Origin of the sequence: Pseudomonas sp. A25(2017), assembly GCF_002001065.1 — a bacterium.
Taxonomy (GTDB): Bacteria; Pseudomonadota; Gammaproteobacteria; order Pseudomonadales; family Pseudomonadaceae; genus Aquipseudomonas; species Aquipseudomonas kilonensis.
The window spans coordinates 1-57,024 of sequence record NZ_MUOA01000045.1; the positions used below are offsets into that span (position 1 = coordinate 1).

Here is a 57,024-nt window from a genome sequence, read left to right on the forward strand (position 1 = left end):
ATATTCCCCGAACCCCACCCCCGGCGAGACGCAGACCTTGGCTTCGGCCAACAGCTTCTTGGCAAACTCCAGTGAGCCCAGGTGGGCATAGGCCTCGGGAATCTTGGCCCAGACGTACATCGACGCCTTGGGGTTTTCCACCATCCAGCCCAGTTCATGCAGGCCCTTGACCAATACGTTGCGGCGCTGGCGGTACTGCTCGGCGATGTCGCGCACGCATTGCTGGTCACCTTCAAGGGCGGCGATGGCGGCCACTTGCAGCGGGGTGAAGGTGCCGTAGTCGTGGTAGCTCTTGATCCGTGCCAGGGCGTTGACCAGTTCCGGGTTACCTACCATGAAACCGATACGCCAGCCGGCCATGTTGTAGCTCTTGGACAGGGTGAAGAACTCCACCGCGATGTCTTTCGCGCCGGGCACCTGCATGATCGACGGGGCTTTCCAGCCGTCGTAGACGATGTCGGCGTAGGCCAGGTCGTGGATCACCAGGACGTCGTACTGCTTGGCCAGGGCGATGACCCGTTCGAAGAAATCCAGCTCCACGCACTGGGCGGTGGGGTTGGAGGGAAAGCCCAGGATCATCATCTTCGGCTTGGGAATCGAGCCGCGGATGGCCCGCTCCAGTTCAGCGAAGAAATCCACCCCAGGCACCAGCGGCACCGAACGCACTTGGGCGCCGGCGATCACCGCACCGTAGATGTGGATCGGATAGCTGGGGTTGGGCACCAGCACCGTGTCGCCCTGGTCCAGGGTTGCCAGCATCAGGTGGGCCAGGCCTTCCTTGGAACCGATGGTGACAATGGCTTCGGTTTCCGGGTCGATGTCCACCTCGTAGCGGTCCTTGTACCAGCGCGAAATGGCGCGGCGCAGGCGCGGGATGCCTTTGGAGGTGGAATAGCCGTGGGTGTCTTCCCGCTGGGCGACGGTGACCAGCTTTTCCACGATGTGCGGGGGCGTGGCGCCGTCGGGGTTACCCATGCTCAAGTCGATGATGTCTTCGCCGCGCCGACGCGCAGCCATCTTCAGCTCGGCAGTGATATTGAATACGTAAGGGGGGAGTCGATCGATGCGCGCAAAGCGGCGCGGCGAACCTTGTTCGGCCATTGTTGCCTCGAGGTACGTGAGCGCCCGGAACCGTCCGAGCGACGTTGGCCACTGCGGTGGCCTGCGGCGAAAGATAATCGGGCGGATGTCGGATTGTCCAGTAGCCGCGCGCAACTATTTTCGACGACACTGTCGACCTTGCCACGCAGCCATCAACGCCGGCTGCGGGCAGTTGAATTCGCTGTAGCCCAATCGAACGGAATGAATGATGGAATTTTCCAGCGGTTTCCTGCTGAGTCTCTCCCTGTGCCTGGACATTGGCGTGGCCAATATCGCGATGATCACCCTGGCGATGCAGCGCGGTTACTTCCAGGGTTTCGCCCTGGGCCTGGGCACCTGCGTAGGCGATCTGGTCTATGCCGTCCTGGCCCTGGCCGGCATGACCGTGCTGCTGCAATACGAGGCGGTGCGCTGGGTGCTGTGGGTCGGTGGCTCGGTGCTGTTGCTGTATTTCGCGGCGAAGATGATCCACTCGGCGATCTATCACAGCGCCGTGCTCGCCGAGGCCGGGGAGGTGCAGGGCAACTCCTCGCGCCAGGAGTTCTTTCGCGGGATTTTCCTGGCCATGTCATCGCCCAGTGCCATCCTCTGGTTTGCAGCGGTGGGCGGCACACTGATCGCGCGTTCGGGTGGTGGCACCTTGCTCAGCTCGGCGCTGTTCCTCAGTGGTTTTCTCTGCGCCGGGTTGTTGTGGTGCGCGGCCCTGTGCCTGGCGGCAACCCAGGGCGGTAAATTGTTGGGGGATAAACTGCTGCGTTACTCCTATTGGGCATCCGCCGCGATCTTCTGCTATTTCGCGGTGTACGTGATCGTTTCTGGCTACAACGAGTTTGTAGGAAAAGCCGTCACCAGCGCCTTCCCCGGAATCTGACCAGCGAAACGGCCCTGGCAATCACCGTTTGGCTTCTATACTGCCAAGCCCGACTTCACGTTTGCTGGAGTGTTGCCGAATGGAAAAGCACAAACGCGATTACACAGCCGAACCACGCTTTGAACAGGGACGTTTTCAGCTTATCGCCGGCTTTGGTGCTCGGTTTACTCAGGACACTGCCCAGGACATCCCTTTGCTCTGGGAAAAGTTCCTGCCCTGGCTCGGCAAGGTGCCAGGGGAGAAAGATGAAGTGACCTACGGCGTGTGTTGCAACCCGGACGGGAAGGGTGGGTTCGAATACATCGCTGGCGTGGAAATCAGCCGGCTCGACGATCTGCCGGAGCAATACCGCTGGATCGAAATCCAGCCTGGGTATTACGCCGTCTTCGAACACAAGGGGCCGTTGAAACAACTACCGGACACGTTCCAATACATCTGGAACGAGTGGCTGCCACATTCCGGTCATACAGCCGCCGAGCTGCCGGAGTTCGAGCGCTACAGCGAGGATTTCAACCCCAGGACCGGCGAAGGCACCCTGGAGATCTGGATCCCGCTCAAAAGTCCAGGCGCCGTGTAGGAGCTGCCGAAGGCTGCGATCCTTTGATCTTGGCTCTAAGACTTGATTGGCTGTGGAAAGATCGCAGCCTCGCTTCGCTCGACAGCTCCTACGGGGGCAGGTGTCAGAACGCCAACCCCATCCGCCGCTCGTAACCGATGCGGCCCTTGTAGGCTTCGCCACTGTCGACCCAGCCCAGCCGGGTGTACAGGCCGATGGCCGAGTCGTTATCGGCGTCAACCGACAGTTCCAGCCCGCGGATTTCCGGCCAGGCGGCTCGCGCCACGGCGGGTAGCGCCTGCAGGCAGGCCTTGCCATAACCTTTGCCCTGGGCCCGGTGATCGACTTGCAGGGCATGCAGGGTGGCGCTGTGTTCATTGGCCCAGGCGGGCAGCACCGGAGGGCGCTTGAGCAGCAGGAAGGCCACCGGCACCTCTTCAGCCAATAGCGCAAACCCTTTGACCCCGGGGCCGGGCTTGGACAGCAGCGTGTGCAGGGCACCGTGGATATCGCCAGCGAACTTGATCTGTTCGGGGTGGATTTCGATCGCGGTGACCTGTTCGCGTTGCAGCGGGGTCAGGTCTTCGTAGGGTACGAGCTGAGCGGTCACAAGAACGTCCGTTGTTTGTCGGCAGAATAGGACCTGGATTCTAGCGAATTTTTTTCTTTGAATTATTTTTGTTGGGTTGTCGATTCGCTGTTTCTCCAAACGACAAAGGGTGTCTTCAACAAAAAACTGCGGAGAATCACCATGAATACCCAAGCCACTGAAACTGAAATCCAGGCCCTGATCGACACCTATCGCCAAGCGGTCATGGCCAAGGACGTTGAAAAGGTCATGGCACTCTATGACGAAGACATCGTCTCGTTCGATGCCATCCAGGCCTTGCAATTCAAGGGCAAGGTCGCTTACCGGGCCCATTGGCAAGCCTGCATGGAAATGTGCCCCGGTCCGCACAAGTTCGACTTCCATCAGGTCAAGATTACCCCGGCCGACAACATCGCTTTTGCCCACTGGCTGGCCTATTGCGGCGGCACCAACGAAAAAGGCGAGGAACAGGCTTGCTGGATGCGCGTGACGGCCTGCTACCAGCGTGTAGCCGGGCAATGGCGGATCGTCCACGAACATTGGTCCGCACCGTTCGACCCAATGGCCGGTACGGCGCTGTTCGACCTGCAGCCCTGATCGTCGGTTTTTTCGCCGAGCACCATTCTGCCGTCCATAGTTGATCAGTCCGATCACGGAGCCTCCCATGAAGTACCTATGCCTGGTGTATAGCAACGAACACACGCTACACAACTCGCCCGACAGCCCGGAGGACGCCGAGTGCATGGCCTATGCCGAATCGATCCAAGGCAGTGGGCGCATGTTGGCCGCCGAGGCCCTGGAGTCGGTACAGACCGCCACCACGGTACGCATGCGCGGCGGCAAGCTGTCGATCACCGACGGTCCGTTCGCCGAAACCAAGGAGCAACTGGCGGGCTTCTACCTGATCGATGCCAAGGACCTCAACGAAGCCCTCCAGGTCGCCGGCAATATCCCGGCGGCCCGGGTCGGCTGCGTCGAAGTGCGACCGGTACGCCAACTGAACCCCTGAACAACAAATACAAACAGGACTTCACTCATGAACCTTGCAACTGCCCCTTACGCGTTATCCATCAGCCGAGTGATCGATCCCCCGTGCCAGAAGGTTTTCCGCGCCTGGACCGAGCCGGCCTTGCCGGTCCAGGGGTGGGGCCCCCAAGGCATGTCCGACTGATGTCGGCCGAAACGGTCAAGGCGCGGGTCGAGCAGGTATATCGGCAAGACTCGCGGCGGATCCTGGCGACACTGATTCGTCTGTTGGGGGACTTCGACCTCGCCGAAGAAGCCATGCACGAGGCCTTTTTCATTGCGGTCGAGCGCTGGCAGCGCGACGGTGTGCCGGACAACCCGCGGGCCTGGCTGGTGTCTGCCGGGCGTTTCAAAGCCATCGACAGTTTGCGCCGGCGTGCGCGTTTCGCCGCGTCCCGGCCGATGTTGATCGCCCAGCTCGAAGCGCTGGAGCAGGGCCAGTGGAGTGACGAAGACGTGGAAGACGATCGCCTGCGGCTGATTTTCACCTGTTGCCACCCGGCCCTGGCGGCGGACGCCCAGGTGCCCCTGACGCTGCGGGAAGTCTGCGACCTGACCACCGAGCAAATCGCCCGGGCTTTCCTCGCCGCCCCGGCGGCCATTGCCCAGCGTATCGTGCGGGCCAAGGCGAAAATCCGCGATGCCAGGATCCCCTACCAAGTGCCGTCTCGCGCGGAACTGCCGGAACGGCTGGACAGCGTGCTGCGGGTGATCTACCTGGTGTTCAACGAGGGTTATTCGGCCACGATGGGCGCCGAGCTGACCCGCGAAGACCTGACGCGCGAAGCCATCCGCCTCGGGCGCCTGCTGATGGAGTTGCTGCCCGAGGCTGAGGTCATGGGGTTGCTGGCGTTGATGCTGCTGCACGAATCCCGGCGCCCGGCGCGAACGTCATCGACCGGTGAACTGATCCTGCTGGATGAACAGGCGCGATCCTTGTGGGATGCCGAGCTGATCGCCGAGGGCTGCACGTTGGTGGAAGCCGCGCTGAAAACCCGGCGGTTCGGGCCGTACTGCCTGCAAGCGGCGATTGCGGCGGTGCATGCCGAAGCACCGACGGCGCAGGAGACCGACTGGCCGCAGATCGTCGGGCTTTATGATGTGCTGTTGCGGGCCGTGCCGTCACCGGTGATCGAACTCAACCGCGCCGCCGCCCTGGCCAAGCGCGACGGACCGGAAGTCGGCTTGCGCCTGGTCGAGGCGATCCTGGGGCGTGGGGAATTACTCGATTATCACCTGGCCTACTCGGCACAGGCGGAGTTCTGTCGTCAACTGGGGCGATTGGACGAGGCGAGGGCGGCGTATCGACGCGCGCTTGAGTTGACACAGCAATTGCCGGAACGGCGGTTTATCGAAGGGCGGCTGGCGGGGTTGCAGTGATGACCACAAGCGACGAAATTCCTGTGGGAGCGGGCTTGCTCGCGAAAGCGTCGGCACAGTCAACATTGCTGTTGCTTGACCCACCGCTATCGCGAGCAAGCTCGCTCCCACAGGTTTTGTGGCTTGGCTGGCTGCGTTAATCCGCTTCAGCCCGCCGGCGTTGATCAGAACTCGTGATCAGCGCTGTCCGGGTTCAGGTCGCTGATGCCCAGTTTGCCCGCAGCCTGTTCGATCGAACCGGTCTGCTTGACCAGTGCGGCGATGGCGTCGCGCACGATCTGGTTACCCGCGGTGTTGCCGGCGGCGATCAGTTGGTCGTAGTGCTCACCCTTGTTGGCGTGATCGACCATGACCTGGATCTTGGCCTCGGTGTCGGCCAGGTCGGCCTTGAGCGCGGTGTCCGCGGCCGGATCGGCCTTGGCGACCAGGGACGACAGGCTCGCACCGGTCATCTTGGTGCCGTCTACACGGGTGTATTCGCCCAGGTACACGTTACGCACGCCCTTGGCATCGTAGAAGTGCGAGTTATGAGTGTTGTCGCTGAAGCAATCCTGCTCGTCTTCTGGCGAGTTGGCTTCCAGGGACACCTTCATGCGCTCGCCCGCCAGTTCACCCAGGGACAGGCTGCCCATGCCGAACAGCATCTTGCGCAGGCCGCTTTCGCCTGGCTCGGCTTCCAGGGTGGCGCGGTAGTTGTCGGCCACGTTCGGCTTCCAGTTGCCGACCATCTCTTCCAGGTCGTTGACCAGCAATTGAGTCACGGACTTGAGGTAGGCACGACGACGGTCGTTGTGGCCGCCGGTGGCGCCGGCACCTTGCAGATAGTCGGACGCCGGGCGGTTGCCGGCACCCGGGCCGGTGCCGTTGAGGTCCTGGCCCCACAGCAGGAATTCGATGGCGTGGTAGCCGGTGGCGACGTTGGCCTCGGAACCGCCCAGCTCGTTCAGGCCGGCGAGTTTTTCCGCCGTGATGTCTTTGACGTCGACCTTGTCTTCGCCGACCTGGACTTCGGTGTTGGCGATGATGTTGGCGGTGGCGCCCGGGTTACCCAAGGCGTGCTCGTAGGATTTGTCGACGTAGTCGATCAGGCCTTCGTCCAGCGGCCAGGCGTTCACTTGGCCTTCCCAGTCGTCGATGATGGTGTTGCCGAAGCGGAACACTTCGCTTTGCAGGTAAGGCACGCGTGCGGCGACCCAGGCAGCCTTGGCGGCTTTCAGGGTCTCGGCGTTCGGCTTGGCCAGGAACGCGTCGACGGCGGTTTGCAGGGTTTTCGCCGTGGATTCGGCATCGCTGTAGACGGCATAGACGATGTCGGCGTAGTGCGCGACAACGGCCTTGGCGGCAGCTTCGTCGACTTTGCCGGCAGCAGCAGGGGCGACCGGTGCCGCGGTGCTGGCGGCAGGCGTTGGCGCTTGCGGCGCGGCGGCCTTGTCTTTGCCTTCGCCGCAACCGGCGAGGGAAATAGCGATGGCCAGCAGACTGGCGGTAGCCAGGGGCATACGAATCATGGCGAACATCCTGCTTCGGTGATGGATGGGACAGGCGCGAGGGTGCGCAAAAACTGCGACATAATGCGAAAGATTTGCATTATGTGTAAAGGGTTGCAGGTGTAAATATTTCTTATTTAATGATGGGAGATTGCCGCCTTCGGTAGCGTCTGTAGGAGCTGCCGAGCGAAGCGAGGCTGCGATCTTTCCCCAAACACTTGAGTCTCAAGCGAAAGATCAAAAGATCGCAGGCTTCGCCAGCTCCTACAAAGGCTTGGCGCTCGGGGGGAGTTAGATAATGGAAACCTTGCTGCGCTCGGCCTGCTTCAGGTAAAGGCCCAATTCCCGTGCCGGCAGCGGTTTGCTGTAGTAATACCCCTGACCTTCGTGGCAGCCCTCGGCGATGATGTAGGCTTCCTGCTCGACCGTCTCGACGCCCTCGGCAATGACCTGCATGCCCAGGCTCTTGCCCAACTGGATGATGGCCCGGACGATGGTGGCGTCGTCCTCGTCGTCGAGCAGGTCCTGGACGAAGCTCTTGTCGATCTTGATCTTGTCCAGCGGCAGGCTCTTGAGGTAGCTCAGGGACGAATAGCCGGTCCCGAAGTCATCGATGGCAATCAGCGCCCCGGAGCGGCGCAGGCTCAACAAATGCTGGGCTGCGGTGGTGATGTCTTCCATCAGGCCGGTCTCGGTGACTTCCAGCTCCAGGCTGCGCGGCGGCAGCCGGTACATTTGCAGGAGATTGTTCACCACCCGCGGCAGTTCGGCGTGGTGCAGTTGCACCGTGGAGAGGTTGACTGCCATGCGCAGGTCGAGGAAGCCCTGGTCGTGCCATTCGCGCAGTTGCTTGCAAGCCTGGTCCAGCACCCACTCACCGATGGCGATAATGGTGCCGTTCTGCTCGGCCAGGGGAATGAACAGGTCCGGCGGCACCAGGCCGTGCTCGGGGTGGTGCCAGCGGATCAGGGCTTCAGTGCCCACTACTCGTAGGTCGCGGTAGCTGATCTGCGGTTGGTACACCAGGGTGAACTGCTCACGGGCCAGGGCCTCGCGCAAGTCTTTCTCCAGTTCGCGCCGGCGACGCATCTCGCTGTCGACGCTGGCAATGTAGAACTGGTAGCGATTGCGCGAGCGGCTCTTGGCCAGGGTCATGGTCTGCTCGGCTTTCTGCAACAGCTTTTCGGTACTGTCGCCATCCTCGGGGAAAAGGGTGATGCCGATGGTGGCCCGCAGGCGGATTTGCTGATCGTCGATGGCGAACGGCGCTTCCAGGTCATCAAGAATGCTCTGGGCCAGTTCGGCGGCCTCGTAAGGCTGTTCGATGTCGGCCTGGACCAGGGCGAACTGATCGCCCCCCAGCCGCGCCAGTGCGCCGAGCCGGCCGCTGTGGGCCCGCAGCCGGTCGGCCAGGGCCAGCAGCAGCTGGTCGCCGGTCTGATAGCTGAACTGTTCGTTGATGCCCTTGAAATCATCCAGCCCCACACACAGCACCGCCACCCGGCGTTGCAGGCGCCCGGCGTCCACCAGGATCTTGTCCAGTTGCTGTTGCAGCTGCTGGCGGTTGGGCAGGCCGGTGAGGAAGTCGTACTGGGCCATGCGCAGCAGGCTGTTTTCCGCTTCGTGGCGCAGGTGCGTGTTGCGCTCGATGGATTCGAGCAGTTGATTGGCCGTATTGATCCACAGGCCCAGCTCGTTTTGTTCGTGGCCGCGCAACTGCGGGATCTTGTGTGCGCTGGGGCGATCGGGGTTGATTTCGGTCAGGTGCTGGATGATCCGCGACAACGGCCTGGTCAGCAGCCAGTGATAGACCAGGTACAGCACCAGGCCCATGGCCAGGGCCCGCAGCATCCCGGAGATGAAGATGATCACCGAGCTGACGATGAAGCCCTCGCCGTAGGTGGCGGTGTCGAGGGTAATGCTCAGGTCACCGTAATATTCGCTGTAGGGCCCGCGTCCCACCAGTTGCGTGGTGAACGTGCGTTCCTTGCCCAGGATCAGGTCGGTCAGCCAGCGGCTTTCGGAGTGCTGCAAGGGCCGGGTTTTTTCGGCGAGCATGGTTTCGCGGGGATGGCCGATGGAAGCCATGCGTACGGCTTCGTCCTGGAACAGGCCCTCGATCACTTGCATGCCCATCTCCCGGTCCAGGCTGTAGACGGCCTGGGTCGAAGGATCGCGGAACATGTCGAGGATCCGTTGGGCGTCACTGGCGACGGCCTGGTTGGTTTTGTAGGCATCGAACACGATCTGGGCGCAGCTCAAGACCATGCCAACGATCAATGCCGAGAGGAGCACGACCCGGAGCAACTTCACAGACAAGCTGTTCTTGAGTTCCAGCTTCAAAGAGTGGTTCCTTGTTCCGTGCGGGTAGCGTCAAGTTGCCATGAGTATTGGCAATCCTGTGATGTCAGTCAAAGGGACAATCAAACACAAGGGTTTTCGCTTGAAACCTGACCGATGTACGTTTTTTCCAGAGTGATTGCTCTACGACCATTGTGTCGGTTGGAAGGCGCCGCAACTTGAGGCCTCCAGGGATTTTTTCTTGGGTTCCGGACGCGAGGTATTTTGTTTGCACTCAATTTTGCCGCGCAAAAAAAACCCGGCACGGCGCCGGGTTTCCTTTGTCTGGCATCGAGCTTAGGCAGTGAAGGCTTTGCCTTCGAACTGCTCGGCGACGAATTTCCAGTTGACCAGGTTCCAGAACGCTTCGACGTATTTCGGACGAACGTTGCGGTAGTCGATGTAGTAGGCGTGTTCCCAGACGTCGCAGGTCAGCAGCGGGGTGTCGCCGCTGGTCAGCGGGTTGCCGGCGCCGATGGTGCTGGCCAGGGCCAGGGAACCGTCAGCCTTTTTCACCAGCCAGCCCCAGCCGGAACCGAAGGTGCCGATGGACGTCTTGCTGAATTCTTCCTTGAACTTGTCGAACGAACCGAAGGCCGCATTGATGGCTTCAGCCAGCGCGCCGGTTGGTTGACCGCCGGCGTTTGGCGCCAGGCAGTTCCAGTAGAAGGTGTGGTTCCAGATCTGAGCGGCGTTGTTGAAGATACCGCCCGAGGAAGTCTTGACGATTTCTTCCAGGGTCTTGCCTTCGAACTCGGTGCCAGGCACCAGGTTGTTCAGGTTCACGACATAGGTGTTGTGGTGCTTGTCGTGGTGGTATTCCAGAGTCTCTTTGGAGATGTGCGGCTGCAGTGCATCGTGTGCATAGGGCAGAGGCGGCAATTCGAAAGCCATGGTGATTCTCCTAATCAGGTCAGTTGCGGTGAGCGCAAGGCCGATCACGGGCGGCCAGACTAGCGCCGGGGAGTTTGTACTCTTTGCGGCGCAGGAGTCGGATCATAGCACTGGGGGTGCGGCATAACCACGCAACAACTGTGTGGAATAGAGGTTCCAGAGCGGTTTGGAATAATCAGCCGTTGACGATCAATTGCACCGCCACGGTCAACATCATCACTGCCACCAACAGGTCCAGGATCCGCCAGGTGCTTGGACGGGCCAACCAGGGGGCCAGCCATGCCGCGCCGATGGCCAGGGTGAGGAACCACAGCAGCGAGGCACTGGCCGCGCCCACGACATAGGCACCGGGTACGCTCTGCTGGGCACCGAGGGAACCGATCAGCAGCACGGTGTCGAGGTAGACGTGGGGGTTGAGCAGTGTCACCGCCAGGGCGCTGAGCAGCACCGCCCGCAGCGAGCGCACGGCCTGGTGCTCACCTTGTTGCAGGCTTTGCTTCGAACAAGCCCGACGCAACGCCTGGCTGCCGTACCAGAGCAGGAAAACCGCGCCACCCCAGCGGGCAATTGCCAGCAACATCGGGCTCTGGGCCAGCAGCGTTGCCAGTCCGAACACGCCAGCGGCCACCAGCAGTGCATCGCAGGTGATACACAACGCGGCTACCGGCAAGTGATGCTCGCGGCGCAGGCTCTGGGCCAGCACAAACGCGTTCTGCGCGCCGATGGCCATGATCAGCCCGAGGGCTACCAGCAGTCCGTTCACATAACTTTGCCACATGATTTTTTCTCCCCATCGATACCTGAATGCTGGCCATTCTCCGGTGGCAAGCTGTATAAGAAAAACCAATCCTGCTGATTGCTCATTAGGAAAACTGATGTTCGATTACAAATTGCTCTCTGCCCTGGCTGCCGTGGTCGAGCAGGCCGGTTTCGAGCGCGCGGCCCAGGTGTTGGGTTTGTCGCAATCGGCCATTTCCCAACGGATCAAACTGCTGGAAGCGCGCGTTGGCCAGCCGGTGCTGGTGCGTGCCACGCCGCCGGCACCCACGGAAATCGGCCGCCGGCTGCTCAATCACGTGCAGCAGGTGCGTCTGCTTGAGCGCGACCTGCAAAGCCTGGTGCCGGCCCTGGATGAAGAGGGCCTGCCGGAGCGTTTGCGTATCGCCCTGAATGCCGACAGCCTGGCGACCTGGTGGGCGGCGGCCGTGGGCGATTTCTGCGCCGAGCAGCATCTGTTGCTCGACTTGGTGGTGGAGGACCAGACCGTTGGCCTCAAGCGCATGCGCGCCGGTGAAGTGGCGGCATGTGTCTGCGCCAGCGAACGCCCGGTGGCTGGCGCCCGCAGCGTGTTGCTGGGGGCGATGCGTTACCGGGCGCTGGCCAGCCCGGGGTTCATCGCCCGGCATTTCCCCGACGGCGTGCGGGCCGATCAACTGGCCCGTACGCCGGCATTGGTGTTTGGCCCGGATGATTTCCTGCAGCACCGCTACCTCGCGTCCGTGGGCGTGGAGGGCGGTTTCGAGCACCATCTGTGCCCCTCGTCCGAAGGTTTCATTCGTCTTGCTGAAGTCGGGCTCGGCTGGGGGCTCGTGCCGGAGCTGCAGGCGCGCGAACAGCTGGAGCGCGGCGTGCTGGTGGAATTGCTGGCAGATAAACCGATCGATGTGCCGCTGTACTGGCATCATTGGCGCAATGGCGGGCAGTTGCTTGGCTTGTTGACCGAACAGTTGATCCGCGCCTCCCGGCAGTGGCTGGTGCCTTGGGAGGCGCCGTAGACGTCAAGCTGCAGGTAAAAGCGGCGCACAGATAAATTTGCAGGTTGTAGCGCGAGGCTCGTAACCGCATTTCTTAGGAGCATTCATGAAAATTCTGGTCACCGGCGCGAGCGGCTTCATCGGCGGGCGCTTTGCGCGTTTCGCCCTGGAGCAAGGCCTGGATGTACGGGTCAACGGTCGCCGGGCCGAGAGCGTGGAACACCTGGTGCGTCGCGGTGCACAGTTTGTCCAAGGGGATCTGAGCGACCCGCTGCTGGCCCGGGATTTGTGCCTGGATGTCGAGGCCGTGGTGCACTGTGCCGGCTCCGTGGGGCTTTGGGGTCGCTACCAGGATTTCCACCAGGGCAATGTCCAGGTCACGGAAAATGTTGTCGAGGCCTGCCTCAAGCAGAAGGTGCGCCGCCTGGTTCATCTGTCCTCGCCGTCCATCTACTTCGACGGTCGTGACCACCTTGGGTTGACCGAAGAACAAGTCCCCAAGCGTTTCAAGCACCCTTACGCGGCCACCAAGTACCTGGCCGAGCAGAAAGTCTTCGGCGCCCAGGAGTTCGGCCTCGAAGTGCTGGCCCTGCGCCCGCGTTTCGTGACCGGTGCCGGTGACATGAGCATTTTTCCGCGGCTGTTGAAAATGCAGCGCAAGGGGCGCCTGGCGATTGTCGGCAACGGGCTGAACAAAGTGGATTTCACCAGCGTGCAAAACCTCAACGAAGCGCTGCTCAGCAGCCTGCTGGCGACCGATTCAGCGTTGGGCAAGGCCTATAACATCAGCAATGGGGCACCGGTTCCGCTGTGGGATGTGGTCAATTATGTGATGCGCCAGATGGAAGTCCCGCAGGTCCGGCGTTATCGTTCCTACGGCTTGGCTTATAGTGTCGCGGCCCTGAATGAAGGTTTCTGCAAATTGTGGCCGGGCCGCCCCGAACCAACGCTGTCGCGCCTGGGCATGCAGGTCATGAACAAGAATTTCACCTTGGACATCAGCCGGGCCCGGCATTATCTCGATTACGACCCGCAGGTCAGCCTGTGGACCGCCCTTGATGAATTTTGTGCCTGGTGGAAGGTCCAAACTGCCCGCTGATCGGCCCGTCATGAACCGAGTGCCATGTTTGGGGTCAATCGGTGCGGCGGGCGAGGGGGTTATACTTGCCGTATCAAGCCATCACCGGTTTCCCAAAGGTTGAACCAATGCCCATGCGTAACGATGCCAACGACGACTTCGACGATGTACCGAGCCTGCGGATGCGGGCCGACATTCCCGATGACGATGACTTTCTGCCCAACCGCCAGCCCCCTGCGCAAGCCCGCTCTGCGCCCGCTGCCGCGGCGGCCAAGGTCAAGGGCCCCAGCACCGGGCCGCTGTGGGCATTGGTCGGTGCGTTGTTGTGTGCGTTCGGTTTCCTGGCATGGTGGAGCTTCCAGCAGATTTCCCTGATGGAGCAGCAACTGGTGGCCACCCAGGAGAGCTTCGCGCGGATCAGTGAAGATGCGGCGGGACGCCTGCAGGAGTTTTCCGGCAAGGTCGTCGCTGGTCAGTCGAATGTGATGAGCGACAGTGAGGCCTTGAAACTGCAAATCAAGCAGTTGGAAAACAAGTTGCAGGATCAGGGCAAACAATTCGACAGCAAACTGCTGGAGCAGTACAAGCAACAGCAAGCGACCTTCGGCCCGTCCGCCGACCTGGACAAGGAACTGGCCCAGCTCATTGCCCAGGCCACTGAACAGCAGAACACCAACACCCAGTTGCAAGCGTCCAACAAGGAGCTCCAAGCCCAGGTCAAGACGCTGGTGGCTGAAGTGACCGCCCTGAAAAACCAGGGTGAGGGTGGTGCCCTGGATGCCCAGCTCAAGAGCATCGGTGCTGACATCACCGCCCTGAAAAGAGCCACCTCCAACTCGGCCATCGACCGCCTGGAGCAAGACGTGATCGTGCTCAAGAGCCAGCAGGATAACGGCAACACTGCCGAGTTCGACGCCTTCCGCGGCCAGGTCACTCGCAACATCAACACCTTGCAAGCGCAGATCCAGAACTTGCAGCAGCAACTGCGCGCTGGGGCTCAATAAGCCTGAGGTGGCCCTGATGTTCGGCCCGCGCCTATCCCTGTAGGAGCTGCCGAAGGCTGCGATCTTTTGATCTTTCGCTCAAGACTTAATTGTCTGGGAAAAGATCGCAGCCTCGTTGCACTCGTCAGCTCCTACTTCCCCACGCCGTCTACGCTCTTGAAACACCAACAAGAACGAGGGCGCGCATATGGTTTTTTTTCACAGGATGGCCTGGCTGGGCGCAATGCTTGTGCTGGGGCTGGCACCGGTTCAGGCAGCGACACCGGATGACGGCCAGGCGGCCCGCTCGCTGCTGGAAAAGGCCTTGGCCTACTACCACGACAACGGCGACAAAGCCTTTGCTGCCTTCAGTCGCCAAGGGGAATTCGTCGACAAGGATCGCTACGTATTCGTGGTGGATACCCAGGGTGTGATGCTCGCCAGCGGCGGGCCTTCCTCGGCGCTGATCGGGCGAGACGTGTCCGAAGTGCTGGGCCCGGACCTGCGCAAAGCCTTCAAGGACGCCTTGAAAACCCCCGAGGCCAGCGGCATCCAGCAAGCCGAGTACCGTTGGCAGAACTGGGCGGACGGCAAGGTCGAGCGCAAGCATGTGTATTTCCAGCGCGTCGGCGAGCGGATCCTGGCCGTCGGCTACTACCTGCCCCGGGCTTCCGCCGAGCAGGCCAGGGCGCTGCTGGACAAGGCCTCAAGTGATCTGCTGAAAAACGAGAAAACCACGCTGACGGCGGTCAACTCCCTCAAGGGCGGGTATCTGCAGGATGACCTGTATGTCTTTGTCGTTGACCTCGATACCCGGCGGTATGTTGGCCACGGCACCAATCTGCGCTTGATCAATACCGATTTCGCCAAGGTCAAGGATCCGGATGGCAAGCCGGTGGGGGAGCCGATCCTGGCCATGATCGGCAAGCAGGATGTGGGGGAGTATGAGTATCGCTGGAAGAACCCGGTGACTGGCAAGGTTGAGGACAAGCATGCGTACTTGAAGAAGGTTGGGCATTTTCTGGTGGCGGTGGGGTATTACAGTCCTTGAGGGGTTAGGGCTGGGTTTTGGGTGTATATCCGTTTCTTTGGTAACGGCTACTTAGGGTTCCGCTCTTACAGCGGGTCACTTTTGGAAAGAGCCGGGAGCCGGACCAGCCAAAAGTAACCAAAAGCGCTCTGCCCCACCACTCGGTGCCTCGCCTAGGCTCGGCATGCCTGAACGAAGGCATTGCTCCGTGGGCCCGCCGCGAAGGGCCATCCATGGCCCAGCGCGGCTATCCCGGCATCCATGCCGGGATGCCCACTGCGCAATACCTTCGTTCAGCCAGCGTGGTTAACGGGGCGCCCCAGATCAAAAACAAAACCGAGGCGGCCTAATAGCCGACCTGGTTCTCCCGGTCTTACAACCGTCAGATCTGTGGGAGCAAAGCTTGCTCGCGAAGGCGGCGATACAGTCGATGAAGATGCTGGATGTACCGGCCTCTTCGCGAGCAGGCTCGCTCCCACAGTGGTTCTGTGTTGAATATAAATTTTGTGTCCGCTGAAGACTGAATGTGGGAGCGAGCTTGCTCGCGATGGCGGTGGTTCAGTCACATGGATGTTGAGCTGACTGGCCCCATCGCGAGCAAGCTTTGCTCCCACAGATCCTGCTCAAACAGATCTGATGGGTGTACGACCGGGAGAGCCAGGTCGGCTACTAGGCCGCCTCGCGGTGGACGTTGATCTCGGGCGCCCCGTTAACCACGATGGCCGAACGCAGGCATTGTGGAGTGGGCAACCCGGCATGGATGCCGGGATAGCCGCGCTGGGCCATGGATGGCCCTTCGCGGCGGCCCACGGAGCAATGCCGGAGTGAGGGCACACCGAGCCTAAGCGAGGTGCCGAGTGGTGGGGCAAAAGCGTTTTGCTTACTTTTGACTGGGCCGGCTCCCGGGCTTCTCAAAAGTGAGCCGCTGTAAGAGCGGAACCGCCAGCCGCCGTTACCGCAGCAACGGATATACACCCGATAAAACCACCACAGCGGGGACCCATATCGGGACCCCCCGCCAAACTCAGCCCGCCACCAACACCCGAATCGCCTCCAAACGCAACGCCGCCTTCTCAAGCATCGCCAGCCCTTGCTCGCGCTGTTGGCGCAGGGCTACCAGTTCGCTGTCGCGCACGGTCGGGTTGACCGCTTGCAGGGCGGTCAGGCGTGCCAGTTCCTCGTCGGTATCGGCGGCCAGGCGACGCTGGGCCTCGGCCACGCGTTCGGCGTGACGCGGGGCGATCTTTTCTTCGCCGGCATTGATACGGGGCGTTAGCTGGTCGCGCTGGGCCTGGATGAACTTGTTGGCGCTGGCACGGGGCACGCTTTCGAGCTGGTCGTTCAAGGTTTCGAACGAGACCCGGGCGGCCAGGTCGTTGCCGTTGGCGTCCAGCAGGCAGCGCAGGGCGGCCGGCGGCAGGTAGCGGCCCAGTTGCAGCGAGCGCGGAGCCACTACTTCACTGACGTAGAGCAATTCCAGCAACACGGTGCCGGGCTTGAGGGCTTTGTTCTTGATCAGCGCCACGGCGGTGTTGCCCATGGACCCGGACAGCACCAGGTCCATGCCGCCTTGCACCATCGGGTGCTCCCAGGTGATGAACTGCATGTCTTCGCGTGACAGTGCCTGGTTGCGGTCGTAGGTGATGGTCACGCCTTCGTCGTCGCCCAGCGGGAAGCTGGCGTCGAGCATTTTTTCGCTCGGCTTGAGGATCAGCGCGTTTTCCGAATGGTCCTCGCTGTCGATACCAAAGGCGTCGAACAAGGTTTCCATGTAGATCGGCAGGGCGAACTGGTCGTCCTGCTCGAGAATGGCTTCCACCAGCGCATCGCCTTCACCGGCGCCGCCGGAGTTGAGCTCCAGCAAACGGTCGCGACCGGTGTGCAGCTCGGCCTCCAGGCGCTCGCGTTCGGTGCGGGCTTCGTCGATCAGCGCTTGCCACTGGCCATCGTCGGCTTCTTCCAGCAATGGCAGCAGGCGCGGGCCGAACTGATGCTGCAAGGCGTTGCCGGTCGGGCAAGTGTTGAGGAAGGCATTCAGCGCTTCGTGGTACCACTGGAACAGCCGCGCTTGCGGGCTGGTTTCCAGGTACGGCGCGTGCAGTTCGATGGTGTGTTTCTGGCCGATCCGGTCCAGACGACCGATGCGTTGTTCCAGCAAGTCCGGGTGCGCCGGCAGATCGAACAGCACCAGGTGATGGGCGAATTGGAAGTTGCGGCCCTCACTGCCGATTTCCGAGCAGATCAGCACCTGGGCACCGAACTCTTCGTCGGCGAAATAGGCCGCCGCGCGGTCGCGTTCCAGGATATTCATGCCTTCGTGGAACACCGTGGCCGGGATGCCGGAACGCACGCGCAGGGCGTCTTCCAGGTCCATGGCAGTTTCGGCGTGGGCACAGATCACCAGTACTTTGGTGCGCTTGAGCATCTTCAGGGTGTCGATCAGCCACTCGACCCGCGGGTCGAAACGCCACCAGCGCTCTTCTTCGCTGGCGTCCGGCTGGGCCTGGAAGCTGACTTCCGGGTACAGCTCGGGGTGATCGCCCAGGGGCAGCTCGAGGTATTCGTCCGGGCACGGCAGCGGGTAGGCATGCAGCTTGCGCTCGGGGAAGCCCTGCACAGCGGCGCGGGTGTTGCGAAACAGCACGCGGCCGGTGCCGTGGCGGTCCAGCAACTCACGTACCAGGCGGGCACTGGCTTCGACATCGCCATCATTGACGGCGGTCAGCAAGGCTTCGCCTTCGTTGCCCAAAAAGCCGTGGATGGTCTTGTGGGCCTCAGGCGAGAGACGGCCCTTGTCCAGCAGCTCCTGCACGGCTTCGGCCACCGGGCGATAGTTTTCGCTCTCGGCGCGGAAGGCCTTGAGGTCGTGGAAGCGATTTGGGTCCAGCAGGCGCAGGCGGGCGAAGTGGCTGTCCTGGCCCAGTTGTTCCGGGGTTGCGGTCAGCAGCAGCACGCCGGGGATCGTCTCGGCGAGTTGTTCGACCAGGGCGTATTGCGGGCTGGCCTGGTCTTCGTGCCATACCAGGTGATGGGCCTCGTCGACCACCATCAGGTCCCAGCCGGCGGCGAACAGCGCGTCCTGGGCCTTCTCGTCGTCCACCAGCCATTCCAGCGCCACCAGGGCCAGTTGCGTGTCTTCGAACGGGTTGCTGGCATCGCTTTCGATGAAGCGTTCTTCGTCGAACAACGCGACCTGCAGGTTGAAGCGTCGGCGCATTTCCACCAGCCACTGGTGCTGGAGGTTTTCCGGTACCAGGATCAGGACGCGGTTGGCGCGGCCGGACAGCAACTGACGGTGGATGATCAAGCCGGCTTCGATGGTCTTGCCCAGGCCCACTTCGTCCGCCAGCAACACCCGCGGCGCAATGCGGTCGGCCACTTCTCGGGCAATGTGCAATTGGTGGGCAATCGGCTGGGCACGGACGCCGCCCAGGCCCCAAAGCGAAGACTGCAACTGGCGGCTGGTGTGTTCCAGGGTGTGGTAGCGCAGGGAGAACCACGCCAGTGGGTCGATCTGGCCGGCGAACAGACGGTCGCTCGCCAGGCGGAACTGGATAAAGTTCGACAGCTGGGTTTCGGGCAGGGTGACGACTTCGTTCTGCCCGTTGAGGCCGTGGTAGACCAGCAGCCCATCGACGTCATCGACTTCGCGCACGGTCATTTTCCAGCCTTCGAAGTGAGTGATCACATCGCCCGGCGAAAACCGTACACGGGTGAGCGGCGCATTCCGTAGCGCGTACTGGCGAGTGTCGCCAGTGGCCGGATAGAGCACGGTCAACAAGCGGCCGTCCTGTGCCAGAACGGTGCCTAAACCCAGCTCGGCTTCGCTGTCACTGATCCAGCGTTGCCCCGGTTGATACTGCTGCGCCATGCTGCCTGACTCCCGCCTTGAAAAAGCCGGTTATCTTAACGGAAGGATCCTTCAGACCAAAGGATTTACGTATGCTGATTCATTACCGGTGGCACGGAACTTAAGCTTGCCCTGCGATCAAACAAGCTTGGCCCTGGGGATCGCTGCAATGCCAACTGGGTCACAAGTTTCGGACCGGCGGTTCAAGCTGCCACTTTCCCAGCCGACAACCTGAAGACAGGAGACCTTTATGTTGCCACCCATGCTCCCTTTGAGCGCCGTACCCGTCACCGCTCAACAGGATCCGGTTCGCCAGCGACCGGACATACCGCCCGTGGTCCCGGTGCAGCAAAGCTCCAACGAAAGCACCATCGACCTGAAAAACCGCGACCCGGAAGAGGCCGCGTTGCTGTTGCGCGAGGAGCAGCGTCGCCGGCAGGAGCGCGACAAGCGCCACCGCGAGGCCGATGAAGACCCTGAAGAACACCTGGCCGTACCGGGCACCGAACTCAACGCCGACAACACCGTGCCGGTGGTGCCGCTGATAGACGACGAGTCGCGCCAGGGTTTGTGGGTCGATATCCAGATCTGATTCAGGTGTTTGCCGACGTACGCAGGCTGGTCAACGCCGCCGACAGCCCGCATCATGGGTGCATCCGCAATTCACTGCATGATGCCCACACGCCATGAGCCAAGACGACAAGCTGATCGACCTCAGTGCCGAACGCGCCAAGCGCGTTCACGACCTCAACGAAAAACGCCTCAATGAAGTCCGTCAGGCTTTCGAGCAGGCCATGCCGTTGGGCAAGCCCAAGAAAAAGTCGAAAAACAAACCGAAAAAGCGCTGAACCCCCTCGATCCATTGATGCAGATCAGTTATTTCCCCACCTTTTCGCCCCGTTGCGGGCGTTATTGACCCCGGTCAATTTTCATCCAGGCCTGATTGGTTAACTTGAACCCATCGCAACAGGGGCAAGACCAGGAGGCCAGTCATGTTTTTCGATAATGTGGTGTTTGCCGGAGTGCTGACGGTTGGCCTCATGGTCGTATTTTTCGCAGGCTTTGGATTATTCATCTGGAAAGACGCACACAAGCGCAAAGAACCCTAGGTCTTTCCGGTTACAACGAGCACGCAAGGCATTTTGGGCGACTTCGGTCGCCCTTTTTTTTGGCAAATTTCCCCTGTTTGACACAAAACAACTGTGGGAGCGGGCTTGCTCGCGAAAGCGGTATGTCAGCCACTGAATAGCTGACTGAACCGACGCTTTCGCGAGCAAGCCCGCTCCCACAAGTTGTTCAGCGTTGGGCATAAAAAAAGGTGCGAACCGCAAGGATCGCACCTTCTTTTTTGAGCCGCTGGAATCAGCTGCCCAGGGCCTTGGACGCCAGCCAGAACAGCCCGGCCGACAGCGCCACCGTCGCCGGCAGGGTCAGCACCCAGGCCAGCAGGATGGTGCGCACGGTGCCGCCTTGCAGGCCGCTCTTGTTGGCGACCATGGTGCCGGCCACGCCCGAAGACAGGACGTGGGTGGTGGAAACCGGCAGGCTGAAGATGTTCGCCATGCCGATCATGCACGCGGTGGTGATCTGCGCCGACATGCCCTGGGCGTAGGTCATGCCTTGCTTGCCGATCTTCTCGCCGATGGTCAGGACCACACGCTTCCAGCCGACCATGGTGCCCAGGCCCAGCGCCAGGGCGACTGCCAGGATCACCCAGAACGGGGCGTATTCGGTGGTGGCGGTCAGGTCCTTGCGCAGCTTGTTCAGGTCGTCTTTTTCACGGGCTGCCAGGCCTGGCAGCTTGCCGACCTTCTTCGCCGTATCGTCCAGGCAGAGCAGGTAGCGACGAACCTCGATGCGTCGTTCCGACGGCAGCGAATGGTAGTCCGCCACGCCTTTGAGCGTGTCGAGCAGGGCATTGATGGTCGGCTCTGTCTGCTGCGGGTTGCAGCGGAACTTCTCTGGCAGATCGCCTTTCACGCTTTTGCCCAGTGCCAGGTATTCACCCAGGGACTCGCTGTTGCGTTGGTAGAACTGGCTCAGGTGCAGGGTCGCGTCACGGGTCCGCTCGATCTGGTAGGTGGTGCTGCCCAAGTCGAGTACGAACTGCGCCGGCACGATACCGATCAGCACCAGCATGATCAGGCCGATACCTTTTTGACCATCGTTGGAGCCGTGGACAAAGCTGACGGCCATGGCCGAGATCACCAGCACCAGGCGGTTCCAGAACGGCGGGTGCTTCTTGTCGTCGATCTGGCGGCGCTGCTCCGGCGTCTTGTGCATCTTCGACAGCGGACGCCACCATTTCAGGCTGATCAGCACCAGGGCGGCGATCAGGAAACCGGCCATGGGCGAGAACACCAGGGAGGCGCCGATATCGATCGCCTTCTGCCAGTTCACCCCGTCGGCCAACGGAATATCGTTGATCAACGCGTTGGCCAGGCCCACGCCGAGGATCGAGCCGATCAACGTGTGGGAACTGGACGCCGGGATACCGAAGTACCAGGTGCCCAGGTTCCAGGTAATGGCCGCTGCGAGCAGCGAAAACACCATGGCCAGCCCGTGTCCGGTGTTCACATTGATCAGCAGTTCCACGGGCAGCAGGTGAACGATGGCGTACGCCACCCCCACGCCACCCAGCAGCACGCCGAGGAAATTGAACACACCGGAAAAGAACACCGCCAGATGAGGCGGCATGGCTTTGGTGTAGATAACAGTGGCAACCGCGTTAGCGGTGTCATGAAAGCCGTTGATGAACTCGAAGGCGAGGACAAAAGCCAGGGCGAGCAAGAGGCTCACAAGCACCCAAGCATCCAGTCCGCTGAATAAATCGATCATGAAGGTTTTCTGACCCGGTCGTAAGGGGGCGCGATTATGCCAGAAAACCTCGGTAATCGATGCATTGCCTGCTCATCGGTAACATTCTTCAACGAAATAATTTGTAGGAAAGCCGCCGGAGCGAGGTTTTCCGCGGGGTGCGTAACCCTTTGATTAGGTGGCGCAAAGCGCACCCGAACAGGATCGCCGCCCACTGACAGACGCCTCACGCGGTTGTATGAAATATCTGAAAAGGAGGTCGGCCATGACCCTTCCCTGCCGTCGGACGGGAGCGGATGGCGGCCCGCTCATGGCGGGCGTGCACTACGGTTTCCGGTCTGGGTGGTGGCCGGAGACCTCTTCACAAGAACATCAGGCCCAGAGCGTCATTGCTCTTCGGCTTTGAGTTCTTTTTCCATTTTCTGGAGTTCCTGGGTGAAGGCCTGGTCCTGAACGGTGGCGCGCTTGCGCCAGGGTTTGCGTTCCGGTTCAGGTTGCGCGGCGTAGGTGGTGACTTCCCCGCCGTAAACTTCCTTGTAACGTTGTTCCTGGCGCTCAAGTTCCGCGCGCAGTTCGTCTTTCGTCACAGTTTTACCTAATTAATTGAAATTGAATCTGGTGATACGCACTGCATGCAGAACATGCAGACGGCCACGGCACCAGAGCTGACAGCTGACGTAGCATCAGGGCTTCGTGTTGTTGCCAATACAGGGGAAGCGACCCTAGAGGTGCTTCGGGCGCCACGGTATTAACCAAAGGTGCCGGCGTACGGAAGCGGTCGATTGGCCGTACCGTCGCTGAGTTGCATTATAGCGGTCCAGCTGAATAACACTATCGGGAAAAATTCAAAGGGCCTGTTGTTTGTGTGAATGGATGTTTGTATGTGAAAACTTGTGTCAATCAGGTTTCAGAAGATGCTTGCTAGTGCCGGTATCCTGATGCCCTTCAAGGCGACAAGTTCAATATCGGCCACCCCTTCCGTCAAATCGCTTGTCACTATCGCCCAACTTGTTATCGAGCGTTCGACGGCTGGCGAATCCATGATACCTGGCAGGATTGCGATTATCGGTTGCTGGTTCGATAATCGAACACTGTTGACGGTCCGACCCTTGTCTGTCCGTCGGGCCGCCGCTTGTAATAGCCGTCATTCCCGGGGAAGGACCAGACATGAACGACCAATTGCGCAATGCTTTCACTTCAGTCGCGCCACCGATCGTCGCCTCGCCGGCCAAACGGATCCAGGCCCTGACCGGCGATCCTGATTTCATGACCTCCCTGGCCCGCGGATTGGCTGTGGTCCAGGCCTTCCAGGAGCGCAAGCGGCACCTGACCATCGCCCAGATCAGCCATCGCACGGAAATCCCTCGCGCGGCCGTCAGACGTTGCCTGCATACCTTGATCAAGCTTGGTTACGCCACCACGGACGGACGCACCTATTCGCTGCTGCCCAAAGTGCTGACCCTGGGGCACGCCTATCTGTCCTCGACGCCTTTGGCTGTCTCTGCCCAGCCGTACCTGGACCGCATGAGCGAGCAATTGCACGAAGCCTGCAACATGGCCACGCTCGAAGGCGACGACATCCTCTATATCGCCCGGTCAGCCACCACCCAGCGCCTGATTTCGGTCGATCTGTCGGTCGGCGGGCGCCTGCCAGCCTACTGCACCTCAATGGGCAGGATTCTCCTGGCGGCCCTGGATGATGCTTCGCTGCGCGACTACCTCGACCACGCCGACCTGCAAGCCAAGACCAGCCGCACCTTGCACACCCCCGAGGCATTGCTCGAATGCCTGCAACAGGTACGGCAGCAAGGCTGGTGCATCGTCGACCAGGAACTGGAACAGGGCCTGCGTTCGATTGCCGTGCCGGTGTACGACGCTTCCGGCCAGGTGGTCGCGGCGCTGAATGTCAGTACCCATGCCGGGCGGGTCAGCCGCAATGAGCTGGAACAGCGTTTCCTGCCAGGCCTGCTGGGGGCCAGCCGCGACTTGAGCGCGCAGCTGTTCACTTAAGCTGTTCGATAAACGCACACAGTCGGCGGCGATGAATTGACGGTATTTGCCTGCCCTCATTAATGTCGCGCAGCGTCATCCGGCGGGTTTCGCCGGTCCCTGATCGTTCGCCTGCGTTTATCGCGTGGAATAAAAATAAAATGAACCAGCCCCAGACCTCCGTAGGCAACTGCCTCGATGTGCAGTCCTTCATCAATGCCCAACCCATTTCGCGCTACCAGTGGCGGGTGGTGATTCTTTGTTTCCTGATTGTTTTCCTCGACGGCCTCGATACAGCGGCCATGGGCTTCATCGCCCCGGCGCTGTCCCAGGACTGGGGCATCGATCGCGCCAGCCTTGGCCCGGTGATGAGCGCCGCGCTGATCGGCATGGTGTTTGGCGCATTGGGTTCAGGGCCGCTGGCTGATCGCTTCGGACGAAAAGTCGTACTGGTGGGCGCGGTCCTGCTGTTCGGCGCCTTCAGCCTGGCGTCGGCCTACAGCACCAACGTCGATCAATTGCTGGTACTGCGATTCCTGACCGGTCTGGGATTGGGCGCCGGGATGCCGAACGCCACCACCTTGCTCTCGGAATACACCCCGGAACGCAAGAAATCCCTGTTGGTGACCAGCATGTTCTGCGGCTTCAACCTGGGCATGGCCGGCGGCGGGTTCATCTCCGCCAAGCTGATACCGGCGTTCGGTTGGCACAGCCTGCTGCTGATTGGCGGGATCCTGCCGTTGATCCTGGCGGTCGTGTTGCTGTTCTGGCTGCCGGAGTCGGCGCGTTATCTGGTGGTGCGCAATCGCGGTACCGACAAGGTGCGCAAGACCCTGGCACCGATCGAACCGAACACGGTGGCCCAAGCGGCGAGTTTCAGTGTGCCGGAACAGAAAACCGTGAAAGCCCGCAATGTGCTGGCGGTGATCTTCTCCGGCACCTACAGCGCTGGCACCTTGCTGCTGTGGCTGACCTATTTCATGGGCCTGGTGATCGTCTACCTGTTGACCAGTTGGCTGCCGACCCTGATGCGCGACAGCGGCGCGAGCATGGAGCAGGCCGCGTTTATCGGTGCGCTGTTCCAATTCGGCGGCGTGTTGAGCGCCGTCGGGGTGGGTTGGGCGATGGACCGGTTCAATCCGCACAAGGTCATCGGCATTTTCTATCTGATGGCCGGGGTGTTTGCCTACGCGGTGGGGCAGAGCCTGGGCAACATCACCTTGCTCGCCACCCTGGTGCTGGTGGCCGGCATGTGCGTCAACGGCGCGCAATCGGCGATGCCTTCCCTGGCCGCGCGTTTCTACCCGACCCAAGGCCGCGCCACTGGTGTCTCGTGGATGCTGGGCATCGGTCGTTTCGGCGCGATCCTCGGCGCCTGGATGGGCGCGACCCTGCTGGGCCTGGGCTGGAACTTCGAACAGGTCCTGACCGCCCTGGTGATCCCGGCGGCCCTGGCGACCACGGCGGTGGTGATCAAGGGCATGGTCAGTCATGCGGATGCGACCTGAGCCATAAAGCTTAAGCCTGTGAAAGACCTGTGGGAGCGAGCCTGCTCGCGATTGCGGTGGGTCAGTCAACACTTATGCAAGTTGATACACCGCTATCGCGAGCAGGCTCGCTCCCACAAGAGGATGGCTTTGTGCAAATAGATAGCCAAACAACAATCTGTTCGATAAACGAACACTCAGTCGATTATCGGATTGTTTGGCTTTTCCCCCAGGCTTAATCTTCAGTCACTCCGGCGCTTAACCTCGCGCCTTTTTCTTCATGTCGGTCTACTGGAAAACGGGAGCCTGCCCCATGGCTGAAATCCTTTCGCTGCACGACGCGGTGAAGCAATTCGTCAACGACGGCGATACCGTCGCGCTCGAAGGCTTCACTCACCTGATTCCTACTGCGGCGGGTCATGAAATCATTCGTCAGGGCAAGAAAGATCTGACCCTGGTGCGCATGACGCCTGACCTGATCTATGACCAGTTGATCGGCGCCGGTTGTGCTCGCAAGTTGATTTTCTCCTGGGGCGGCAACCCTGGCGTAGGGTCGTTGCACCGCTTGCGCGATGCCGTGGAGAAACAATGGCCACACCCGCTGGAGATCGAGGAACACAGCCACGCCGACCTGGCCAACGCCTACGTCGCCGGCGCCTCCGGCCTGCCGTTCGCGGTGCTGCGGGCCTACGCCGGTTCCGACCTGCCGAAGGTCAACCCGCTGATCAAGAGCGTGACCTGTCCCTTCACCGGTGAAGTATTGGCCGCTGTACCTTCGGTGCGCCCGGACATCACGGTGATCCACGCCCAGAAAGCCGACCGCAAGGGCAACGTGCTGCTGTGGGGCATCCTCGGTGTGCAGAAAGAAGCCGCCCTGGCCGCCAAGCGTTGCATCGTCACCGTGGAAGAAATCGTCGACGACCTGAACGCACCGATGAATGCTTGCGTACTGCCGACCTGGGCATTGAGCGCCGTGTGCCTGGTGCCGGGTGGCGCCCATCCGTCCTACGCCCACGGCTACACCGAGCGTGACAACCGTTTCTACCAGGCGTGGGATCCGATCGCCCGGGACCGTGAGACCTTTACCGCCTGGATCAACGAATACATCCATGGCACTAAAGACTTCAGTGAATTCCAGGCCAGACTGGCAGCCGCTTCGCAGGTGAAACCATGACTTACTCCACCAACGAAATGATGACCGTCGCCGCGGCGCGTCGCTTGAAGAACAATGCCGTGTGCTTCGTTGGCATCGGCCTGCCGTCGAAAGCGGCCAACCTGGCGCGGCTGACCTCGTCGCCGGACGTCGTGTTGATCTACGAATCCGGCCCGATCGGTGCCAAGCCCAGCGTACTGCCACTGTCCATCGGTGACGGTGAGCTGGCAGAAACCGCCGATACCGTCGTCCCGACCGGTGAGATTTTTCGCTATTGGCTGCAGGGCGGGCGTATCGACGTCGGTTTCCTCGGCGCCGCCCAGGTCGACCGTTTCGGCAACATCAACACCACGGTGGTGGGCGACTACCATCAGCCGAAAGTCCGCTTGCCGGGTGCCGGCGGCGCGCCGGAAATCGCCGGCTCTGCCAAGAGCGTGTTGATCATCCTCAAGCAGTCGGCTCGCTCGTTTGTCGACAAGCTGGATTTCATCACTTCGGTCGGCCATGGTGAAGGCGGCGATTCACGCAAACGCCTGGGCCTGCCAGGCGCCGGTCCCGTCGGTATCATCACCGACTTGTGCATCATGGAACCGGAAGCCGACACCCATGAGTTCGTGGTCACCGCGCTGCACCCCGGCGTGACCCGCGAGCAAGTCATTGCGGCCACCGGGTGGGCGATCCGTTTCGCCGTCCAGGTGCAAACCACCGCCGAACCGACCGAAGTGGAGCTGCGCGCACTGCGCGACCTGGAAGCTCGTACCGCGGCGGCCCACGGCCAGGCACCGGGAGAAGCCTGATGCGCGACGTTTATATCTGTGATGCGATTCGAACCCCCATCGGTCGGTTTGGCGGCGGTTTGTCCGCCGTGCGTGCCGACGACCTGGCGGCCGTGCCGATCAAGGCGCTGATGGAGCGCAACCCATCGGTGGACTGGAGCGCGGTGGACGAAGTGTTTCTCGGCTGCGCCAACCAGGCCGGCGAAGACAACCGCAACGTGGCGCGCATGGCGCTGCTGTTGGCGGGCCTGCCGGAAAGCATTCCCGGCGTGACCCTCAACCGTCTTTGCGCCTCGGGCATGGACGCCATCGGCACCGCGTTCCGCGCCATCGCCAGTGGTGAAATGGAACTGGCCATCGCTGGCGGCGTGGAGTCGATGTCCCGTGCGCCGTTCGTAATGGGCAAGGCCGACGCGGCGTTTTCCCGCAACATGAAGCTGGAAGACACCACCATCGGCTGGCGTTTCATCAACCCATTGATGAAAGCCCAATATGGCGTGGACGCGATGCCGCAGACCGCCGATAACGTGGCTGATGACTACGCCGTATCCCGCGTCGACCAGGACGCCTTCGCCTTGCGCAGCCAACAGCGCACGGCGGCGGCCCAGGCGGCGGGTTTTTTTGCCGAAGAAATCGTTCCGGTGCGCATCACCCATAAAAAAGGCGAAACCGTGGTCGAGCAGGATGAGCATCCTCGCGCCGATACCACGCTGGAAACCTTGAGCAAACTCAAACCGGTCAACGGCCCCGACAAGACCGTCACTGCCGGCAACGCCTCGGGTGTCAACGACGGCGCGGCTGCACTGATCCTGGCGTCGGCCGAAGCGGTGAAGAAACACGGCCTGACGCCGCGCGGCAAAGTGCTGGGCATGGCCAGTGCCGGCGTGGCGCCCCGAGTGATGGGCGTCGGTCCGGTGCCGGCGGTGCGCAAGCTCATTGAGCGCCTGGGCCTGGCGGTCGCGGATTTCGATGTGATCGAACTCAATGAAGCGTTTGCCAGCCAGGGCCTGGCGGTGTTGCGCGACCTCGGCCTGGCGGACGATGCGCCCCAGGTCAACCCGAACGGCGGCGCCATCGCCCTCGGCCATCCCCTGGGCATGAGCGGGGCGCGCTTGGTACTGACGGCGCTGCACCATCTGGAAAAGACCGGCGGCAAGAAAGGCCTGGCGACCATGTGCGTCGGCGTCGGCCAAGGGCTGGCGCTGGCGATCGAACGCGTCTGACGCGTCGTTCTACTAATAAGAAACCGAGGAATGCTTCATGACTGACAAGCCTGGTTATCGTCGCCCCCAAGCGGGCACCCAGCCGGAGTATCTGCACCCGCCGTACCAGTCCACCAACCTGCGCTCGCCGTCCAAGCCGTTGGTGTTCCTGCCGCATTCGCTGTCGGAAATTACCGGCCCGACTGTCGGTGCCGACCGCGTGCAAGAGAAGGACCACGACCTGACCGCCCAGCATGCCGGCGAGCCGCTGGGGGAGCGGATCATCATCCACGGGCGCGTGCTGGATGAGAATGGCCGGCCGGTGCCGGGCATTCTGGTGGAGATCTGGCAGGCCAACGCCGCCGGTCGCTACAACCACGACCGCGACAACCATGACGCGCCGCTGGACCCGAATTTCACCGGCACCGGTCGTACCGTCACCGACGCCGACGGCTGGTATCAGTTCCAGACCATCAAGCCTGGCGCCTATCCGTGGGGCAACCACCACAACGCCTGGCGCCCGGCGCACATCCATTTCTCACTGTTCGGGCCGAGCATTCTGACGCGCCTGGTGACGCAGATGTATTTTCCGGGCGATCCGTTGCTCGAATACGACCCGATCTACAACTGCGTGCCAGACACCCGTGCCAAGGAACGCCTGATCGCCCGTTTCGACCTGGAAAAAACCGTCCCTCACTACGCCCTCGGTTACCGCTGGGACATCGTCTTGCGCGGCCGCGATGCCACGCCGATGGAGAAATAAGATGACGCTCACCGCCACCACGTCCCACACCGTTGGCCCGTACTACCACATCGGCCTGACCTGGCTGAACCGCGAAGACCTGACCGTCACACAAACCCTCGGCCAGCGCGTGGCGATCACCGGGCAGGTGGTCGACGGCAATGGCCAGTTCGTCAACGACGCGATGCTGGAAGTCTGGCAGGCCAACGCCGCCGGCAAATACGCCCACCCGGAAGACGACCAGGACAAACCCCTGGACCCGCACTTCGAAGGTTTCGGCCGGGTGCCGGTGGATGCCGAAGGGCGCTTCCGCTTCACCACCATCAAGCCGGGCACTGTGCCAGGGTTGAACGGTACGACCCAGGCACCGCACCTGGTGGTGCTGGTGTTCGCTCGCGGGCTGGTCAAGCATTTGCTGACGCGCATCTACTTCGACGGCGAACAGGCCAACGAAACCGACCCGCTGCTGGCCTGCGTACCTGAGGAGCGTCGCGCCACGATCGTGAGCAAGCCCGATGCGTCGGGCGTGTATCAGTGGAACGTGATCCTGCAGGGCACGGATGCCGAGACGGTGTTCTTCGATTACTGAGTGAGCCAATCGTGGAGCCATCGCGGGCAAGCCTTGCTCCCACAGGGGTACACGACATGTGGTTGAGCAATGGCAACAACCCCTGTGGGAGCAAGGCTTGCCCGCGATAGCGTCAGTCCAGGCAATGCAATACTGTGGAACGGGATTGTTACTAAGTGTGTCTAGAACTTCGTCAGTCCCCAACGAGTGAGTAATCCATGGCCATCCCAATCAGCCATTACACCGGTGAAGAACGCAGCAAGCGCATCTTCGCCATCGTCGGCGCCTCATCCGGCAACCTGGTCGAATGGTTCGACTTTTACGTCTATGCGTTCTGTGCGATTTATTTCGCGCCGGCGTTCTTCCCTTCGGACAACCCTACGGTGCAACTGGTCAACACGGCCGGTGTGTTCGCCGCCGGGTTCCTGATGCGGCCCATCGGCGGCTGGATTTTTGGCCGGGTGGCGGACCGTCACGGGCGCAAGAACTCGATGATGATCTCGGTGCTGATGATGTGCTTTGGCTCGTTGCTCATCGCCTGCCTGCCCACCTACAAGGACATCGGCGTCTGGGCGCCGCTGTTGCTGTTGTTTGCGCGTTTGCTGCAGGGCCTGTCGGTGGGTGGCGAATATGGCACCACCGCCACCTACATGAGCGAAGTCGCCCTCAAGGGCCAACGCGGCTTTTTCGCCTCGTTCCAGTACGTGACGCTGATCGGCGGGCAATTGCTGGCGGTGTCGCTGGTGGTGATCCTGCAACAGTTCCTCAGCGAAGACGAACTGCGTGCCTATGGCTGGCGGATTCCATTCGTGGTGGGCGCGGTGGCGGCGTTGATCTCCCTGTTCCTACGGCGTTCTTTGAAGGAAACCAGCAGCAAGGAAATGCGCGAGAACAAGGACGCTGGCAGCATTATGGCGTTGTTTCGCGATCACAAGGCTGCGTTCATCACCGTGCTGGGCTACACCGCCGGCGGCTCGCTGATTTTCTACACCTTCACCACCTACATGCAGAAATACCTGGTGAACACCGCCGGCCTGCACGCCAAGACCGCCAGCTACATCATGACCGGCGCGCTGTTCCTGTATATGTGCATGCAGCCGTTGTTCGGCATGTTGGCGGACAAGATCGGCCGGCGTAGTTCCATGCTCTGGTTCGGAGCCCTGGGAGCGTTGTGCACGGTGCCGATCCTGCTGACCCTCAAAAGCATCAGCAGCCCGTTCCTGGCGTTTGTCCTGATTACGTTGGCGCTGGCGATTGTCAGTTTCTACACCTCCATCAGTGGCCTGGTGAAAGCGGAAATGTTTCCACCTGAAGTGCGGGCGCTGGGAGTAGGGTTGGCTTACGCGGTGGCCAATGCGATTTTTGGCGGTTCGGCGGAGTACGTTGCCTTGAGCCTGAAGGCCCAGGGCATGGAGAACGCCTTTTACTGGTATGTCACGGTGATGATGGTGGTGGCGTTCCTGTTCAGCCTGCGCCTGCCCAAGCAGCCGGCGTATTTGCACCACGACCTTTGACCCAACCGCGCCGGCCGTGAGGCCGGCGCACCCAAGGACTGTTTATGAGCGAACGACCGGGCAATCAGCTGTTCGATGCCTACTTCACCGCCCGCGACATGCGCGAGGTGTTCTGCGATGCGGGGCGGGTCCAGGCCATGCTGGATGTCGAGGCCGCGCTGGCCCGGGCCGAGGCGCGGGTAGGGTTGATCCCCCAGGATGCGGTGGCGCCGATCGAGAACGCCTGCCGTGCCCAGCTGTACGATTTTTCCGCGTTGAGCGAAGCGATTGCCAGTGCCGGCAATTCGGCGATCCCGTTGGTCAAGGCATTAGGCAAGCGCATCGCCACTGAGAACGCCGAGGCCGAGCGCTATGTGCACCTGGGCGCGACCAGCCAGGATGTGATGGACAGCGGGCTGGTGCTGCAACTGCGCCAGGCGTTGGGCTTGATCGAGGCAGAGCTGGCGCAACTGGCCGTCACCCTGGCCCGACAAGCTGAACGCTACGCTGCCACGCCGTTGGCCGGGCGCACCTGGCTGCAACACGCCACGCCGGTGACTCTGGGCATGAAAATCGCCGGTTGGCTGGGGGCGATCACTCGCAGTCGCCAACGTTTGAAAGAACTCAAGCCACGCTTGCTGGTACTGCAATTCGGCGGTGCCTCGGGAACGCTCGCCGCGTTGGGCGAACAGGCGCTACCCATCGCCGAAGCCCTGGCCGCCGAGTTGCAACTGAACCTGCCGGAACAACCGTGGCACACCCAGCGCGATCGTTTGGTGGAGTTCGGCGCAGTGCTGGGTTTGATCGCTGGCAGCCTGGGTAAGCTGGGCCGCGACGTCAGCCTGTTGATGCAGACCGAGGCAGGTGAAGCGTTCGAGCCGTCGGCGCCGGGCAAGGGCGGTTCGTCGACCATGCCGCACAAGCGCAACCCGGTGGGCGCGGCGGTGCTGATCGGTGCGGCGACGCGAGTGCCTGGCTTGTTGTCGACGCTGTTCAGCGCCATGCCCCAGGAACACGAGCGCAGCCTGGGCCTGTGGCACGCCGAATGGGAAACCCTGCCGGAGATCTGCTGCCTGGTGTCCGGTGCCTTGCAACAGGCGCGGCTGCTGGCCGAAGGGCTGGAAGTGGACGCGGCGCGCATGGCCCGCAACCTGGAACTGACCCAGGGATTGGTGCTGGCCGAAGCGGTGAGCATCGTCCTGGCCCAGCGTGTGGGACGCGACACGGCGCACCATCTGCTGGAGCAATGTTGCAAGCGTGCCGTGGCCGAGCAACGGCATTTGCGTGATGTGCTGGGGGATGAACCTCAGGTCACTGCGCAGCTATCCGCGACCGAGCTTGATCATCTGCTCGACCCGGCGCACTACCTCGGACAAGCCCAGACCTGGGTCGCCCGGGCCGTGGCTGAACACCTTGCCTTGAACGCCTGAAAGGAGATTGTTGTGGGATTCGTCAAACTCGCCGAGGGCGATCTGAACTATCGTTTTGATGGGCCGCAAGACGCCCCTGTGTTGGTGCTCTCCAATTCCCTGGGCACCGATCTGCACATGTGGGACGAGCAGGTCGCGGCCTTCAGCGAACACTTTCGTGTGCTGCGCTTCGACACGCGCGGCCATGGCCAGTCGCTGGTCACCGAAGGACCGTACAGCATCGAACAACTGGGCCGCGATGTGCTGGCGATGCTTGATGCCTTGAACCTCGACAAAGTGCATTTCTGTGGCTTGTCCATGGGCGGTTTGATCGGCCAGTGGCTGGGGATCAACGCCGGCGAGCGCCTGCACAAACTGGTGGTGTGCAACACCGCCGCCAAGATCGGCGATCCGTCGGTGTGGAACCCGCGCATCGAAACCGTGCTGCGTGACGGTAAGGCGGCGATGGTGGCGTTGCGCGATGCCTCGATTGCCCGTTGGTTTACTCCTGACTTTGCCGAGGCCCAGCCTGCGACGGCAAAAAAAATCACCGACATGCTCGCCGCCACTTCGCCTCAGGGCTATGCCGCCAACTGTGCGGCGGTGCGTGATGCCGATTTCCGCGAGCAGTTGTCGTCGATTCGCGTACCGCTGCTGGTGATCGCCGGCACTGAAGATGCGGTGACGCCGCCGTCGGGTGGGCACTTTATCCAGGAGCGGGTCCGTGGGGCCGAGTACGCCGAGTTCTACGCCGCGCACCTGTCCAACGTCCAGGCCGGCGCCGCGTTCAGCGCGCGGGTCCTGGATTTCCTGCTTGATTCTGGCCGTGCCTGAGGAGTTTTTTGTGGACGAGAAACAACGTTACGACGAAGGCATGCAAGTACGCCGCGCGGTGCTGGGCGATGCCCACGTCGATCGCAGCCTCAATGCCCTGACCGAGTTCAACAGCGAATTCCAGGAGATGATCACCCGTCACGCCTGGGGCGACATCTGGACCCGCCCGGGCCTGCCGCGCCATACTCGCAGCCTGATCACCATTGCCATGCTGATCGGCATGAACCGCAACGAAGAACTCAAGCTGCACCTGCGCGCCGCCGCCAACAACGGCGTGAGCCGCAGCGAGATCAAGGAAGTGATCATGCAGAGCGCCATCTACTGCGGCATCCCGGCGGCCAACGCCACCTTCCACCTGGCCGAGTCGGTGTGGGATGAATTGGGCGTCGAATCGCGGGCTTGAGAACCACCGCCAATCCCTGTGGGAGTCAATACTGTGGGAGCAAAGCTTGCTCGCGATGCAATGCCACACTCACCAGAAATGCCACTGACCCACCGCGATCGCGAGCAAGCTTTGCTCCCACACTGGATTTTCAGTGAGCACAAATTTTGTGCTCGGCACTGATCCCCCTGTGGGAGCGAGCCTGCTCGCGATGACGATGGTACAGCCTCCCTCCATGCCTGGCTTTTACAGCAAGCTGATCGGATAGCTGATGATCAACCGGTTCTCATCGAACTCATTGGTGCTGTAATCCCGACGCATCGTCGAGTTGCGCCACTTCACATTGAGGCTCTTCAGCGCGCCGCTCTGCACGGTATAGGCCAGCTCACTTTCACGGCCCCATTCCTTACCGTCATCGACCGTGGCGGTGTGCACGTTGTCGCCGCTGATGTAGCGGTTCATCAGGGTCAGGCCCGGCACGCCGACGGCGGCGAAGTTGAAATCGTGGCGCAACTGCCAGGATTTTTCCTTGGCGTTGTCATAACTGGAGTTGTAACTGTCGTTGGCCAGGGTGCCGCCGCTGGTGCCGTTGACGCGCATCCAGGCATCGTCACCACCGACTTTCTGCAGGCCGACGTAGAAGGTGTTGCCGCCGTATTTGGCCGAGAGCATGGCGAACGCGGTTTTGTTGTCCAGGTCGCCGGCCAGCGCGCTGCCGTCTTCCTTGCCGATGAAGTAGCCGAGGTTGGCGCCCAGGGTCCAGTCGCCGATAGGCTGGCTGTGGGTCAGGTTGAAGTATTTTTGCTGGTAGATGTCGGACAGCTCCGAGTACCAGACGCCGACCTGGGTGCGTTTTTCGTTGAAGGCGTATTCACCGCCGCCGAAGTTGAAACGGTCGGAGGTGAACGCGCCACGGCCGTTCATCGACATGTCTTCCATGCTCGCGTCGTTGCGCGGGCTGTTGGCGCGGAACTGGCCGCCGTAGAGGGTCAGGCCGCTGATTTCGGTGGAGGTCACCTGGCCGCCGCGGAAGGTCTGGGGCAGGGAACGACCGTCGTCGGAACGCAGGATCGGCAGCACCGGCATCCATTCGCCGACCTTCAGTTCAGTCTTCGATACCTTGGCCTTGAGGGCCACGCCCAGGCGACCGAAGTCATCGGCCGGGCGACCGTCATCGTGCACCGGCAGCAGTTGCGTACCGGCCGTGCCGCGGCCGCCGTCGAGCTTGACCGAGTACATGCCCAGCACGTCCACGCCGAAACCGACCACGCCCTGGGTGAAGCCGGACCTGGCGTCGAGGATGAAACTCTGGGTCCATTCCTCGGCTTTGCCCTGGGTATTGTTCGGGTTGGTGAAGTTGCGGTTGATGTAGAAGTTGCGCAGGTTGAGGTTGACCTTGGCGTCTTCGACAAACCCCGATTCCGCCGCCAGGACGGGTAGGGCGGTACTGGTCAGGGCGGCGGCAATGAGGCTGGGGAACAGGTGCTGTATGGGCTTCATGGGCGTTGTCTCTATTTTTTTGTGGACGAAGCGAGTTGCTGCCGCACGTTTGAGGTGCAGGCGCTAAGGGTGGAGCCAGGGTCGTCAGGGCGATTGGGGATCAGCCGGGTGAGGCGGGGTGTAGGGGCATGGCGTCGAACCTGTTGTTATTGGTTTTGTGCGAGCGATGGTGAAGGGCCGCCCGGGATCGGTTCAATTGCCGTTTGCGGGTTTTGGGCGATTATCGAACGGCAAAACAATCGATTGGATGGACGTATTCCACTGTGAGCGAGCTTGCTCGCGATGGCGGCCTGACAGCTGGCTTTGCTCTTGTTGACTGGGTACATATCCGTTTTCGTGGTAACGGCTACTTATGGTTCCGCCCTGACGGCGGCTCACTTTTGAGAAGCGCAAAAGTAAGCAAAACGCTCCTGCCCCACCACTCGGTGCCTCGCTAGGGCTCGGCATGCCCTCACTCCGGCATTGCTCCGTGGGCCCGCCGCGAAGGGCCATCCATGGCCCAGCGCGGCTAACCCGGCATCCATGCCGGGTTACCCACTCCACAATGCCTGCGTTCGGCCAGCGTGGTTAACGGGGCGCCCGAGATCAACATCCGCCACGAGGCGGCCTGGTAGCCGACCTGGCTCTTCCGGTCGTACACCCATCAGACCTGTGGGAGCAAAGCTTGCTCGCGAGGCGGCCTAGTAGCCGACCTGGCTCTCTTGGTCGTACACCTGTCAGATCTGTGGGAGCAAAGCTTGCTCGCGATGGCGGCCTAACAGTCGACCGGGTTCTGGCAGCTGTACTTCGACCCAACTGTGGGAGCGAGCCTGCTCGCGAAAGCGGCCTGACAACCGACCTAGCTCTGGCGGCTGTACTTCAATCCAAGTGTGGGAGCGAGCTTGCTCGCGAAGGCGGTGTCACAGTCGGTGGAGATGTTGAATTTGCCGGCCTCTTCGCGAGCAAGCCCGCTCCCACAGGGAAAACGCGGTCCCACCAAGAACCAGGTCGGCTACTAGGCCGCCTCGTGGTGGACGTTGATCTCGGCGCCCCGTTAACCACGATGGCCGCACGCAGGCATTGCGCAGTGGGCACCTCGGCATGGATGCCGAGGTAGCCGCGCTGGGCCATGGATGGCCCTTCGCGGCGGCCCACGGAGCAATGCCGGAGTGCGGGCATGCCGAGCCTAGGCGAGGCACCGAGTGGTGGGGCATGAGCGTTTTGCTTACTTTTGCGCTTCTCAAAAGTGAGCCGCCGTCAGGGCGGAACCCTAAGCCGCCGTTACCGCAGCAATGGATATGTACCCGATCAACAAAATCTTGGCCAGCCGTAAGGCCGACATCGCGGGCAAGCCTTGCTCCCACATAGGCCAGCGTTAAAGCGCACACAAACAAAAAGCCCACCTTTCGGTGGGCTTCATGTTCAGCGTTCAAACGTCAATCAGAACAGCTTCATCTTCGGCGCTTCTTCTTTCACCGGTTCGTTCTTGCCCGTTTCGGCATTCCAACCACCGCCCAGAGCCTTGTACAAATTGACCTCACTGGTCAGTTGCGCAAGACGGTCAGTGATCAGCGATTGTTGCGCGCTGAACAACTGGCGTTGGGCGTCGAGGAAGGTCAGGTTGCTGTCGACGCCGATGCGGTAGCGACGCTCGGCCAGGCGGTAGTAGTCCTGGTTGGCGGCGACGAAGTCGGTCTGGGCCTGCAACTGTTCGTTGTAGGTCTGACGCGCGGCCAGGCCGTCGGAGACTTCCTGGAACGCCGTCTGAATCGACTTCTCGTACTGCGCGACGTTGATGTCTTTCTGGATCTTGGCGTAGTCCAGGCTCGCGCGCAGGCTACCGGCGTTGAAGATCGGCAGGTTGATTTGCGGCGCGAAGGTCCAGGTGCCCGAACCACCCTTGAACAGGCCGGACAGGTCCGGGCTCAGGGTGCCGGCGTTGGCCGTCAGGCTGATGCTCGGGAAGAACGCGGCCCGTGCGGCGCCGATGTTGGCGTTGGCAGCCAGCAGGTTGCGTTCGGCCTGGAGGATGTCCGGACGACGCTGCAGCAGGTCCGACGGCAGCCCGGCCGGCATTTCGCTGAGCAGGTCATCGCTCAACGGTTGCGAGTTCAGGTTGGCCGGCAGGCCGGTGCCCAGCAGCAGGGTCAGGCTGTTTTCGTCCTGGGCGACCTGGCGGGTGTACCGGGCCAGTTGCACACGGGCGTTTTCCACGGCGGTGCGCGCCTGGCTCAGGTCCAGGGCCGAGGCCACGCCGACTTCGGCGCTGCGCGAGGTCAGCTTGAAGCTTTGCTCGTAGGCCCCGAGGGTTTCCTGGGTCAGCTTGAGCAGTTCCTTGTCGGCTTGCCAGGTCAGGTAGGCATTGGCGACGTTGGCCACCAGGCTGATCTGGGTGCTGCGCCGGGCTTCTTCGGTGGCGAAGTAGCTTTGCAACGCTTGCTCGCTCAGGCTACGAACCCGACCGAACAGGTCCAGTTCATAGGCGCTGATGCCCAAGGTCGCCGAGTAGGAACTGCTGATCGCCGCTTCACCGGTTTGCGAAGCCCGTGCCGGTACCCGCTGGCGGCTGCCGGAGCCGGTGGCCGAGACGGCCGGGAACAGGTCCGCGCGCTGGATGCGGTACTGCGCAGCGTAGGCATCGATGTTCAGCGCCGCGACGCGCAGGTCGCGGTTGTTTTCCAGGGCGACCTGGATCAGCTGTTGCAACGCCGGGTCATGGAAAAATTGCTTCCAGCCTTGCTCGGCGGCGGCCTGGCCGGGCGCGTTGGCCGCCTCGTAGGCCGGCCCTTGCGGGTATTGCGCCGCGACCGGTGCGTCGGGCCGCTGATAGTCGGGGATCAGCGAGCAACCGCTGAGCACGACGGCGGCGATGGTCAGGGAGAGTAGCGACTTGCTCATTGGCCAGCCTCTTTGGAAGTTTCAGGAGTGTCGTGCTCGTCGGTATTTTTGCGACGGCCTATCGACGACACGGTCACGAAGAACAATGGCACCCAGAAAATCGCCAGGATGGTCGCGGTCAACATACCGCCGATCACACCGGTACCGATGGCGTGCTGGCTGCCTGAACCGGCGCCTGTGGAGATCGCCAGCGGGACCACGCCGAGGACGAACGCGAGGGACGTCATGATGATCGGCCGCAGACGCATCCTACAGGCTTCAACGGCGGCTTCCACCAGGGTTCGGCCCTGTTCGTGGAGTTCCTTGGCGAACTCCACGATCAGAATGGCGTTTTTCGCCGCCAGGCCGATGGTGGTCAGCAAGCCCACCTGGAAGTACACGTCGTTGGACAGGCCGCGCAGGCTGGTCGCCATCAGGGCACCGATGATCCCCAGCGGCACCACGAGCATGACCGCGATCGGAATCGACCAGCTTTCATACAGCGCTGCCAGGCACAGGAACACCATCAGCAGCGACAAGGCGTACAACGCTGGCGCCTGGGAGCCCGATAGACGTTCCTCGTAGGACAGGCCCGTCCAGGAAATACCAACACCGGCCGGCAGCTTCTTGGCGATGGCTTCGACTTCGGCCATGGCTTCACCGGTGGAATAGCCAGGCGCCGGGGTGCCGAGGATTTCCATCGCTTCCACGCCGTTGTAACGAGCCAGTTTCGGCGAGCCGTAGACCCACTCACCCTTGGCGAACGCCGTGAACGGCACCATGGTCCCGGCGCTGTTGCGCACGTACCACTTCTGCAGGTCTTCGGGGCTCATGCGTGCGTTCGGCTGGCCCTGGACGTACACCCGTTTCACCCGACCGCGGTCGATGAAGTCGTTCACATAGCTACTGCCCAAGGCAATCGACAGGGTGTTGTTGATCTCCGTGAGGGTAATGCCCAGGGCACTGGCCTTCTCGTCATCGATTTCCAGCTGGTATTGCGGTTCATCGTTCAGGCCGTTTGGACGCACCTGAGCCAATATCTTGCTCTGGGCCGCCATGCCCAGGAACTGGTTGCGGGCTTCCATCAGCTTGTCGTGACCGATGCCGGCGCGATCCTGCAGGAACACGTCGAAACCGGTGGCGTTACCCAGTTCCATCACCGCTGGCGGGGCGAAGGCGAACACCATCGCGTCGCGGAAGGTGAAGAAGTGTTGCTGGGCGCGGCCGGCGATCTTGAACACGGTGTTATCCGCGTTACGCTCTTCCCACGGCTTGAGCATGATGAACGCCAGGCCGGAGCTCTGGCCACGACCGGCAAAGTTGAAGCCGGTCACGGTGAACACCGAGGCCACGCCATCGCCTTCGCCGCCGTCCTTGCTCGGACGCAGCAGGAACTCACGCATCTTGTCCACCACCACCTGGGTACGCTCGGCGCTGGAACCGGCCGGTGTCTGCACCTGGGCAAACAGCACGCCCTGGTCTTCTTCCGGCAGGAACGCCGTCGGGATGCGGGTGAACAGCCAGACCATGCCAACCACGATGATGATGTAGGCCAGCAGGTACGGGGCCTTGTGCTTGAGCATATTGCCCACGCCGCGTTCGTAGCTCCTGACGCCACGGTCGAAGGTGCGGTTGAACCAACCGAAGAAGCCGCGTTTCGGCGTACCGTGCTCACCCTTGGGGATTGGTTTGAGCATGGTGGCGCACAGGGCCGGGGTGAAAATCAGGGCCACCAGGACCGACAGGGCCATGGCCGAGACGATGGTGATGGAGAACTGCTTGTAGATCACACCGGTGGAGCCGCCGAAGAACGCCATCGGCAGTAATACCGCCGAGAGCACCAGGGCGATACCCACCAGGGCGCCCTGTATCTGGCCCATGGATTTCTTGGTGGCTTCCTTGGGCGACAGGCCTTCTTCGCTCATCACCCGTTCGACGTTTTCCACCACGACGATGGCGTCGTCCACCAGCAAGCCGATGGCCAGCACCATGCCGAACATGGTCAGGGTGTTGATGCTGAAGCCGAACGCCGCGAGGATGCCGAAGGTGCCGAGCAGTACCACGGGTACGGTCATCGTGGTGATGATGGTGGCGCGGAAGTTCTGCAAGAACAGGAACATCACCAGGAACACCAGTACGACCGCCTCGACCAGGGTTTCAACCACACCCTTGATCGATTCGCTCACCACCGGGGTGGTGTCGTAGGGGAACACCACTTCCAGACCTTGCGGGAAGAACGGCTTGAGATTTTCCACGGTCTGGCGCAGGGCCTTGGCCGTGTCGAGGGCATTGGCGCCAGTCGCCAGTCGCACCGCCAGGCCAGAAGCCGGGGCACCGTTGAACTGAGCGTTGATGCTGTAGTTCTCACCACCCAGGGCCACATCGGCCACGTCGCCGACACGCACTTGCGAGCCGTCCGGGTTGACCTTGAGCAGGATTGCCTTGAACTGCTCGGCGGTCTGCAAGCGGGTCTTGCCGATGATGGTGGCGTTCAGTTGCTGGCCGGGCATGGCCGGCAGGCCGCCGAGCTGGCCGGAAGCGATCTGGACGTTCTGCGCGGTAATCGCCGTGCTCACATCCACCGGGGTCAGGTTGAAATTGTTCAGCTTGGCCGGGTCGAGCCAGATCCGCATCGCGTATTGGGCGCCGAAGACCTGGAAGTCACCAACACCCGCGGTGCGCGAGATCGGGTCCTGCATGTTGGACACGATGTAGTTGGACAGGTCTTCCCGGGTCATGCTGCCGTCGCGCGACACCACGCCGATCACCATCAGGAAGTTTCTCACTGACTTGGTCACGCGGATGCCCTGTTGCTGCACTTCTTGCGGCAGCAGCGGGGTGGCCAGGTTCAGCTTGTTCTGGACCTGGACCTGCGCGGTATCGGAGTTGGTGCCTTGCTCGAAGGTGGCAGTGATGGTCATGCTGCCGTCGGAGTTACTTTCCGACGATACATAACGCAGGTTGTCGATGCCGTTGAGCTGCTGCTCGATCACCTGCACCACGGTGTCCTGCACGGTTTGCGCGGATGCGCCCGGGTAGGTCACCTGGATCGCAATGGCCGGCGGTGCAATGCTCGGGTACTGGTTGATCGGCAACTTGAGGATCGATAGAGCCCCGACCAGCATGATCACCAGGGCGATCACCCAGGCGAAAATCGGACGGTCGATAAAAAATTTCGACATGGTTTACTCCCCTTTGCCGCCGGCGGCTTTATCAGCTGTCTGTGCGGGGGCCGGGTTCTTGGTATCAACGTTAGTGGCTTCGGTGGCTTTGACTTCCACGCCAGGGCGTACGAACTGCAACCCTTCGGTGATCACGCGATCGCCGGCCTTGAGCCCGTCTTCGATCAGCCATTGGCTGCCAACGGTGCGGCTGGCCTTGAGCTGACGCAGTTCGACCTTGTTGTCGGGGCCAACGACCAGGGCGGTCGGCGCACCCTTGAGGTCGCGGGTCACGCCTTGCTGCGGTGCCAGGATCGCCGCGCTGTTCACACCGGCCTGCAATTGTGCGTGGACGAACATGCCCGGCAGCAGGGTGTGGTCAGGGTTGGGGAACACGGCGCGCAAGGTCACCGAACCGGTGGTCTGGTCGACCGACACTTCGGAGAACTCCAACTTGCCTTCGTGTGGGTATTGGCTGCCGTCTTCCAGGGTCAGCTTGACCATGGCGGCGTTATCACCAGCCTTTTGCAGGCGGCCGCTTTCCAGCTCACGGCGCAGTTGCAGCAGCTCGACCGAACTCTGCGTCACGTCGACATAGATCGGGTCCAGTTGCTGGATGGTCGCCAGGGCGTCGGTCTGGCCGTTGCTCACCAGCGCACCTTCGGTGACCGAGGAACGACCGATGCGACCGGAAATCGGCGCGTAGACCTTGGTGTAGCGCACGTTGATCTGGGCGGTCTGCAGGTTGGCTTCCGACTCCAGGCGATTGGCCACGGCGGTGTCGTATTCCTGACGGCTCACCGCCTGTTCATCCACCAGTTGCTTGTAGCGGTCGGCAATCGACTTGGTGGAACGCAGGTTGGCCTCGGCGCTCTTGAGGGTCGCTTCATAGACGGCCGGGTCGATCTGGTACAGCTGCTGGCCGGCCTTGACGTCGGCGCCTTCCTTGAACAGGCGCTTGAGAATGATGCCGTTGACCTGCGGACGTACTTCGGCGACGCGGAACGCGCTGGTGCGCCCCGGAAGCTCCGACGTCAGGGTGAAAGGCTGGGTCTTGAGGGTTACGACGCCGACCTGAGGAGGCGGAGGAGCAGGTGCAGCCTCTTCCTTTTTGCATCCGCTGAGCAGCGATGCCAGGGCGATGGCAGTAACCAGGGCAGTAACAGCTGGCTTGAATTGCATGGAAATCCTCGGGTCCAGGCGCGCAACGGGCGCACTCGAAAGGTGGAAAGGTAAAAAGGCGCATTAATTCAATTAGTAGGATGCTAAGAAATATACTTACGTACATGGTTGTTTGTAAACAGCCAAATTGCGTAATATCCGGCTTTACACAAGCCTGACAAAGGCGAGCGTAGATCGGGGACGCGTTCCAAGAGACGTCGCCTCATATTTTGTTCCGTTGATTCTTACGCATTGCTGACGCGTTGCTGTCGCGTTGCTGACGCATCCTGATTGAGGTGTTTACTGCCATGGTCCGTCGTACCAAAGAGGAAGCCCAGGAGACTCGCAGCCAGATACTCGAAGCCGCCGAAAAGGCGTTTTTCGAGCGAGGCGTGGCGCGTACGACCCTGGCCGACATCGCGACACTGGCCGGAGTGACGCGCGGCGCCATCTATTGGCATTTCAGCAACAAGGCGGACCTGCTCCAGGCCATGCTCGATACCCTCCACGAGCCGCTCGATGAGTTGGCCCGTGCCAGTGAAAATGAGGAGGAGCTTGACCCGCTGGGCTGTATTCGCAAGCTGTTGGTCCGGTTGTTCCAGCAAGTGGCCCTGGACCCGAAAACCCGGCGCATTAATGAGATTCTGTTCCATAAGTGTGAATTCACCGATGAAATGTGCGATTTGCGCCAGCAGCGACGCGAGGTCAGCCTCGACTGCAATGTGCGCATCGCCCTGTCGTTGCGCAATGCGATGAAACGCGGCCAGTTGCCGGATGATCTGGACCCCGAAAGGGCGGCAGTTGCCATTCATGCCTACATCGACGGCATCTTGTACCAATGGCTACTGGCCCCCGACAGCTTCGCCCTGGCGGGTGAGGCCGAGCGCTGGGTGGAGATCGGGCTGGACATGCTGCACTTGAGCCCCAGCCTGCGCAAATGAAACAAAATGCGTAATTGCGTCGGTTTGTGTCGATACATCCGCGTAAGGGTGCTTTTATAAACCGACACTGGCGCGGTTGATAGGCAATAGGCGGCGAATTTTGTAGGAAATTTGTTTCGCGCGGGTGAATGTGCAGGAAGAATCCGCTCGGCAGGTTCATCCGACCGGATCGGCCGATTCCCCGCCAGACTGCCCTGGCGAGGGCCGAATTGTTTAGCTCAGCGTGAGTTCCACAGTAAAACCATAGGGCTCTTCACTTGCTGTGCGGGTGATTCGAGTCGTGCATTGGATCGGGCTTGTTCCAATAGAAGTCAGTATGTGGGTCCGGACGGGTGTCAGCGTCGGTGAAATAACACCGAAGGATGTATTGACGCGCAAACCGAAGTCAAAGCGAAAGCCAAACGCTTTATCGCCGAACACAATGCAGTGTTTGAATATCTCCCTACTGGGACTGCCCAGGCGTCGGGTATAAGCGAAGTCGAACTTCCAGGTTTGGATATCCCAGGGAAGAATTAGTGTGGGGTGTTGCTCGTCCGCATTCAACGGCAAGTTGTGTTCACCGACTTCAAAATCCAAATCGGTATGATTGATTAACTTTACGATGAGACGGGTGCGGTTTGGGTTGATGCGCTCCTGTTCCCAGGCTTGAACCTGCTCGTTGACCTTGTCGTTCAGGTTCGCTTTCTTTAGCAGTGCCGTGAGCATCGGCATGTATTCTTGCGTATCGAGTGACTTGAGGTATTGGTACAACACGGCCAACGGTGCCCAACTGAATTGAGAGGTGATGAGTTCATAAATTCCATTGTTGGTCTGTTGACTGTTTTCAGGGGAGGCGTTCATTTGAAATCCTTTTCAAAGAGAGTGACTGCAAGCAAGACGTGTTGTCTTGTTGCTGGCGATAATAGGAAGGGTTGAACGGCTTTTAGAAGTTTGGATGTTTGACTGGATATTTAGCGCACATAAAAAAGCCCTGACTCTTTCGAGGCAGGGCTTTTGTTTTTTACGACTTAGAGTACGGGGTAATCGATATAGCCCACCGGACCCTTGCCATAGAAGGTCTCCGGATGCGCTTCGTTCAACGGTGCATCGGCTTGCAAGCGTGCCGGCAGGTCCGGGTTGGCAATGAACGGCACTCCGAAGGCCACGGCATCGGCCTTGCCCTCGGCCAGCCAGGCATTGGCGCTGTCCTTGGTGAAGCGTTCATTGGCGATGTACGGGCCGCCGAAAGCCTGCTTGAGTTGCGGGCCGATGCTGTCATCGCCGTCCTTCTCACGGGAGCAGATGAAGGCGATGCCACGTTTGCCCAGCTCGCGAGCCACGTAGCTGAAGGTTTCCAGGCGGTTCTCGTCACCCATGTCGTGGGAGTCGGCGCGTGGCGCCAGGTGCACGCCAACCCGGCCGGCGCCCCAGACTTCGATGGCTGCGTCGGTCACTTCCAGCAGCAGGCGGGCACGGTTTTCCAGGGAACCGCCGTAGCTGTCGGTACGCTGGTTGGTGCTGCTTTGCAGGAACTGGTCGAGCAGGTAGCCGTTGGCGCCGTGGATTTCCACGCCGTCGAAACCGGCGGCCTTGGCATTCTCGGCACCGACGCGGTAGGCGTCGACGATGTCGGCGATTTCAGCGGTTTCCAGTGCGCGTGGGGTCGGGTAGTCGGCCAGCGGACGCACCAGGCTCACGTGGCCTTTGGGTTGGATCGCGCTGGGCGCCACCGGCGTTTCGCCGTTCAGGTACGACGGGTGGGAGATCCGGCCCACGTGCCACAGTTGCAGGAAGATCTTGCCGCCAGCGCCGTGGATCGCCTTGGTGACGTTGGACCAGCCACGCACCTGATCGTTGGACCAGATGCCCGGGGTGTCTGGATAGCCCACGCCCATCGGCGTGACCGAAGTTGCTTCGCTGAGGATCAGGCCGGCGGAGGCGCGTTGCACGTAGTACTCGGCCATCAGCGCGTTGGGCACGCGACCTGCGTCGGCGCGGCAGCGGGTGAGCGGGGCCATGATGATGCGGTTCTTCAACTCGATGTCGCCGAGTTTGATGGGGTCGAAAATAGTCGCCATGAAATACAAACCTCGAAAGTGGAAGGGTTAAAAGTCAGTGAGTTGCCGGCGCCAGGTCGGCATTGCCGCCCTGACGGAAAGTGATGAGGGTGACCAGCAGCGCCAGCACGGCCAGCGCGCCGGCGGCCAGGGGCACGGAGGTCAGGCCCAGGCCATGGTCGATGACACTGCCGCCGACCCAGGCGCCCAGGGCGTTGCCGATGTTGAAGGCGCCGATATTCAGGGTGGAGACCAGGTTGGGCGCGTCTTTGCCGAAGGTCACCACGTTGACTTGCAGGGCCGGCACGGCGGCGAAGCAGGCGGTGGCCCAGAGGAACAGAGTGATTTCGCTGGGGATCAGCGCCACGCTGGTCCAGCTCAGTACGGTGGACACAACGGCCATGGTGAGGAAGACGCCCATCAGCGTGTTCGCCAGGCTCTTGTCCGCCAGCTTGCCGCCGATGATGTTGCCCAGGGTCAGGCCCAGGCCGATCAGCACCAGGGTCCAGGTCACGCCACGGGGCGACACGCCGGTCACTTCACCCAACAGCGGGGCGACGTAGGTGAACAGGGTGAACACCGAGGCGGAGAACAGCGCGGTCATGCTCAGGGACAGCCACAGGCCAGCACCCTTGAGCGCCACCAGCTCCGAACGCATGTCGAGTTTTTCTTCATCGCGCTTGGCCGGCAGGAAGCGAATCAGCCCGATCAGCGCAATTACGCCAATGACAGTCACGGCCCAGAAGGTCGACCGCCAGCCGGTTTCCTGGCCCAGTGCGGTGCCCAGCGGTACGCCGAGTACGTTGGCCAGGGTCAGGCCGGTGAACATCAAGGCCACGGCCGAGGCGCGCTTGTTGGGCGCCACCAGGCCGGCAGCCACCACCGAACCGATACCGAAGAACGCGCCGTGGCACAGGGCCGTGACGACCCGGGCAAACATCAGCACGTTGTAGTCGCTGGCAATGGCGCAGAGCAGGTTGCCGACTATGAAAATCCCCATCAACGCCACCAGGGCGGCCTTGCGCGGCAGCCGGGCGGTGGCCAGGGCCATGAACGGCGCACCGATGGCCACGCCCAGGGCGTAGCCGGTCACCAGCCAGCCGGCGCCAGGAATCGACACGCCCAGGTCGACTGCCACTTCGGGCAACAGGCCCATGATGACGAACTCGGTGGTGCCGATGGCGAAGGCGCTCAGGGCCAGGATCAGGAGTGAGAGGGGCATGATGGATCCTTGTCAGGTCAGAGCTCTTGGCTCATTTGCTTGAGGAACTGCTGGATCACGTCCTCGTTGCGTTTGAAGAAGTGCCATTGACCGACCTTCTGGCTGGTGATCAGCCCCGCCCGTTGCAACACCGCCAAGTGCGCAGACACCGTGGATTGCGACAGGCCGCAACGCTGGTCGATCTGTCCGGCGCAAATGCCGAACTCGTGGTTGTGCAACTGTTCCGGGAACTGGACCTTGGGGTCTTTGAGCCAGTTGAGGATGTCTCGCCGTACGGGGTGCGCCAGGGCTTTTATTATTTCGTCGAGGTCGAGGGTCATGGATGGCAGGCTCGGGGGTGAGTAAAACGCTATATCGCGATGAGGCGAACCTTAAATCGTTACTTCGCGATATACAAATATGGATTTGATCTGAATGCCGCATAAATCGCTATATCGGGTTATAACGATATTGGCCTGGGGGTGCTAAGCTGCGGGCCATGAATTATCTCGCGCACCTGCACCTCGGCGGCCCCGGCCGGGAACAACTGCTCGGCAGCCTCTACGGCGACTTCGTCAAGGGACCGCTGCAAGGGCTCTACGACCCACGGATCGAAGCGGCGATTGCCCTGCATCGGCGCATTGACATGTACACCGACCGTCATCCCCTGGTGGACATCGCCCTGTCGCGCTTTTCCACGGTGCGACGGCGCTATGCCGGAATCGTGCTCGACGTGTTTTTCGACCACTGCCTGGCCCGGGACTGGACGTTGTACGGCGAAGGGCCGCTGCTGGATTTCACCTCCCGGGTTTATCAGGTGCTCAGCACCGAGCCGCAGCTACCGGGACGCCTGGCGCACATCGCACCGCATATGGCGGCGGATGACTGGCTGGGGTCTTATCAGGAGTTCGAGGTGCTGGGGCAGGTGCTGCGCGGCATTTCCCGCCGCCTGTCCCGGCCGGAGGAATTGGCTGGGGCGATGCCGGAGTTGATCAGGCTCTATGAGCCGTTGAGCGAAGATTTTCGGTTGTTCTATCTACAGCTGCAGGATTTTGCTCAAAACCAAGTCACACCGCAGGAGTGATGTTGGAAGCTGAATCTTGTGGTCACTGAAGATCAAATGTGGGAGCGAGCCTGCTCGCGATGAGGGTCTGGCAGCCAAGAATCAGCTGACTGACAAACCGCTATCGCGAGCAGGCTCGCTCCCACAAGGGATCTCCACAGGGGTCACTGGGGTCGGATCAGGCCGCAATCGCCGCAGGCCGCACCGGCGCTTGCTGTTTCTCTGGAAGTGCCCCGAACAATGCCTTGTGCACTGCCTGTTGCGCCTGGAAAGCCAGTGCCGCGCGTTCCTGGCCGTGGCAGGCAATCGGTTCCAGCAGATGGATTTCCACCTCACCCCGATCATTGGCGAACAAGCGCATCAGGTGCGAGAGCAAATCATCATCGCCAATGAACGGCGCCAGCGCATCCGGTTCACCGTTGCGCAGGTAACGGATCGCCACCGGCTGCAACGCGACATCGGCGTCGATGGCCGCTGACAGCAGGCGACCGTGGAAGGTGCGCAAGGTCTGGCCATCGGTGGTGGTCCCTTCGGGGAACATCAACAGCGAATGGGCCTGTTCCAGATGGCGGCTCATCTGCTTGCGGATCAATTGGCTGTCACCCGAACCGCGCCGGATAAACAGGCTGCCGGCCTTGGCTGCCAGCCAGCCGGCGACCGGCCAGGTGCGCACTTCGGCCTTGGACAGGAACGACAGCGGCGTGAGCATGCCCAGCAACGGGATGTCGGTCCAGGACACATGGTTGCTGACCCACAGCATCGGCCGTTGCGGCAGTTGACCGTGGACGGTGACGGAAAAGGGCAGGGCATGGCTCAGCCGTGCCATGAAGAACCGCGACCAGCGCTGGCGACGGACCATCGAGTTGGCGATCCCCAGGCGTTCGAACAGACCGAAGACGCTGGCCATGCTCAGGCCCAGTGTCACCACCAGCAACACTCGCGCGATACGCGCGTACACCCGCAACCGACTCATTACACCGCTGCCTTGAAGTGGCGGGCGTAGCGCGGGCAGAGTTCGTCGCGCTTGAGCAGGATGAACACGTCGGCCACCTGGAAATCCTCGTCCCAGCACGGCTCGCCGCAAATCTTCGCGCCCAGGCGCATGTAGGCCTTGAGCAGCGGTGGCATCTCGGCGATGACGTTGGACGGCACGTCCAGGGTCGGCAAGGGTTTTTTCGGCACGGCTTGCAGGTGTTCGGTGCACAGGTAGCGTTCGCGCAGGCGCTGCATGATCGCCTGGGCCTGGATACCGCCATCCTGCATCGGAATGCTCGCGCAGCCCATCAGGTAGCTGTAGCCGCCTTCGTTCAGGACTTCGGCGAGTTCGCCCCAGAGCACCGCGATGGTGCCGCCGTTGCGGTAGGCCGGGTCGACGCAGGTACGGCCGATTTCCAGGATCGGGCCCTTGAGATGGACCAGGCCGTGGAGGCTGAATTCTTCTTCGCTGTAGAACCGGCCCAGGCTGCTGGCGGCCTGGTGGTCGAGCAGGCGAGTGGTCGCCACGAGGCGGCCGGTGTTCAGGTCGCGTACGCCGATGTGGGCGCAGTGAACATCATAGTCATCCATGTCCAGACCCATTTCCGCGCCCTTGAGCTTGGCGTTGAATTCGCCGCTGAAGACGTTGAAACGCAGGGCCTGTGCTTCTTGCAAGGCTTGGGCGCCGATCAGGCGTTCGGCTTGCAGGCGGCGTTCATTGCCGGTGTCGCTGATGCGGGCGATCTGGGTCATAGCGAATCTCCGTGCGGGCTGTTCAGTTGCAGCCTGTCGACTTTCTTTATGCAGCCATGTTGTGCAAAGTCAGGCTATGTAGCCCCGGTGTCATCGCCATGAAGCTTTGGTGATGCTTATGTGACAGCCCTCAAGGAGCCCCCCATGCCCTGGCACACCCTGATCGAGCGCGACGAGCGCCTGCCCGCCCATCCGGACCTGGCCGAAGGTTATTCAGCGCTGCTGCAACGCCTGGGGCCGGTGACACCGTTTGAACTGGCCGTGACCGGGGCACGCTTGATGGCCACGCCGGGCCTGGCGTTCCTGGTGGGGTACCAGGCGGCGCTGCGGGTGCTGTGGCCCAGCGCGCCGCAGAGCCTCGGTGCCTTGTGTGCCACCGAACAGCGCAGCCTGCGCCCGGCGGACATGCAGACCCGCCTCGACGATTTGCGCCTGAGCGGACGCAAGGATTTCGTCACCGCCGGCGATGCCGCCGAGTGGCTGCTGATTGCCGCTCGCTGCGAAGCACCCGGTGAAACGCCACGGCTGAACCTGGCAGTGGCCTATGCGGGCGAGCCCGGCGTCACCCTGGAAAAACTGCCCGCCATTGCCCTGATGCCGGACATCAGCCATGGCCGCGTCCTGCTCGACGGCGCGTTGTGCGAGTTGCTGGCAGGCGACGGTTGGGACGCCTACGTCAAACCGTTCCGCACCCTGGAAGACCTTTATGTGCTCAGCGCGATGACCGCCTGGTTGTATGGCGTCGGGCAGGAATGTGCCTGGCCCCAGGCGTTGCAATTGCGCCTGCTGGCGTTGCTCGCCGGCTGCGCGCAGGTGAGTCGGCATAACCCGTCCAGTGCTGCCGGGCACGTGCTGCTGGGCGGGTTGTTCGCCCAGTTCCAAGGGCTCGACGGCGAACTCAACGTTGCCCTGGCCGCCGGGCCTGCGGCGTGGCGCGAGATGTGGGCGCGGGATAAAGGCGTGATGGAGATTGGAGCGGGGGCGCGGGCCAAGCGGCTGGCCAAGGCGTTGGGAGCTTCATTGGGTTGACGGGCCCCATCGCGGGCAAGCCTTGCTCCCACAGGTCTACGGCAGACTGTCATTAGGCACTGAGCCTGTGGTGCAAGCCTTGCTCCCACAGGTCTACAGCAGACTGTCATTTGGCACTGAGCCTGTGGTGCAAGCCTTGCTCCCACAGGTCTACGGCAGACTGTCATTAGGCATTGCACCTGTGGGAGCAAGGCTTGCCCGCGATGGCGTCGGGACTGTCGACACAAGCCTCGAAATTGTCATCAAGTCTGAATAGGCTCTGAAGGTTCAACCCTGCGAGCCCCGAGCATGTCCAAAGGTTGGTTCCTGATCCCGCTGCTGTTGCTCAGCCTGAGCGCCCACGCCGAAGACTGGCCCGGCGAGCAATGGCCAAGTGGCCCGACCCCGAGCGGGCCGGCCATCGAAGCCTTGGAACAATACGCCTTCCCACCCCGGGACGATGCGAGCCGCGAGGGCATCCGCACCGATGCGCTGCTGGTGATCCAGGACGGTCGGCTGGTCTACGAACGCTACGCCGGGCCGACGACCGCCGAGACCCCGCACCTGACCTGGTCCATCAGCAAAAGCCTGCTGGCGACGGTGTTCGGCGTGGCCTACGGTGAAAAGCTGTTTGGCCTGCAAGACCCGGCCGCCAAGTATTACCCGCCACTGAGCCGACACCCGGGCCTGACCCTGGCCGATCTTTTCCACTGGGCCTCAGGCCTGGATTGGCAGGAAGACTACGAATACGCGCCGCTCAACTCTTCGGTGGTGGCGATGCTCTATACCCGTGGGCGTCATGACATGGCGGCGTTCACTGCGCAGCATGAAAGCTTCAGCCCGCCGGGGCAGGCGTTCCGTTATTCCAGCGGTGACAGCAACTTGCTGGCGGCGGTCTTGAAAACCGTCGTCGGCCCGGCGCGCTACCCCGACTACCCTTGGACGGCTTTGTTCGACCCCCTGGGCATCCGCCACGCCATCTGGGAAACCGACGCCAGCGGTACGTTCGTGGGATCGTCCTATGCCTATCTCACCGCGCGGGATTTGGCACGTGTCGGGTTGTTGCTGCAACGGGACGGCCGCTGGGGCGGACGGCAACTGCTCCCCAAGGCCTGGGTCGCGTTCAATCGCCAGCCTTTTGCCCACTTCCAGGCCGGCCAGGACGAAGCCGTGCCTGGCGGGCATTGGTGGCTCAACCGCGCCGCCGATCCGGCGATCCATCCCTGGCCCGATGCGCCGCCGGATACCTTTGCCGCGTTGGGCCATTGGGGCCAGGCGCTGTACATCATTCCCAGCGCCAAACTGGTGATCGTGCGCTACGGCGACGACCGCGACGGCAGCTATCGCCATAACGAATTGCTCAAGCGCGCCATGGCGGCGTTCGCCGGGACGGTGCAGCCATGAAGCGCAAAGTGTTGCTCAGCCTGTTGTCGATGCTGCTCATCGCCCTGTTCAGTTGGGTCTGGCTGGAGCGGGTGGCATTGCGGGCCTTCCCCGACATCATCAGCGCCTACACCGCCAAGGAATACTGCTCGTGCCGCTATGTAATGCAACAACCGGTCGAGTATTGCCGGGGTTATGTGAAGCAGTCAGTGCCCACCGATGATTTTTTCGATGCGCCTGAAGCCAAACGCGTCACCGTCAGCGGGTTGGGGCGTAGCAACAGTGCGCAATGGGTGGGTGAGCGGCAGGGGTGTCGGTTGGAGCCCTGAACTAACCGTTGGCAACAAGGCCTGTGGGAGCAAGGCTTGCCCGCGATGGCATCCTTGAGGTCGCCATCGCGGGCAAGCCTTGCTCCCACAGACCCCAGGAAGCCTTGCTCCCACAGATAACCCCCTTCACCTCAGGTTCTCTGTATTCCTGATCGTTGTTGCAACAGACAGTTTGCAAGCGCCCTCGGCCCGGTTAAGGTTCGCCACAGGTTTATCTGCCCCCCGAGTGTGTATGTTCAAGCGGTTTTTCCCTCACGCCGCCAGCTTGCTGCTGGCCTGCGCAGCGCTGCCGGCCCAGGCCGACTGGTACCTGGATAGCGAATCGTCGCGGCTGTCGTTCATCAGCAGCAAAAACGGCAACGTCTCCGAGGTCCAGCGGTTCCTGGTGCTGCACGGTCAAGTCCAGCCCGAGGGCTTGGCGCGCCTGGAGGTGGAGCTGGAGTCCATCAACAGCGGCATTCCCTTGCGCGATGAGCGCATGCGCGCCGAGCTGTTCGAGATCCAGCAATTTGCCGAAGCCACTGTCACCGCAAAAATCGACCTGGCGCCGATCCAGGACCTGGCCAACGGCGCGCAGTTGGAGTTGCGTCTGCCGCTGACGGTGAACCTGCACGGCAAACAACATGAATACCCCGTCGAACTGCTGGCGACGCGCCTGGATGAACGCCGCTTCCAAGTGGTGACCTTGGAACCGGTGGTGCTCAACGCGGCCGATTTCGATCTGGCGCCGGGGCTGGAAAAGCTGCGAAACCTGGCCGGGTTGTCGGCCATCAGCCTCTCGGTGCCGGTGAATGCGGTGCTGATCTTCACGGCGCGCTGACATGAGCGGCCCGGTATTTCCCTGGCGTGAAGGTAATCGCTTCGAGCTGTTGATCGATGGCCCGCAGTTCTTCCCACGCATGCTGGTGGAAATCGCCCGTGCCCGGGAACAGGTCGAGCTGGAACTCTATCTGGTGGAGGCGGGCACATGCGCCGAGGCGATGGTCCAGGCGCTGGTGCAGGCCGCCGAGCGTGGCGTTCGCGTGCGGTGCCTGTTCGATGACTACGGCAGCCTGGCGTTTACCCTGGCCCTGCGCAAGCGTCTGATCGAGGCCGGGGTGGAGTTGCGTTTCTACAATCGCCTGAGCTGGCGCCGCTGGGTGCGCAACCTTTACCGGGATCACCGCAAGCTGTTGTTGGTGGATCAACGCTTGGCCGTGGTCGGCGGCACCGGGGTGACCGATGAATTCTGGAACCCCCTCGACGACCGCAGTGAGTGGCACGAAGTGATGGTGGAAATCGTCGGCCCGCTGGTGCTCGACTGGCAATTGCTGTTCGACCGCCAGTGGCTCGCCAACCGCCATCGGCGAGCCTGGAAACCGGCGTCCAACTTCGGCTTGCCGCGCCTGCCGCGGGTACCGCCAGTGGGCGAGGGCATGGGCCGGGTGGCGTATGCCGACGCCCGCCAGCATCGCGACATCCTGCAGTCGCTGTCGCGGGCCTTGAACAGCGGCCAGAAACGCATCTGGATGGCGACACCGTATTTTTTGCCGACCTGGAACGTGCGTCGTTCCTTGCGCAAGGCCGCCGCCCGCGGCATCGATGTGCGCCTGCTGCTGACCGGTCCGCGCACCGATCACCCGTCCGTGCGCTACGCCGGGCACCGTTATTACCCACGATTGCTCAAGGCCGGCGTGCAGATTTTCGAATACCAGCCGTGTTTTCTGCACCTGAAGATGGTGCTGGTGGACGACTGGGTCAGCATCGGCTCCTGCAACTTCGATCACTGGAACCTGCGCTTCAACCTGGAAGCCAACCTCGAAGCCCTGGATTCCAGGCTCAGCAGTGCAGTGGCGGCCAGTTTCGAGCGGGACTTCAGCCAGAGCCTGCAAGTCAGCCTCGACGCCTGGCAGCGCCGACCGTTGTGGAAGCGCTTCAAGCAGCGGCTGTGGGGGTTGGTGGATCGGGTGGTGGTGAACTTGCTGGATCGACGCGGTTAAGCGCAATCCTTGAAAACACATGGAACTCCATGTGGGAGCGGGCTTGCTCGCGAAGGCAGTGTGTCAGCCGACTCAATTGCTGACTGATACACCGCCTTCGCGAGCAAGCCCGCTCCCACAGGGTCATGCATGTTGTTGGATCAGAGCAACTCAAAACTCTGCTGCTTCACTTCCTGGGAGTCCAGGCCGATCTGCACGTTGAACTTGCCCGGTTCCGCCGCGTACTTGAGTTGGGCATTGAAGAACTTCAGGTCGTCTTCGGTGATGGTGAAGTGGATGACTTTCTTCTCGCCGGCCTTGAGCATCACTTTGCGGAAGTTCTTCAGTTCCTTCACCGGGCGAATGATCGAGCCGGTCACGTCCTGGATGTACAGCTGCACCACGGTTTCACCGTCACGCTTGCCGGTGTTTTCCAGTGTCACGCTGGCATCGAGCTTGCCGGTCTTGTTCAGCGTGGTCGACGACAGGGCCATGTCCGACAGGCTGAACTCGGTGTAGCTCAAGCCGTAGCCGAACGGATAGAGCGGGCCGGTGGTGTCATCGAAGTACTGCGAGGTGTAGTTGCCCGGCTTGCCTGGCGTGAATGGCCGGCCGATGCTCAGGTGGTTGTAGTAGGTCGGAATCTGCCCCACCGAGCGTGGGAAGGTGATTGGCAGCTTGCCCGACGGGTTGTAGTCGCCGAACAGCACATCAGCGATGGCGTTGCCGCCTTCGGTGCCGCTGAACCAGGTTTCCAGGATCGCATCGGCCTGCTGCTTCTCATCCAGCAACGCCAGCGGGCGGCCATTCATCAGCACCAGCACCAGCGGCTTGCCGGTGGCTTTCAGGGCCTTGATCAGCTCGCGTTGGCTGGCCGGGATGTTCAGGTCGGTACGGCTCGACGATTCATGGGACATGCCACGGGATTCACCCACGGCGGCCACCACCACATCGGCATCCTTGGCGGCTTTCACTGCTTCGTCGATCAGCACCTGGGCCGGACGCGGGTCGTCTACCACTTCCGGGGCATCGAAGTTGAGGAAGTTCAGGTAGTCGAGCACCTTCTTGTCGCCGGTGATGTTGGCGCCACGGGCGTAGATCAGCTTCGAGTCAGCGCCCAGGGCGCGGGTCATGCCGTCGAACAGGGTGACCGATTGCGCAGGACGCCCGGCCGCGGCCCAACTGCCCATCATGTCGATCGGTGCCTTGGCCAACGGGCCGACCAGGGCGATTTTTGCTGTCTTCTTCAGGGGCAGGGTCTGGTTGCGGTTTTCCAGCAGGACCAGGCTGCGGCGTGCCACGTCACGGGCGTCGGAGCGGTGCATGCGGCTTTCGGCGTAGGTGTCGGCCGGGTCGTCCTCAGCCTTGCCGATGCGCAGGTACGGGTCCTTGAACAGGCCCATGTCATATTTCGCCGCGAGCACTTCGCGCACTGCGTTGTCGATGTCGCTCTGCTCGATTTCGCCGGCCTTGAGCAACCCTGGCAGTTCCTTGCCATAGAGCGAGTCGTTCATGCTCATGTCGATACCGGCCTTGATCGCCAGTTTCGCCGCTTCGCGACCGTCCTTGGCGACGCCGTGCTTGATCAGTTCGAAAATGGCGCCGTGGTCACTGACCGCCAGGCCCTTGAAACCCCATTCCTTGCGCAGCAGGTCGTTCATCAGCCAGGTGTTGGCGGTCGCCGGCACGCCGTTGATGGAGTTCAGCGCGACCATCACCCCACCGGCACCCGCGTCGATGGCGGCGCGGTAGGGTGGCAGGTAGTCCTGGTACATTTTCAGCGGACTCATGTCCACGGTGTTGTAGTCCCGGCCGCCTTCCACCGCGCCGTACAGGGCGAAGTGCTTGACGCTGGCCATGATGCTGTCGGCCGCGTTGGCGCCGTTGCCCTGGAATGCCTTGACCATCACCCCGGCGATGCGCGAGACCAGGTAGGTGTCCTCGCCGAAACCTTCGGACGTGCGGCCCCAACGTGGGTCACGGGAAATGTCGACCATGGGCGCGAAGGTGATGTCCAGGCTGTCGGCCGCCGCTTCCTTGGCCGCGATGCGACCGGAGTGGTAGATGGCGTCCATGTCCCAGCTCGAGGCCAGGGCCAGGGGGATCGGGAAAATCGTGCGGTGGCCGTGGATCACGTCATAGGCGAAGAACATCGGGATCTTCAACCGGCTGCGCATGGCCGCGTCCTGCATCGGACGGTTTTCATCGCGGGTGATGGAGTTGAACGTGCCCCCGATGTTGCCGGCGGCGATTTCCTTGCGAATCATCTCCCGGGGCATTTCCGGGCCGATGCTGATCAGGCGCAATTGGCCGATCTTCTCTTCGAGGGTCATCTGCTTCATCAGGTTGCTGATGAAGGCGTCCTTGTTCTCTATGGGGGCTGGCAGGTTGTCGGCTAATACGGATTGACTGGCCAGACTGACAAACAGGCCCAGCAAACACAGCTTCTTCATGAATAATTTTCTCGCAAGCCTAAAGGGCGGTAATCAGGACACGCCGGTCAGCCAAAATGTGAGGAGCGGCTATTGTTGTTCAGTTAAATGCAGCACACTTTCGAACCCATTGGGCTGAACTTAGTTTCGCACTGCGCATCTTTTAGCCCATCGACCCGTTTCAATCCAGTGCGGCGGCAGATTATGCCCCAGGCGCCGGTGAGATAGGTGGCCGGTTTTTTCCAATGTCATGCCAGGGAGCGCTTCCTCCAATGAATCCACGACTGAACCACCTTCGCAGCTTGCCGATGCTGGCCCTGATGCTGCTCACCACGGTGCTGGCCGGTTGCGGCATCAATAACATCCCGACCCTGGACGAACAGGCCAAGGCCGCCTGGGGCCAGGTGCAGAACCAGTACCAGCGCCGCGCCGACCTGATTCCCAACCTGGTGGAAACCGTCAAGGGCTACGCCCAG

General features: G+C 61.7%; 52 protein-coding genes and 1 pseudogene (1 of these 53 only partly in view). 32 read left to right on the top strand and 21 right to left on the bottom strand.

The genetic code is table 11. The annotated features are described in order from the left end of the window. A partial coding sequence (gene alaC / locus B0E42_RS06590; protein ID WP_077506052.1) for an alanine transaminase occupies positions 1-1,101 on the bottom strand: 1,101 nt, incomplete at its 3' end. A gap of 208 nt (positions 1,102-1,309) precedes the next feature. Between alaC and B0E42_RS06595 the strand changes: the two genes are divergently transcribed. Then, positions 1,310-1,972 carry a LysE family translocator gene (locus B0E42_RS06595; protein WP_077506054.1) on the top strand — a complete coding sequence of 221 codons (663 nt, stop codon included), beginning with the start codon at positions 1,310-1,312 and terminating at the stop codon, positions 1,970-1,972. A gap of 79 nt (positions 1,973-2,051) precedes the next feature. After that, positions 2,052-2,549: a GyrI-like domain-containing protein gene (locus tag B0E42_RS06600; RefSeq protein WP_053178368.1), complete on the top strand. Its 498-nt coding sequence runs from the start codon at positions 2,052-2,054 to the stop codon at positions 2,547-2,549. Positions 2,550-2,652: 103 nt separating this feature from the next. Here B0E42_RS06600 and B0E42_RS06605 read toward each other — a convergent pair whose 3' ends face one another. Continuing rightward, positions 2,653-3,138, bottom strand: coding sequence for an N-acetyltransferase (locus tag B0E42_RS06605; protein ID WP_077506056.1), 486 nt, complete (start codon positions 3,136-3,138; stop codon positions 2,653-2,655). 141 nt (positions 3,139-3,279) lie between these two features. Between B0E42_RS06605 and B0E42_RS06610 the strand changes: the two genes are divergently transcribed. From B0E42_RS06610 to B0E42_RS06625, 4 genes and pseudogenes are all read left to right on the top strand, one after another. Then, on the top strand, positions 3,280-3,714 hold the full coding sequence (locus tag B0E42_RS06610) for an SgcJ/EcaC family oxidoreductase (protein WP_018610965.1): 435 nt from the start codon (positions 3,280-3,282) through the stop codon (positions 3,712-3,714). A 67-nt stretch (positions 3,715-3,781) separates the two neighbouring features. Then, entirely contained in the window at positions 3,782-4,126 is a 345-nt protein-coding gene (locus tag B0E42_RS06615) for a YciI family protein (protein ID WP_018610963.1), read from the top strand. A gap of 27 nt (positions 4,127-4,153) precedes the next feature. Further along, positions 4,154-4,282 (top strand): annotated as a pseudogene (locus B0E42_RS06620) (polyketide cyclase); the annotation flags it as partial. 5 nt (positions 4,283-4,287) lie between these two features. Continuing rightward, a complete protein-coding gene (locus tag B0E42_RS06625) occupies positions 4,288-5,523 on the top strand; it encodes an RNA polymerase sigma factor (protein WP_053178371.1) in 1,236 nt (411 codons plus the stop codon). Positions 5,524-5,687: 164 nt separating this feature from the next. On the opposite strand, the gene B0E42_RS06630 is transcribed toward B0E42_RS06625, so the two are convergent. From B0E42_RS06630 to B0E42_RS06645, 4 genes are all read right to left on the bottom strand, one after another. Beyond that, complete coding sequence (locus B0E42_RS06630) at positions 5,688-7,031, bottom strand: imelysin family protein (protein ID WP_053178372.1); 1,344 nt, start codon at positions 7,029-7,031, stop codon at positions 5,688-5,690. Positions 7,032-7,301: 270 nt separating this feature from the next. Next, a complete protein-coding gene (locus tag B0E42_RS06635) occupies positions 7,302-9,353 on the bottom strand; it encodes a bifunctional diguanylate cyclase/phosphodiesterase (protein WP_018610956.1) in 2,052 nt (683 codons plus the stop codon). A gap of 294 nt (positions 9,354-9,647) precedes the next feature. Then, positions 9,648-10,244 (bottom strand): superoxide dismutase, encoded by a 597-nt coding sequence (locus tag B0E42_RS06640; protein WP_018610954.1) that lies wholly within the window; start codon positions 10,242-10,244, stop codon positions 9,648-9,650. A gap of 175 nt (positions 10,245-10,419) precedes the next feature. Beyond that, positions 10,420-11,022, bottom strand: a complete 603-nt coding sequence (locus B0E42_RS06645) for a LysE/ArgO family amino acid transporter (protein ID WP_018610952.1) — start codon at positions 11,020-11,022, stop codon at positions 10,420-10,422. A 97-nt stretch (positions 11,023-11,119) separates the two neighbouring features. Here B0E42_RS06645 and B0E42_RS06650 point away from each other — a divergent pair, with 97 nt between their 5' ends. The 4 genes from B0E42_RS06650 (at position 11,120) to B0E42_RS06665 (ending at position 15,110) form a co-directional block, all read left to right on the top strand. After that, positions 11,120-12,019, top strand: a complete 900-nt coding sequence (locus B0E42_RS06650) for a LysR family transcriptional regulator ArgP (RefSeq protein WP_018610950.1) — start codon at positions 11,120-11,122, stop codon at positions 12,017-12,019. Positions 12,020-12,104: 85 nt separating this feature from the next. After that, positions 12,105-13,097 carry an NAD(P)-dependent oxidoreductase gene (locus B0E42_RS06655; RefSeq protein ID WP_018610948.1) on the top strand — a complete coding sequence of 331 codons (993 nt, stop codon included), beginning with the start codon at positions 12,105-12,107 and terminating at the stop codon, positions 13,095-13,097. A 107-nt stretch (positions 13,098-13,204) separates the two neighbouring features. Then, positions 13,205-14,080 carry a hypothetical protein gene (locus B0E42_RS06660; protein ID WP_018610946.1) on the top strand — a complete coding sequence of 292 codons (876 nt, stop codon included), beginning with the start codon at positions 13,205-13,207 and terminating at the stop codon, positions 14,078-14,080. Positions 14,081-14,267: 187 nt separating this feature from the next. Further along, on the top strand, positions 14,268-15,110 hold the full coding sequence (locus B0E42_RS06665) for a cache domain-containing protein (RefSeq protein ID WP_024619652.1): 843 nt from the start codon (positions 14,268-14,270) through the stop codon (positions 15,108-15,110). 648 nt (positions 15,111-15,758) lie between these two features. Here B0E42_RS06665 and B0E42_RS31030 read toward each other — a convergent pair. Continuing rightward, on the bottom strand, positions 15,759-15,899 hold the full coding sequence (locus tag B0E42_RS31030) for a hypothetical protein (protein WP_156331344.1): 141 nt from the start codon (positions 15,897-15,899) through the stop codon (positions 15,759-15,761). A gap of 214 nt (positions 15,900-16,113) precedes the next feature. Continuing rightward, a complete protein-coding gene (gene rapA / locus B0E42_RS06675; RefSeq protein ID WP_018610940.1) occupies positions 16,114-18,960 on the bottom strand; it encodes an RNA polymerase-associated protein RapA in 2,847 nt (948 codons plus the stop codon). Positions 18,961-19,189: 229 nt separating this feature from the next. Between rapA and B0E42_RS06680 the strand changes: the two genes are divergently transcribed. The 3 genes from B0E42_RS06680 (at position 19,190) to ccoM (ending at position 20,048) form a co-directional block, all read left to right on the top strand. Continuing rightward, entirely contained in the window at positions 19,190-19,531 is a 342-nt protein-coding gene (locus B0E42_RS06680) for a hypothetical protein (RefSeq protein WP_014336958.1), read from the top strand. Positions 19,532-19,625: 94 nt separating this feature from the next. Further along, positions 19,626-19,787, top strand: coding sequence for a hypothetical protein (locus B0E42_RS31035; protein ID WP_003198631.1), 162 nt, complete (start codon positions 19,626-19,628; stop codon positions 19,785-19,787). Between the two features lie 144 nt (positions 19,788-19,931). Next, entirely contained in the window at positions 19,932-20,048 is a 117-nt protein-coding gene (ccoM, locus tag B0E42_RS31640) for a cytochrome c oxidase subunit CcoM (RefSeq protein ID WP_018610934.1), read from the top strand. 253 nt (positions 20,049-20,301) lie between these two features. On the opposite strand, the gene B0E42_RS06685 is transcribed toward ccoM, so the two are convergent. Together B0E42_RS06685 and B0E42_RS06690 are read right to left on the bottom strand one after the other, a co-directional pair. Continuing rightward, positions 20,302-21,777 (bottom strand): inorganic phosphate transporter, encoded by a 1,476-nt coding sequence (locus B0E42_RS06685; protein ID WP_018610931.1) that lies wholly within the window; start codon positions 21,775-21,777, stop codon positions 20,302-20,304. A gap of 365 nt (positions 21,778-22,142) precedes the next feature. Continuing rightward, the gene (locus B0E42_RS06690) at positions 22,143-22,343 is read right to left on the bottom strand and encodes a hypothetical protein (protein WP_003184509.1); all 201 of its coding nucleotides are present in this window, start codon (positions 22,341-22,343) and stop codon (positions 22,143-22,145) included. 580 nt (positions 22,344-22,923) lie between these two features. Here B0E42_RS06690 and pcaR point away from each other — a divergent pair. The 11 genes from pcaR to pcaC all read left to right on the top strand — a co-directional run bounded on the left by pcaR (position 22,924) and on the right by pcaC (position 33,812). After that, on the top strand, positions 22,924-23,766 hold the full coding sequence (pcaR, locus tag B0E42_RS06695; RefSeq protein WP_003184507.1) for a pca regulon transcriptional regulator PcaR: 843 nt from the start codon (positions 22,924-22,926) through the stop codon (positions 23,764-23,766). 140 nt (positions 23,767-23,906) lie between these two features. Beyond that, complete coding sequence (locus B0E42_RS06700; RefSeq protein WP_024619584.1) at positions 23,907-25,253, top strand: MFS transporter; 1,347 nt, start codon at positions 23,907-23,909, stop codon at positions 25,251-25,253. Between the two features lie 292 nt (positions 25,254-25,545). Then, a complete protein-coding gene (locus B0E42_RS06705; RefSeq protein ID WP_003198638.1) occupies positions 25,546-26,406 on the top strand; it encodes a CoA transferase subunit A in 861 nt (286 codons plus the stop codon). Continuing rightward, positions 26,403-27,182, top strand: coding sequence for a CoA-transferase subunit beta (locus tag B0E42_RS06710; RefSeq protein WP_077506059.1), 780 nt, complete (start codon positions 26,403-26,405; stop codon positions 27,180-27,182). The genes B0E42_RS06705 and B0E42_RS06710 overlap by 4 nt, the downstream gene beginning before the upstream one ends. Further along, a complete protein-coding gene (gene pcaF / locus B0E42_RS06715; RefSeq protein WP_174553540.1) occupies positions 27,179-28,384 on the top strand; it encodes a 3-oxoadipyl-CoA thiolase in 1,206 nt (401 codons plus the stop codon). Before B0E42_RS06710 ends, pcaF begins: the two co-directional genes overlap by 4 nt. Positions 28,385-28,421: 37 nt before the next feature. Further along, a complete protein-coding gene (gene pcaH, locus B0E42_RS06720) occupies positions 28,422-29,126 on the top strand; it encodes a protocatechuate 3,4-dioxygenase subunit beta (protein WP_077506060.1) in 705 nt (234 codons plus the stop codon). A 1-nt stretch (position 29,127) separates the two neighbouring features. Beyond that, positions 29,128-29,694: a protocatechuate 3,4-dioxygenase subunit alpha gene (pcaG, locus tag B0E42_RS06725; protein ID WP_018610921.1), complete on the top strand. Its 567-nt coding sequence runs from the start codon at positions 29,128-29,130 to the stop codon at positions 29,692-29,694. A 197-nt stretch (positions 29,695-29,891) separates the two neighbouring features. Then, positions 29,892-31,187 (top strand): MFS family transporter, encoded by a 1,296-nt coding sequence (locus tag B0E42_RS06730; protein WP_018610920.1) that lies wholly within the window; start codon positions 29,892-29,894, stop codon positions 31,185-31,187. A 44-nt stretch (positions 31,188-31,231) separates the two neighbouring features. Then, positions 31,232-32,596 (top strand): 3-carboxy-cis,cis-muconate cycloisomerase, encoded by a 1,365-nt coding sequence (locus tag B0E42_RS06735; protein WP_053178379.1) that lies wholly within the window; start codon positions 31,232-31,234, stop codon positions 32,594-32,596. A gap of 12 nt (positions 32,597-32,608) precedes the next feature. Beyond that, positions 32,609-33,409: a 3-oxoadipate enol-lactonase gene (gene pcaD / locus B0E42_RS06740; protein WP_053186107.1), complete on the top strand. Its 801-nt coding sequence runs from the start codon at positions 32,609-32,611 to the stop codon at positions 33,407-33,409. A gap of 10 nt (positions 33,410-33,419) precedes the next feature. After that, complete coding sequence (pcaC, locus tag B0E42_RS06745; protein ID WP_014336968.1) at positions 33,420-33,812, top strand: 4-carboxymuconolactone decarboxylase; 393 nt, start codon at positions 33,420-33,422, stop codon at positions 33,810-33,812. 225 nt (positions 33,813-34,037) lie between these two features. Here pcaC and B0E42_RS06750 read toward each other — a convergent pair whose 3' ends face one another. The 4 genes from B0E42_RS06750 to B0E42_RS06765 form a co-directional block, all read right to left on the bottom strand. Then, positions 34,038-35,291 carry an OprD family porin gene (locus tag B0E42_RS06750; protein WP_077506061.1) on the bottom strand — a complete coding sequence of 418 codons (1,254 nt, stop codon included), beginning with the start codon at positions 35,289-35,291 and terminating at the stop codon, positions 34,038-34,040. 1,419 nt (positions 35,292-36,710) lie between these two features. Continuing rightward, a complete protein-coding gene (gene adeC, locus B0E42_RS06755; protein WP_018607038.1) occupies positions 36,711-38,168 on the bottom strand; it encodes an AdeC/AdeK/OprM family multidrug efflux complex outer membrane factor in 1,458 nt (485 codons plus the stop codon). Then, positions 38,165-41,329, bottom strand: coding sequence for an efflux RND transporter permease subunit EmhB (emhB, locus tag B0E42_RS06760; protein WP_053178383.1), 3,165 nt, complete (start codon positions 41,327-41,329; stop codon positions 38,165-38,167). Before emhB ends, adeC begins: the two co-directional genes overlap by 4 nt. A gap of 3 nt (positions 41,330-41,332) precedes the next feature. Further along, positions 41,333-42,490, bottom strand: a complete 1,158-nt coding sequence (locus B0E42_RS06765; RefSeq protein ID WP_018607033.1) for an efflux RND transporter periplasmic adaptor subunit — start codon at positions 42,488-42,490, stop codon at positions 41,333-41,335. A gap of 287 nt (positions 42,491-42,777) precedes the next feature. Here B0E42_RS06765 and B0E42_RS06770 point away from each other — a divergent pair, with 287 nt between their 5' ends. Then, positions 42,778-43,410 carry a TetR family transcriptional regulator gene (locus B0E42_RS06770; RefSeq protein ID WP_018607032.1) on the top strand — a complete coding sequence of 211 codons (633 nt, stop codon included), beginning with the start codon at positions 42,778-42,780 and terminating at the stop codon, positions 43,408-43,410. A gap of 213 nt (positions 43,411-43,623) precedes the next feature. On the opposite strand, the gene B0E42_RS06775 is transcribed toward B0E42_RS06770, so the two are convergent. From B0E42_RS06775 to B0E42_RS06790, 4 genes are all read right to left on the bottom strand, one after another. Beyond that, complete coding sequence (locus B0E42_RS06775; RefSeq protein ID WP_077506062.1) at positions 43,624-44,250, bottom strand: hypothetical protein; 627 nt, start codon at positions 44,248-44,250, stop codon at positions 43,624-43,626. Between the two features lie 167 nt (positions 44,251-44,417). Beyond that, complete coding sequence (locus B0E42_RS06780; protein ID WP_053178385.1) at positions 44,418-45,467, bottom strand: alkene reductase; 1,050 nt, start codon at positions 45,465-45,467, stop codon at positions 44,418-44,420. A gap of 34 nt (positions 45,468-45,501) precedes the next feature. Continuing rightward, positions 45,502-46,668, bottom strand: a complete 1,167-nt coding sequence (locus tag B0E42_RS06785) for an MFS transporter (protein ID WP_077506063.1) — start codon at positions 46,666-46,668, stop codon at positions 45,502-45,504. Between the two features lie 17 nt (positions 46,669-46,685). After that, positions 46,686-46,988, bottom strand: a complete 303-nt coding sequence (locus tag B0E42_RS06790) for a helix-turn-helix transcriptional regulator (RefSeq protein WP_014336977.1) — start codon at positions 46,986-46,988, stop codon at positions 46,686-46,688. A 158-nt stretch (positions 46,989-47,146) separates the two neighbouring features. Between B0E42_RS06790 and B0E42_RS06795 the strand changes: the two genes are divergently transcribed. Then, on the top strand, positions 47,147-47,731 hold the full coding sequence (locus tag B0E42_RS06795) for an ACP phosphodiesterase (RefSeq protein WP_077506064.1): 585 nt from the start codon (positions 47,147-47,149) through the stop codon (positions 47,729-47,731). A 157-nt stretch (positions 47,732-47,888) separates the two neighbouring features. Here B0E42_RS06795 and B0E42_RS06800 read toward each other — a convergent pair whose 3' ends face one another. After that, positions 47,889-48,683: a lysophospholipid acyltransferase family protein gene (locus tag B0E42_RS06800; RefSeq protein ID WP_053178388.1), complete on the bottom strand. Its 795-nt coding sequence runs from the start codon at positions 48,681-48,683 to the stop codon at positions 47,889-47,891. After that, positions 48,683-49,438, bottom strand: a complete 756-nt coding sequence (gene olsB, locus B0E42_RS06805) for an L-ornithine N(alpha)-acyltransferase (protein WP_003198679.1) — start codon at positions 49,436-49,438, stop codon at positions 48,683-48,685. The genes B0E42_RS06800 and olsB overlap by 1 nt, the downstream gene beginning before the upstream one ends. A 144-nt stretch (positions 49,439-49,582) precedes the next feature. Between olsB and B0E42_RS06810 the strand changes: the two genes are divergently transcribed. The 5 genes from B0E42_RS06810 to B0E42_RS06830 all read left to right on the top strand — a co-directional run bounded on the left by B0E42_RS06810 (position 49,583) and on the right by B0E42_RS06830 (position 54,137). Then, positions 49,583-50,467, top strand: a complete 885-nt coding sequence (locus B0E42_RS06810; protein WP_077506065.1) for an acyl-CoA dehydrogenase — start codon at positions 49,583-49,585, stop codon at positions 50,465-50,467. A gap of 288 nt (positions 50,468-50,755) precedes the next feature. Then, entirely contained in the window at positions 50,756-51,850 is a 1,095-nt protein-coding gene (locus tag B0E42_RS06815; RefSeq protein ID WP_018607015.1) for a serine hydrolase, read from the top strand. After that, on the top strand, positions 51,847-52,158 hold the full coding sequence (locus B0E42_RS06820; RefSeq protein WP_053178390.1) for a hypothetical protein: 312 nt from the start codon (positions 51,847-51,849) through the stop codon (positions 52,156-52,158). Before B0E42_RS06815 ends, B0E42_RS06820 begins: the two co-directional genes overlap by 4 nt. Positions 52,159-52,390: 232 nt before the next feature. Continuing rightward, the gene (locus B0E42_RS06825) at positions 52,391-52,978 is read left to right on the top strand and encodes a YceI family protein (RefSeq protein WP_018607012.1); all 588 of its coding nucleotides are present in this window, start codon (positions 52,391-52,393) and stop codon (positions 52,976-52,978) included. Position 52,979: 1 nt separating this feature from the next. Beyond that, a complete protein-coding gene (locus B0E42_RS06830; RefSeq protein ID WP_018607010.1) occupies positions 52,980-54,137 on the top strand; it encodes a phosphatidylserine/phosphatidylglycerophosphate/cardiolipin synthase family protein in 1,158 nt (385 codons plus the stop codon). Positions 54,138-54,277: 140 nt separating this feature from the next. Here B0E42_RS06830 and bglX read toward each other — a convergent pair whose 3' ends face one another. Beyond that, a complete protein-coding gene (gene bglX, locus B0E42_RS06835) occupies positions 54,278-56,569 on the bottom strand; it encodes a beta-glucosidase BglX (protein WP_077506066.1) in 2,292 nt (763 codons plus the stop codon). A 251-nt stretch (positions 56,570-56,820) separates the two neighbouring features. Here bglX and B0E42_RS06840 point away from each other — a divergent pair, with 251 nt between their 5' ends. Next, positions 56,821-57,024, top strand: partial view of a LemA family protein gene (locus B0E42_RS06840; protein ID WP_018607006.1) — the 5' end (the start) only. It continues 405 nt past the right edge of the window; only the first 204 of its 609 coding nucleotides appear in the window; the start codon lies at positions 56,821-56,823; its stop codon lies beyond the right edge, outside the window.

What these genes read in the sequence shown, in the direction of transcription:
- B0E42_RS06595 (WP_077506054.1), top strand. Translation starts at nt 1,310, where the DNA reads ATGGAATTTTCCAGCGGTTTCCTGCTGAGTCTCTCCCTGTGCCTGGAC.
- B0E42_RS06600 (WP_053178368.1), top strand. Translation starts at nt 2,052, where the DNA reads ATGGAAAAGCACAAACGCGATTACACAGCCGAACCACGCTTTGAACAG.
- B0E42_RS06610 (WP_018610965.1), top strand. Translation starts at nt 3,280, where the DNA reads ATGAATACCCAAGCCACTGAAACTGAAATCCAGGCCCTGATCGACACC.
- B0E42_RS06615 (WP_018610963.1), top strand. Translation starts at nt 3,782, where the DNA reads ATGAAGTACCTATGCCTGGTGTATAGCAACGAACACACGCTACACAAC.
- B0E42_RS06625 (WP_053178371.1), top strand. Translation starts at nt 4,288, where the DNA reads ATGTCGGCCGAAACGGTCAAGGCGCGGGTCGAGCAGGTATATCGGCAA.
- B0E42_RS06630 (WP_053178372.1), bottom strand. Translation starts at nt 7,031, where the DNA reads ATGATTCGTATGCCCCTGGCTACCGCCAGTCTGCTGGCCATCGCTATT.
- B0E42_RS06640 (WP_018610954.1), bottom strand. Translation starts at nt 10,244, where the DNA reads ATGGCTTTCGAATTGCCGCCTCTGCCCTATGCACACGATGCACTGCAG.
- B0E42_RS06645 (WP_018610952.1), bottom strand. Translation starts at nt 11,022, where the DNA reads ATGTGGCAAAGTTATGTGAACGGACTGCTGGTAGCCCTCGGGCTGATC.
- B0E42_RS06650 (WP_018610950.1), top strand. Translation starts at nt 11,120, where the DNA reads ATGTTCGATTACAAATTGCTCTCTGCCCTGGCTGCCGTGGTCGAGCAG.
- B0E42_RS06655 (WP_018610948.1), top strand. Translation starts at nt 12,105, where the DNA reads ATGAAAATTCTGGTCACCGGCGCGAGCGGCTTCATCGGCGGGCGCTTT.
- B0E42_RS06660 (WP_018610946.1), top strand. Translation starts at nt 13,205, where the DNA reads ATGCCCATGCGTAACGATGCCAACGACGACTTCGACGATGTACCGAGC.
- B0E42_RS06665 (WP_024619652.1), top strand. Translation starts at nt 14,268, where the DNA reads ATGGTTTTTTTTCACAGGATGGCCTGGCTGGGCGCAATGCTTGTGCTG.
- rapA (WP_018610940.1), bottom strand. Translation starts at nt 18,960, where the DNA reads ATGGCGCAGCAGTATCAACCGGGGCAACGCTGGATCAGTGACAGCGAA.
- B0E42_RS06680 (WP_014336958.1), top strand. Translation starts at nt 19,190, where the DNA reads ATGTTGCCACCCATGCTCCCTTTGAGCGCCGTACCCGTCACCGCTCAA.
- B0E42_RS31035 (WP_003198631.1), top strand. Translation starts at nt 19,626, where the DNA reads ATGAGCCAAGACGACAAGCTGATCGACCTCAGTGCCGAACGCGCCAAG.
- ccoM (WP_018610934.1), top strand. Translation starts at nt 19,932, where the DNA reads ATGTTTTTCGATAATGTGGTGTTTGCCGGAGTGCTGACGGTTGGCCTC.
- B0E42_RS06685 (WP_018610931.1), bottom strand. Translation starts at nt 21,777, where the DNA reads ATGATCGATTTATTCAGCGGACTGGATGCTTGGGTGCTTGTGAGCCTC.
- pcaR (WP_003184507.1), top strand. Translation starts at nt 22,924, where the DNA reads ATGAACGACCAATTGCGCAATGCTTTCACTTCAGTCGCGCCACCGATC.
- B0E42_RS06700 (WP_024619584.1), top strand. Translation starts at nt 23,907, where the DNA reads ATGAACCAGCCCCAGACCTCCGTAGGCAACTGCCTCGATGTGCAGTCC.
- B0E42_RS06705 (WP_003198638.1), top strand. Translation starts at nt 25,546, where the DNA reads ATGGCTGAAATCCTTTCGCTGCACGACGCGGTGAAGCAATTCGTCAAC.
- B0E42_RS06710 (WP_077506059.1), top strand. Translation starts at nt 26,403, where the DNA reads ATGACTTACTCCACCAACGAAATGATGACCGTCGCCGCGGCGCGTCGC.
- pcaH (WP_077506060.1), top strand. Translation starts at nt 28,422, where the DNA reads ATGACTGACAAGCCTGGTTATCGTCGCCCCCAAGCGGGCACCCAGCCG.
- pcaG (WP_018610921.1), top strand. Translation starts at nt 29,128, where the DNA reads ATGACGCTCACCGCCACCACGTCCCACACCGTTGGCCCGTACTACCAC.
- B0E42_RS06730 (WP_018610920.1), top strand. Translation starts at nt 29,892, where the DNA reads ATGGCCATCCCAATCAGCCATTACACCGGTGAAGAACGCAGCAAGCGC.
- B0E42_RS06735 (WP_053178379.1), top strand. Translation starts at nt 31,232, where the DNA reads ATGAGCGAACGACCGGGCAATCAGCTGTTCGATGCCTACTTCACCGCC.
- B0E42_RS06750 (WP_077506061.1), bottom strand. Translation starts at nt 35,291, where the DNA reads ATGAAGCCCATACAGCACCTGTTCCCCAGCCTCATTGCCGCCGCCCTG.
- adeC (WP_018607038.1), bottom strand. Translation starts at nt 38,168, where the DNA reads ATGAGCAAGTCGCTACTCTCCCTGACCATCGCCGCCGTCGTGCTCAGC.
- emhB (WP_053178383.1), bottom strand. Translation starts at nt 41,329, where the DNA reads ATGTCGAAATTTTTTATCGACCGTCCGATTTTCGCCTGGGTGATCGCC.
- B0E42_RS06765 (WP_018607033.1), bottom strand. Translation starts at nt 42,490, where the DNA reads ATGCAATTCAAGCCAGCTGTTACTGCCCTGGTTACTGCCATCGCCCTG.
- B0E42_RS06770 (WP_018607032.1), top strand. Translation starts at nt 42,778, where the DNA reads ATGGTCCGTCGTACCAAAGAGGAAGCCCAGGAGACTCGCAGCCAGATA.
- B0E42_RS06775 (WP_077506062.1), bottom strand. Translation starts at nt 44,250, where the DNA reads ATGAACGCCTCCCCTGAAAACAGTCAACAGACCAACAATGGAATTTAT.
- B0E42_RS06780 (WP_053178385.1), bottom strand. Translation starts at nt 45,467, where the DNA reads ATGGCGACTATTTTCGACCCCATCAAACTCGGCGACATCGAGTTGAAG.
- B0E42_RS06785 (WP_077506063.1), bottom strand. Translation starts at nt 46,668, where the DNA reads ATGCCCCTCTCACTCCTGATCCTGGCCCTGAGCGCCTTCGCCATCGGC.
- B0E42_RS06790 (WP_014336977.1), bottom strand. Translation starts at nt 46,988, where the DNA reads ATGACCCTCGACCTCGACGAAATAATAAAAGCCCTGGCGCACCCCGTA.
- B0E42_RS06795 (WP_077506064.1), top strand. Translation starts at nt 47,147, where the DNA reads ATGAATTATCTCGCGCACCTGCACCTCGGCGGCCCCGGCCGGGAACAA.
- B0E42_RS06800 (WP_053178388.1), bottom strand. Translation starts at nt 48,683, where the DNA reads ATGAGTCGGTTGCGGGTGTACGCGCGTATCGCGCGAGTGTTGCTGGTG.
- olsB (WP_003198679.1), bottom strand. Translation starts at nt 49,438, where the DNA reads ATGACCCAGATCGCCCGCATCAGCGACACCGGCAATGAACGCCGCCTG.
- B0E42_RS06810 (WP_077506065.1), top strand. Translation starts at nt 49,583, where the DNA reads ATGCCCTGGCACACCCTGATCGAGCGCGACGAGCGCCTGCCCGCCCAT.
- B0E42_RS06815 (WP_018607015.1), top strand. Translation starts at nt 50,756, where the DNA reads ATGTCCAAAGGTTGGTTCCTGATCCCGCTGCTGTTGCTCAGCCTGAGC.
- B0E42_RS06820 (WP_053178390.1), top strand. Translation starts at nt 51,847, where the DNA reads ATGAAGCGCAAAGTGTTGCTCAGCCTGTTGTCGATGCTGCTCATCGCC.
- B0E42_RS06825 (WP_018607012.1), top strand. Translation starts at nt 52,391, where the DNA reads ATGTTCAAGCGGTTTTTCCCTCACGCCGCCAGCTTGCTGCTGGCCTGC.
- B0E42_RS06830 (WP_018607010.1), top strand. Translation starts at nt 52,980, where the DNA reads ATGAGCGGCCCGGTATTTCCCTGGCGTGAAGGTAATCGCTTCGAGCTG.
- bglX (WP_077506066.1), bottom strand. Translation starts at nt 56,569, where the DNA reads ATGAAGAAGCTGTGTTTGCTGGGCCTGTTTGTCAGTCTGGCCAGTCAA.